The following is a 53,871-nucleotide window of genomic DNA, read 5'->3' on the forward strand; positions in this document are numbered from 1 at the left end:
CTAGCCGTATACTTGGGGCATTTTGGGACGGCGATCCGGACGCCGATTAAAACCTGCCGGTCGTCTAAATGGAATGGTTGGTCCGGGTCCTTACTGGACCCCGCCAACCCGATCGGGCCGGCGCACAGGGGCACCCAGACAATTGGACACGTCGCCTTTGCGCGGCGGCTTGCACTTTCTCGGATGGCCTTTTTTCTCCCCGGGCGAAATCGAGCGAGCGGTGAGGCGGAGCCTTCGATTTTGCCGATCATGTCGTGTCGCTTCGATCGAACTGCTCAGACGATGATAGCGGCATTGATTGCCGCGGCCGAAATGCGTTGTGTGAAGTACGATTTCTACGCCGTATACATACTGCCGTACAGTTCGCCCTGTCAGCAGCCTTGCCAGCAATCCGCCCTGTGTCCAACTGTCGTCGAATTCACCGGTGTCATTGAGGAATTCGTATGATCGCCTCGAAACCATCATTGCGACCGCGGGCGGGCGACGCAAGCTCTAGACTGCCACCGATCCGCTGGATAACCATGTTAGCGATATGTAGACCAAGGCCTGAGCCCGCAGCAGGAGTAGCACCACGACTAAATCGCTTTGTAAGCCCTTCGAGGTCGGGGAGGGGCACCACCGGTCCGGCGTTTGCAATAGCGATGGTTCCATCAGTTTGGACGGAAACTGTTGTCGGAACAGTGGGCAGTCCATGTATCAGCGCATTCTCGATCAGGTTACGAAGGAGGATCCCAAACGCATCGACATCCACTTTGCGCATCAAAGTGGTGCAGCCGTCGACGTTAAGATGCAGGCGTCCGGCATATTGCGGCTTTTTCCTCAGGTCGTCGATTTCCAGCCGAACCGATCGGACAAGATCGATCGCGTGATCCGCCATGCCAACCCCCGATTCGGCTTGAGCGAGCTGAAGCACTTTTTCGACAAGGCGGCCAAGGCTCGACAGCGCTTGCTCGATGCCGCGCGCACGCATTTTGGCCGACCCATTGGGAAGCTCGGCCACTAATCTCTGCATCTGAGCGATTGAACCTGCGATCGGCGTGCGCAGTTCATGCGCACTGTTTGCGGCGAACTCGCGTTCGGCCTCGAGAGCCGCCCGCAGACGATCGAGAAGCCGATTGACGGATGCCGCGATTGGAGCCAACTCTGCCGGGAAATCGCCCAAGTCCATTGGTGACAGATTGCCGCCGTCGCGCGATCCGATCTGCTGTCGCAGTACCTCGATTGGCCGCAGCGAGCGCCGGATCACGATCCACCAAACAGCTAAGCTAAAGGGCAGGAGCACGAGTGTCGGAAGGAAGACAAAAAGTGCGCCCTTCGCGATTGTGGTACGGCGGCCATCAAGCGGTTCGGCCAACTGATGATACACGCCGTCTTGGATCTCCTCTGTGTAGACGCGGTAATCAGCGTTTCCCCAAAAGCCGTTACTCAGGGGAGCATCAGGGAAGGGCTGCTGACCCTCTTCCGGTTCGGAAATAAGCACTACCCCGTACTTATTAATAACCTGCTCACGATAGGTCCAGTACTTTTTATAAGTTGGCAAGTGGTTATTGTATTGATCAACGTGTTTTCCATTCAAGACCTTGATCAGCTCTGGTTCTCTGTACTCTGCGCTCGCCTGGAGCAAGTCATCCGAACTTTCGTTTACATTATTGCAAAAAATGAACGCAGCAATGGTTGGGGCGGCGATCCAAACCAGGAGCGTTGCCCCGCCTAACCACGATATCAGCTTTCTCGTCATGCTGTTCGAGTTCGTCATGTGACCACGAGCCTGTATCCGGAGCCACGCACGGTTGCTATTCTATCCCCGCCGATCTTCTTGCGGAGCCGGCTGACATAAACCTCCACTGTGTTGCTCTCGAACTCCGAATTGAATGAATAAAGCGCGTGCTCGATCCTCCCCTTTGAAACGACCGAACCGGGCCGGCGTAGAAGGCAGTCGAGCACCGCCCATTCGCGTCCAGACAGGTGGACCTCCTGCCCGTCGCGGAAGAGGCGTCGCTCGGCTGCCTGTATGGAAAGCGTCCCAACCGAAAATTGCGGCTCCGGAAAATGCCCTTGGCGACGTGCCACTGCACGGATGCGTGCCGAGAGTTCCCCCAGATCGAACGGCTTGACCAAATAGTCGTCGGCGCCAGCGTTGAGCCCCTCGATGCGGTGCGAAATCCGATCGCGGGCTGTCAGAATGATGACCGGCGTTGTATCAAGCCCCTTGATCAGCTCCCGCAGATAGTCGATGCCATTGCCGTCCGGCAGGTGAACGTCGAGCAAAATAACGTCGTAGCCGGCCACAGCTGCATGACCGCGCGCTCCGGACAGGCCCTCGGCCCAGTCGACCGCGTGGCCACCAGCCACCAAATGATCGTGCACAGCACTTCTAAGGTCGTCGTCGTCTTCAATGAGCAGTATTCGCATCAGGCTGCCGAGCTCCGGTATGAGGGCAAGGCTCCTGCCTTATTGATCGAAGCTGACAGTAGGCTGAACCGGCGCCAGCGAATATCTGGGGGCTTTCAGGCTGCTGTCAGCTACAACTTGCAAGAAAGGGGTCGTTAACAAAGCCAAACGAAGAGGCCTTATGAAACCCCTCCTGATCTCGGCACTTTTGCTCAATGTGACCACCGGCGGCTGTACACTGGTTGGCGGGCAATTCGACGTGGCGGTCAACGAATGGCAGCCGCGCCACGCGTCAATGTCCAGGCTTGAAACTGACAGGTGTCTTAAATACGAGGGCACCGTAGCGGGTGCCTCCAGTTATCGAACAGTGCCTAGCAGGTCAGAAGTGCACTTTGACCATAGGGGTCGTCCGTATTTTCGGCGCTCGCGAACAGAGTCGACGGTCAATCGATGCGCCACTGCCAGAGTCTGGAACGGTCAAGTGTTTGTTATCCCCCGTCCGGGCCATATTCTCTGCCGAGGACCAAGAAGGCCCTATTTTCGGTGCCCACGAACAGAGCCAACGGTCAATCGATGCGCCACTGCCAGGGTCTGGAACGGTCAAGTGTTTGTGATCCCCTGTCCCGGCCGTGTTCTCTGCCGAACTCGCCCTTGTAGTCGGCACACCAAAGATCGTTAGGGCGACAGCCGTTTGAAAGTGGTGTCCCCGTCGCCCTGTTGCGCCTGCGCTTGCGGCGCTCGACCATGCCGGCGGTCGAGCACGGCATGCACGGTCGAGATCGCGGGCCGGTGCACATCCGGATACAGCCGGGCCAGCCGCTCGCGTATCTTCGGCGCACCCCATGTCGGCTTGTCTTGCTTGAGGCGCACAATCAGCTTCTCGATTTGAAACGGAAGCTGATTGGCGTGGCGATAGGGCCGCCGCGATCGGTCCGTCAGCCCCTCCAGGCCGCTGTCGTTGTAGCGCGTGAGGATCTTGTAGCCGGTCTTGCGCGAGATATCGAACTCCCGGCAAAGCACCGCCATCTTCTCGCCGTCCAGCAGCCGGGCGACGAACTTCAGCCGCTCTTCCATGACGTTACACTCCTTCCAAGGCACCTTGCTCTCCTTGCAAAGGGCCGAAAGTGTAACCCATCTATCCGGAATGAACTGTCACCCATCTTTCGGGAAGGGCAGTCATGGCCAAGGCAACTGGAAGCCGAATTTTCTTTTAGAGTATGAATCAGCGCCGTCTGCCGAAAAGCGCGTCCACGATCTTCCCTTTTGAAACGACCGTGCAGGGCTGGGGCAGACGGTAGTCGAGCACCGCCCATCCGCGTCAAGTCAGGTAGACCTCCTGCCCGTCGCGGAAGAGGCGTCGCTCGGCTGCCTGTATGGAAAGCGTCCCAACCGAAAATTGCGGCTCCGGAAAATGCCCATGGCGACGTGCCACTGCATGGATACGCGCTGAGAGTTCCCCCAGATCGAACGGCTTGACCAAATAGTCGTCGGCTCCAGCGTTGAAGCCCTCGATGCGATGCGAAATCCGATCGCAGGCTGTCAGAATGATGACCGGTGCCGATTCAAGTTCCTTGATCAGCTCCCGCAGATAGTCGATCCCATTGCCGTCCGGCAGGTGAACGTCGAGCAAAATAAGGTCGTAGCCGACCACAGCTGCATAATCGCGCGCTTCGGACAGGTTCTTGGCCCAGTCGACCGCGTGGCCACCAGCCACCAAATGATCGTGCATAGCACTTCCAAGGTCCTTATCGTCTTCAGTGAGCAGTATTCGCATCATGCTGCCGAGCTCCGGTATGAGGGCAAGGCTCCCATCTTATTGGTCGAAGCTGACAATAGGCTGAACCGGCGGCAGCGAATTATTTGGGGAGCTTTCAGGCTGCTGTCAGCTACAACTTGCAAGAAAGGGGTCGTTAACAAAGCCAAACGAAGAGCCCCTATGAAACCCGTCCTGACCTCGGCACTTTTGCTCAATGTGACCCCCGGCGGCTGCATCAGCAAATTGATTTGGGAAACAGGCGCGCCGGTTCTAATGACCGACGCAGGCCGAGGTCTGGAACAGCTGGACCAGCGAACGGCGTCTTCGGTTTTTCAGGCAACAGCCACATGGAAGAATATGATTGGCTCGACCATGCGCCGAGCTTTGTCGAACGGATTGGTCGCGGGCGCACTACCACAGATTATGGCAGGTTTACGCCCTGGCCTTGACACCCGGGGTGATCGTCACCGGCGGAGCCGCGGCGTACTGATCGGATATCTAACGTCGCTGAGTCTCTCGTCGGTGCAGTGGATCTCTCGGCTTAGCCATCATGCAAAAAACGACGGTTCCGCGACACCACTTTTCAGGTCCGTGACACAGGCTTTGTGAGCCGATCTGTTGTTCTTACCCCAGGCTAATGGCTGAACAGCTCTGTCGCCGGCTCGATGCGCCAGATGGCGCGATGTTTTGAACCCTTTCACGAGGCGACGGCAGCAGCCGACCGGCTCTCCTATCGCGGCTCCCGCGATCCACACACCCAGCAAGGGAATCTACCATGGTAATGAAGGCACCGGTTGCCGACGCTAGGAATGGGTCGGTAGTAGATCGGCTGGTCGGCATCGACCTCGCTCGGGGCCTGGCTGTCTTCGGGATGTATGCCGCCCATCTCGGTCCCGACCCCGGCGAAGGAGGACTAGTCGGGTTTCTGATGGAACTAACCCATGGGCGGCCGTCGGCCCTGTTTGCCGTATTGGCCGGTTTTTCAATCCTCCTGATTACAGGTCGCAAGGCGCCGAAGTCGGGGATAGCCGGTAGACAGGCCATCGCCAGAGTCGCAATTCGTGCCCTTGTTTTGCTCGCGCTTGGCTCAATCCTGGGCTGCCTCGGTACCCAGGTCGAAGTCATCCTAGAATACTACGGAATTTGCTTCTTGTTGGTATTGCCGCTCCATCGGCTCAGCGCATATCAGCTGGGCTTGATCGCTGCCGCTACGGCATTAGTTCTCCCGCAAGTCCGTTCCTCCCTTCTGTCGGTTGCCCCCAACCTCCTCGACCCGGTCTTCAACCTCATGGTCAACGGCTACTATCCCGCGGTGACCTGGGTTCCTTTCCTCATCGCTGGCATGGCCATCGCGCGCCTTAATCTTAATACGCTAGCAGCGCATTGGCGCCTTGGTCTGGCGGGGGTCGCGCTGGCCGTGTTGGGCCATGGGGGATCCTTGCTCGCGCTGAGTTCCCGCGCTTTGACTGAAACCTCCTTGTGGTGGTCTGACGTTGACGGCGCTTTTGAGCCTTCCAAGTCGTCATTTATAGTCAAGTCGTCATGGATAGCCGCACCTCATAGCGAAACGACGCTTTCGATCGTGGGCAGCACCGGTTGCGCAATGATCATCTTGGCGGCTTGCATGCTCGCTGTGGATGCGCTCCCGCGTCTGCGAAAGCTGGTCTGGCCAATAATCGCAGTCGGCTCGATGTCTTTGACGGCCTATGTGCTGCACATTGCGGGAATAGCCTATCTTATGAAGATAAACATTTTCAAAGACGAGAGCCTGTCCACGCTCTTTGGCTTCGTTGTGGTTATCAGCACTTTTGCGGTGCTTTGGCTGCGCGTCTTCCAGCGAGGACCGATGGAAGTGCTGATGGGTAGGGTCGCAGATCTCGCGCGTCACATCCGCTGAGCACCGCCGCGCCCCGGCCTCCCGATCACATTACGGACAAGGTGGGGCTTTGTCCAAAGCTTGTTCGCGGCAGGGGAGGGTACTTCCTCCCACCCTGCCGCCTTGTTGATGGAAGCTAAAACGGTCGCGCAGGCGCTAGAGTTGCATCGGCATAATCAGCTTAAACTCGCGAAGTTAAACCCGCGGTTGGTCTATCTCGGCCCGCCTCACCTGAAAGGCTAAGGTATCCGTTTCGGTCAAGGGTTTTAGGGGCCATTTTCGCTGCGCCTTGAGGAGAGCGTTTGCTAGGATGAGGAGCTTTCGCAACAAGATGATGACCTTTGCGGGTTTGCCTGCCGCCTTTAGCGCCTGGTATTTTGCCTTGAGGTCGGGGTTGAAGCGCAGGGCGAAGGGCCGGGCATGTAGAGGGCCTGGCGAACATTGGCCCGGCCGCCCAGGCGCGGCCGCTCCATTTTGCCGAGGCCGGCGAGGCTTGCGGCCTTTGGTTCCGAGTTCCGGCATGTCGATGGTGAGTGTGCAGGCGGTGGCATCCGATGCGCCATATGCTGGTCAGGATTTCGCGGCGCTGGACAGCGTCGGGATCGGCTTTCATGAGGGTAAGCATCGTCTGATCGATATCGCTGAGTTCACGTGGATCTGCTTCCAGCCACTCGTTGTTGTGGCGCCTGAGCAAGGCAAGCGGTCAAGGTCTGGCTCTGGTGCTGGCTGCGGTGCGATCCCCGCACGGGCCAGGTGCCGATCGTGTCGACGATCCACCTCGCCGCGACCAGAGAGCTGCTACTCTCTTCCGCTGTTCATTCTGGCCTCTTCGCAATGAATGTCATAAAATCACCTGTCGCAATTAATGGTTTTTGATTTGGCTCCAGCAGCTGGCAGATATCGCCGAGAGTTCCGCAGAGAGCGTCGAAAGTTTTGGCCGCCTTCTTCCGCAGCCGCGCCTTGAGTTTTGAGCAGACCTGTCTTGATCGGGTTGAGATCGGGCGAGCATGGCGGCAGGATCAGGAGCCAGTGCCCTTTGGCCAACCAGTGGGCGGCGCGTACCTTGCCGACAATCTGGGGTTCCGAACCCGACAGTTGGTTTTCAACCCGACAGTGGCCCGCCTCAGAGCAGGCTACCGCCCTTCGGAGCAGGCAGAAGCTAATCGAGGTTCGCGGGTTCCGGTTTGAATGTGCAGGTCGCTGCGCGCCTGATCTTTCGGTCTGGCGGCACATGACAAAAACCCTCATTTTGGCCGACGATACCCGGTCAGGAGCGGGTATCGCAGTCGAGAAGCGACCCGAGCACGTCCACAAGATGTGCCGAGTTTGCAAGGTGTGTCATTGTTTCTGTCAACGTTCGAGCGACAGCGCACGACGAAACGTCTGGCATACGCCTCGTCTGGCACGCGCCTCGCATATGTTGCAGTTGCTGCTGGAGATCAGGCGATCGAGTGGGCCTTGCAATTTTCCGATTTTGATGCGCCTAAAGTCTCGTGTACAAATCAGGCTGGCGTGAATGGCCTGCCTAAGTTGCGACTTATTACAAAGGAATGGATATGGCGACTGGAACGGTGAAGTGGTTCAACAGCACGAAGGGTTTTGGTTTTATTCAGCCTGACAACGGCGGTCAGGATGTCTTTGTCCACATTTCCGCTGTTGAACGAGCGGGCCTGTCGACCCTTAATGAGGGCCAGAAGATCAACTACGAGGTGGAACAGGATCGCCGCACGGGAAAGTCCTCTGCAGGCAGCCTCAGCAAGGCTGGCTAACGGTCCGGGAAAGCCTTGGCAAGGTTCGTCATCGCCGGAACGCATTGACGGCTCGAAACCCGGGCCGGAGCATGCAAGTTAATGCCGCGGCAGGGATTGCTGGAGCCATCATGAATTACTCTGGAAATGAGGCTCTTGGACGGGAAAGGCGGGGCTCATCCCCGCCCTTTGATTCCGCGCAGATTGGGCCAACGGCTGCTGCGCGTCCGAACGACTGTTGATACGGATTTAGGCTGCGACCTTCTTGCGGGTCCGTTTCGCCGGCGCCGTGGCTGGGGCTTCCGGCTCTTTCGGTTTGCGGCCGAGTCCCATGGTCTTGGCCAAGGCGGAGCGCGCAGCGGCGTAATTCGGCGCCACCATGGGATAATCCGACGGCAGACCCCATTTGGCGCGATATTCGTCTGGGGTCAGACCATAGTGCGTCGCCAGATGGCGCTTTAGCGATTTGAATTTCTTGCCGTCTTCAAGGCTAATGATGTAGTCCGGTTCGATCGACTTTTTGATCGGGACAGCAGGTTTTTTTACAGGCACAGGCTCTTCTGCCGGTATGAGTCCAGCCGTGCCGTTTAGAGCCCCGTGCACTTGGGCGATCAGGGCAGGAAGCTCCCCCGCCGGGACGGGGTTGTTGGAGACGTAGGCTGATACAACATCGGCAGTGAGCTCGATGAGGATGTCGGTCTTGTGGGGTTCTTCTGTCATAAACTTCTCCGGGCAGCTTGAAACACAGTTGGGCGAAGTGTCGCTTCATAGTGGCGGTTGCCGCTGAAAGCAAATGGATCGACGGGTGCGCTGCTCCTCCACCATTGAAGTCTCGGCGACGCATCCCGTCATCGTCCATCGCTAAAGGCAGCGTATTGAATTATGGGAGCGGTCGCGCCCGCCCCACCATAGCGATACAGCAAGACAATCAAAAAAGCCGGTCTTTGCTTGGCCCCAAATCTTTTCTCCTTTCGTGAACGCTGAGCTGCCAAGCTGCTACAGTTCACCTCGCGGGGCAACCGTGCACAACACAGGAGTCGCCCGAGCGATACATTCTTCACTTGCCGCTTATCAGCGCTGGTGATTGCACTTTGCAGCCTGCCTCCGGACCCGCAGCGCTCACTCTGTTGGTTTTGCGCCTGCAGGCGTCGGAAGTCGGATCGCCGCAGCTAATTTCCTCAGGCGGACGAATTCAACAAATCGATTGTTTGGATCGAAGGCATCCACACCATCGATGCCTCTAGAATAGGATCCAGCTACAATCACCGTGCTGTAATGGCAGGGACGGCCAGCACAAGCGCGACACGATCCGGCGGGTCCATCGCTGCGTTACGTATTCATGGCTACTGCATCGGGCGCTCGGTCGACCGCCTTAAGCCAGGTCGCCGCATTGCGAGACGGTGACCGGCGAGGGAGAGGGCGCTCTGGCAACGAAGCGAGGCGGGTGGCCTTGCGGGTGGCCGCGTGATGTCATCCGGCTCTCCTGCCGATCTCTGCCGGCCAGATCTGGAGCAACTGTTTTGCATAGATATGGCTCTCTTCAGGGGGCCATCTATGATGGGAGCCGAGCGCGTGTTCGAGCCGGGGAACAGGCTGCGCATGCACTGTGCCCACCTATTGCGATCGTGCTAACCTTGGTTGTTTGGACTTGCCGTTAAAGGCAAGCGACAGATTGAAGTTATGCTGCACCATCTGATTGCCTGGCTCGTTTTCGAGAGCTCGCCGATACAGGGCCTGTGCCGCGTCATGCCGCCCCTCAATGTCCAAAATCACGCCCTTCGCATTCAATGCACGTACGTTTCCTGGGGCTGCAACCAAGACGCTGTCGAGCACCTCAACCGCTTCGTGCGGGCGCTTCTGGCCCACCAAGGCATTTGTAAGTCGTATCGCCGCATCAACATTGTCCGGGTGCTGCTTCACCTCATCCCGCAAAGCCCGCTCTTGAACATCCTGACCAACTTCGCGCAAAATGCGTTCGCGCATAGCCGGATCGATTTGATCGGCGCTGAGCAACTCGGGGGAAGATGTCTCCTGCACGGAAAGAGCCGGCTTTTGCCAGCTGGCGCAACCGCCCAAAGGCAGAATGGCGAGTACGGCAAAAAGAAGTGAGTTCCGGCGCAGAAACATAGGCGATGGAGAAACTGTATTACTATTCATGTTATCTCTCAGTTATCGGGGAGGCGCGTGGCGTTCAGTTAGGAAAGGTGGGACTACTCTAACAATCCGCTGTTCGATCCGTGCGGGAGTGTGACGGATCCTGCGGGGCGAATTGTAAAGTCGGAGGCGAGGTCTTGATAAGACAGCACGGCGAGATCAACCCCGTTTCGCGTCAGAAAGCCGCGGACGAAACGTCGGACATCCATCGACGTCAACAGAATAGGGCGGGTTTGACCCGGTTCTGCGTTCGAAAGGACCTGACGTATCTGTGATAGCATCGCTTCGCTTTGCCGATCCTCCAGTGCGAGATAGGGGCCTGCATCCGAATCTCGAACCGCGCCACGCATCACATCCTCGCTCTCGCGCTCGACGACCAGGGCGGACACGATGCCCTCCGTGTTGGCATGGCGGTGGCAGATCTGTCGCTTCAAACCAGAACGGACATATTCCGTCAGCAGGGCAACGTTCTGCTCACGCTCGCTCCATTCGGCCAATGCCTCCAACACGAGACGGGTGTGGCGGATTGGGATACCTTCCTCCAGGAGGCGGCGCAGAACATCGGCAATCCGAGGAATCGGCGTCGTGCGTAGCACCTCTTTCACAAGCTCAGAATATTCCTGCTCCATTCGGCCCAGGAAATGTCGGGTCTCTTGGATGCCCACCAATCGCGGTGCGTAGCGGGTCAACGCTGCATGGACGCGCAAGGCGAGGAGTTCGCCGGGAGCCCTATGCTCCGTGCCGGCGCCCGTAAGGGCCTTTGCAGGGGTATGTTCAACCGGGAGTGTGTCCGTTTTCGGCTCACGTCTAAGGGGGACACCGCTCGAGTCGACGTGCGCTACATCGGCTCGGAGCGCCATCTGGTTTGGATCTAAGGCGTCCTGTTCGACTGGCACGCCCTCGACATCAATTCGGAATTGCGATTCAGGCAGCTGCTCGTCAACCAAGACAGGGATGCGAGGAACGATAATGCCCAGATCGGCTGTGACCAGGAGCGAAACGCGCCCAATATGTTTTTGCAATTCGGCTTGATCGACCGCCTGCATAAGATCTGGCGCTAGAAAAAATGCGATCGGGAATTCCTTCGCAGGCGCGGCTTGCTTAGGCTCCGCTGCAGTTCCACCTTTCGCATCGGCAGTGCCGGCGCCCAGCACATCAGCCTTGACAATGCTTACCGCAGCGAACACTGCGGCCAGCATCAGAAAGACGGGGAGGGGAAACCCAGGAACGAACCCCATTACAACCAGGACGCCGGCCGCCAGTCGCAAGGCTCGAGTGCTGGCCGTGAGCTGACTGACCATTTCTGTACCGAGGTTGATCCTCGCCGTCCCAGTCACACGGGTGACGATGGTCGCCGCAGTAATGGAGAGCAGAAGGGCCGGAATCTGCGATATCAATGCATCGCCTATCGTCAGCAGAGTGTAGTGATGCAGTACCTCGCCGAAGGACATGCCCTTGGAGAGCAGGCCGATCGAAATTCCACCCAGCATGTTGATGCAGATAACCACCAGCCCGGCGATGGAATCGCCCTTCACAAATTTCATCGCGCCGTCCATCGCGCCATAGAGTTGGCTTTCCTTCTCCAATTCGGCGCGCCGCCGGCGGGATTCGTTGGCATCGATGTGGCCGTTGCGTAGCTCTGCGTCGACCGCCATTTGCTTGCCCGGCAGAGCATCCAGCGTGAAACGCGCCGCCACTTCTGCCACCCGTTCGGCACCCTTCGCGAGGACCATGAATTGCACCATGGTGACGACCAGAAATATGACGAAACCCACCACGATATTGCCTGAAATGACGAAATCGCCAAAAGTATGAATAATGCTGCCGGCCTCCCCCTCGGCCAGGATCAGTCGCGTCGTTGCGACCGTGAGCGCGAGACGGAATACAGTGGAAATCAAAATAACGCCGGGCAAAGAGGAAAAATCAAGTGGAGTACTGACATACAGGGCAACCATCATCAGCAGTATGGCCAACCCCATATTGAATCCTATCAGGGCGTCGACCACCACGACCGGGATAGGCATGACCATCATCGCGACAGCCAGAAGCAGCATCAACGCAACCATTAAATCCGGGCTGGCCGGCGCACGCTTGATGAAGTCACGCAGGACGTTGGCCATCGAGACACCTTTGCAATCGGTTGAGACTTACTCTGCTGTTACGCCATGAAACGTGGCTTTCGAACTCCGAAGGCGCCTCAGCCTTGGCCAGCGCGTGACCCTGCATGAGAGCCACAAGCAGGCGCGAAATGGCTGGGCAGCAAATGTTTCCAACGCAGCCAGCTTGTCAGCACCGAGCGCGACAGGATGTTTGGCTGGCCATAGAGTGCTGCTTGATGGGGCCTGCGAGCTTTCAATATTGGAGAGCAGCAATGCGGCCATTCCTGCTCAGCAGCACACGGCTGTCCTCAATACGTTCGACCACCCATCCATCAGCCAAAATGGCGCCGACAAAATACTTCTCGCTGTCGATGACAATATATGGTTGGACCCCATGCCACACAGCTTCGACCGCGATTGCGGATGGCGCCTTCTCCTCTTTGATGAGCACTCCGTTCACCAGTGTTAGAGTACCCTTGGTGCGACGATCGAACGATTGCTGAAGCTTCTGCCAGCTGATGACCGATTCAGACGTGACGGTGCCTTCGGCGGTCACAACACCCTTTGCCGACCCAATCTTGACGTCGAGAAGACCCGCTCGATCGACTTCCTCCTGCAGCTCTTGGGCCGCTGCCTCCGTAAGTTCATTGTCAGCGCGGTGACTGATCGTTCTGGACGCGACTTCAGCCCGAAGTGAATTGGGGCTCGATCCACTTGCATTGCCAAGATAGGAGATCGTGCCTGAAAGCGCGCCGATCCCGAGTGAGCTGATTATGACCATGGCGAGCACACCGATCGGTAGGCGCGGTATGCCGGTCGAACCAGGCGGCTCTGCATCCTGCACGGACAAAGCAATGGACATCTCGCCTACGAGCAGGACGACAGGAAGGGGCACAACAACGGACTGGCCTGCGGCGATATTCCGGTTGCCCTCGATACTGAGTCCGGGTGCAAGCGCCTCCAGTTCGATCGACTTGCCAAGAAGAGTTACACGAAGGTGATGCGGTGCCAGTCCCTGCTCGACAAAGACCAAATCGGCATCGAAGCCGCTGCCGATTAAACACTTTTGAAGATCCGTCTTGCCGGTCAGACCGCAATAGTGCCCCGAACGCACTTCGAAACGGAGGGAAACGGCGTCATCCACAGAGCATCTCTCAAACAGGATAGAAGCCGCATGGCAATTGCCATGCGGCTCATTTCGGGACTACGTCGCGTCAATAAGGAGACGCGCTAGGGGGCAGTCTAAAACCCGCTTCCGACATTACGAAACGCGTTCGTCGGCGGCCTTCTTGATGGTCTGGAGATTGGTCGTTAGAGTGCGCAACTGGACACTCCTTTTCGTCGCCTCCAAGCTAACATTGGTTAGTTCCTGCACTTGCGCCTGAAAAGCAGTAGCATCAGCTCCGCTTGTATTGCCGGGAGTGCCACTGTTAGTTTTATCGGTATTGCCGGCGCTACTGGTATTGGTATTGCCTGATTTTTTATTATTATCAACTGCAGCCATGATCATTCCTTTTTCTGTTGGAGTTGTGCCGTCAATAACGGCCTGTATGACCTCACGCCGGATTTCCCGCGTCAGGCATCTTCTGTGTCATCCAAAGCTTCATCGGCCTCAGCCATCGCATCGTTCGCGAATTGGAACGCGAACGATCGCAGGATACTTTGGAAGGCTTCACTTTGTGCTGCAGACTGTGAGTTGTCTTGAAGTTGATCATTTGAAACGGTCCGGTTATCCGCCCGATCGTTCCCGCCAGCTGCCTTGCCATCATTCCCACCAGCTGGCTTGCCATCATTGCCATCAGCCGGCTTGCCATCACCAGAATGCTCGGATTTCGAATCCCCATGGCCCTTTCGGATCAAGGAAGTCCCGAGGTTGCCAACTCCACTCCCAATTGCTGCTATCATCAGGTACTCCGGCATTTGCCATTGGCGGCGACGTGTTAAAGGTTAGCCTCGATCAAGCTAAGGGCGGGAGCTTTCGAGAACCTGACGGCTTTTGACAAAAACCGGCCAGCGCAAAAACGTATGCTCTGCAGGATGTTGCTCTCGCATCGAACAGTCGACCACGATCTCGGCTGTTCGGCCAATCCCGCCGTCCACGCATGCCGCGACCGAATGGCAGCCGCAGCAGCTCGTTTGCATCCTCGATGCTGTGGTGTCGAACAGGAGACACGGTCCACGTGCTGCATGACCGCAATGACCGTATTCTTGCTGGCTCCACGGGCGCACGCAACGAGCAGGAACTCGGTCTTTGCATCACCATTCTCTCGCCTGCACATCACGGCCCGGCGCGGTGAGCTCATTGGCTTCGAGAAGGTCGGCGACCGTACGAACATGGGATGGTCTGCCGGCTTTGGGAGGCCGGTGCGGATCCTCTTCTCACCATATCGAAAGCTTGAAGCGGTCGGATTTTCTTGCCCTGTTCGTGAGAACTCCCATCGTCAGCTAATCGTCAGCCAAGCGGTCTATCTAGGCCGGCCGTGCCTGACCTTCGGATCCAAAGGTCCCGTCTCGACACTTTTTGTAACTATAGATCGAAATGGTCCGCGTGATACGCAACGCACACGCTTCTCTGAAGCAAATGTGTGACTTTGTCGGTGGCGAACGAGAGGAGTGACGCATCAATAAAATCGTCAGGCACGTGTCTAGGAAGGGGAGCTAGCCGAGTTGGTCTGATTTCATTCGCTGTTCCTGGAAATCGGCGGACTGAAGCGCTGATAATCTCAGGACATCGATGGCAACGTTGCGAAAGTCCTGTGAGCTCGGGCCAATCTTGGCCTGCTACTGAGAAGCACTTTGGCGGGAACATTACGCCGTCGCGGGTCTGGCTGACCGTGACGTTAACCGAAAGATGCCGCTGGTCTCGTCAGCCGCCAGCACAATAGCAGCACATTCTCGCCTACTACGGAGACGCAATATGAAGGGCATTGGCCGACCACGGAAATCGCAGGCTGAAACTGGAGCCAGCCGCGCGGGGCGGGCGAGCAGTTCCCTTTCGCAATCAAGTCTTGCTGCGGGAGAAGGTGGACAGTCATTCGATTCCGTTGTGGAGCAGATGCGCTCTGGGGACGCCGATAGGAGGCCCTCCTCCCTTCCAGTTGCGCGCGGTCCAGGCGATGCCCGCGAAAGTCTGCCAGGCGCCTCGATTGGCGAAGATCAAATCCTGAACACACCGCGACGTGGAGCCGCTGCGCCACCACGCGGAACCGTAGCGCCACGTGGCGCAGCCGCAAGGCGGCGCGGTTCTCCCTCCATGTCTGAGGGCGAAGCCATGGCGCCGGTCGGTAGCCAACTATCAACCGCGCAGGTGGAAGGCACCAGCTCATCGTCAAATGAAGATATCAGTCCGACACAGCTCAGAATGAACAGTCTTGTTCAACAACTGACTGATTGCGAGGCTGCGGCCAGGAAAACCGACGTCCCCGAGGAGGCGGTGGAGCTGATCAGTCGGGTCGTCGATGCAGCCTCAGCAATTCTGGAGTACCGCGCTAGCCTGCCTGCGGCTGAGGCGCAGACAATTATGCCAGACGACAAGGTGCGTAGATGTTGCCAGATCGTGTGCGACGCCGCGAATGAAGTAGACAAACTTGGCCTGTCGACGATCACGAAATTGGACAAAAAGACCAAGAAAGCGGCAGGTATGGTCGATAAACTCTACTCCTACTCCCAGGCGGACCGGCAGGAGCTGTTGATTTTAAATGTGGAGAACCACCATACGGCGGCAATTAAGTGGTGGGAAAAAAAGGCATGGCGCTCCGAACGGCAGCGATCCGCCTGCGCTGCCACCGCTAGCCTATCCAGTGGAACGCCCGTGATGCGGGAAGCCGAGCGGTGCGCACTGCGGCTGCGTGCCGGCTCGGTACTGAGTGTCAGGATCTGGCTGGTCCGTGAGCGGATCGGTCTTGCGCGGGCCAAGATTGAACTGCGGGCGAGCAGGTTCGAGCCAGATTTGAAGGAACTCCTCGTCGGTCGAAATGGAGTGGTGCAGCTGATGGCAAGCGCCGCTCAAGAAGCTCTTCGCGCCCTCTCTTTGGCGAAGGGCATAATGGATGATGGCAAAACACTCAACGCTCATGATTGCGCGGTTGTAGAAAAAATCATGGAGCGGCTTTCGGATTTTGGATTGGCGTTGCACGAGGTGCATACCAAGCTAAGCCATACCTACCCAGATGCCGGCCTCCCATTGAAACTGTTCGAACGGATCGTGGACGATGCATGGATCACTGCGCACGATGCCATGCACTTGTTGAACCTGCAGTCTCCGCCGTCAGCCATCATGGCGCCACAGGCCCAGGCGGGCGCTGCGATGCCGGCCAGGGCAGGCGCTGCGATACCGGCTGGCACTGCTGGTACGGCTGCAGTGTCAGAAGGCACTACAGCGCGAAGGAAAGGGAAGTCAAAGCATAAGTCGGCAGCTCGCGCCGGGACTTCTGCCGCCGGGCAGCCATCAACACCAGTCGCTGCGAACGCCGGCACAGTGCCAGCAGCCAAGGTTCTCGCGCGCTCGGATCAAGTTGCGAGTACACAGGTGAGAGCGCAAGAGGTGGCTGCGAGTTCGTCGGGGGCAGGCTCGACAATCGGGGGCGCCGCGTTGTCAATGGAGGTATTGACGGAGCGGCTCAAACGATTGGACGAACTTTTGCAGTTCGATCTGGCCGGTCAGCAAAGCGTCGTCTCCCAAGTGCGCCAGATGAAGCCTGAGGAGGCCGGTAAGGTCGTGGACGATGTGGCCCAGTACCTGCGAGCCCAGGCCATTGAGATGCAAACCTGTCTCGCCGGGTTGCAGGGGCGTAATGTACGCCTGCTACTCACCTCCACCCAGCTACCCAAAGTGCACGAACGCACAGACCAGCTCAAAGGGTTGCTGAACATGGTGCTGGGACAGGCCAACGCATTGAATGAAGGAAAAGCCGGCATTACGACTGATTGCATGAAGACCTACGCATTTCCGGCGCAAAAATACCTGGAACATTTGTGCAATGCCGACGAATTGATGCCGCCGGAGGCACCGGTCGCGCTGCGTGGCGAGCCAGGAAAGCTGTTTGAGATGAAGCTGCAGCCCAAGATGCTGGTCAATGGTGCGATGCCGAGCCCGATGTGGGTGCACATCCACACGAGTCGCCCCGTCATGGCCAGAAACTTGGAAGGGCTGGCTGATTCCGAATTCACCGCTTGCCACGTTAAATCCAACGAACAGCGCGGCTACAATCGAGAGCGAGAGGAAGCCGATGCTAGGTCCGGTCGCGAGAAGGTCATAATTCATCGCGGCAAACTCACCCCCGCTTTCTGTAAGTCCTTGTTGACCTCAGGGCTTGGCCGCCAACCACGCCATTCGCGTGCCGAGCTCCCGTCGGCGCAGGCTGCATGACAGGGCACTCAGAATGCGGCCGGCCACGCTGTGAGTCAGCGAGCATTTCTCCTGGCCAAACCGCGAATGCCGCTGCGCGAGTTGCGGTCCGGCGATTGGAGTCGATCGGCTACCGTCAGGGCCGATTTGCGATGTCGCGTTACCGGCTGTTGACGTGGCGGCGTATCTTGCCTCCCATCCAACTTATCGCCGAGATCGCGCCGCCAAGATCGAGGCGGAAGGTCTTCCTGCGAGCGCGGAGCAGGCATAGCCGATCCGATCGGGATCGGCGCATCGCAACGACCCAACGGTGTGGTGGAGAAAATTGGATTCGGGAGAGCTCGGTTCCAAGAGGCGGAGTTCCGGCCCGAATACAATCCGCTCGCAAGCACCCACGATGCGCATCCGCAGTTTATTGTCTGGGAGATGGGCTGGATTGCTCGGCGGCGCTGGCGCTAAGGCGGGGCTGTCGCCGGACAATTAGCATTCACTGCCAACAGCCTTGCAACCGTCACCAGTTGCAAGGCTCGGCGGCGGGTCGACAAATCACATGAAATCGTCGTCGGACCCGCTATCGCTGCTGTCGCTATCCTCGGTTTTGTGGAGATAGAGTGGAGGTTTGCCTGCACGCTGCCACTCACCGGCACTGTTCTTCGTCCATTTGTCGGGATGCTGCGTAGGGTCAAGCACCAGGTCGCCATGATCCACTTCAACAAACCCCATCGTCTGCGCGCGCGCTTGTGCTTCCGGATTAGCCGCACGCCAATTCAGCAACGGTCGGTCGCCGTCTATCCGAAGTTGATGCTCCAGCAGAATATCGCCCGCATTTTCGACGAGCGGATGGGCGACTTGAAGATCCACTATGGAAGTGACCTCAGTTCGACCAGGAAATTGTTCCCGCCAACTTTCCGATTCGAACTCGTTCATGCTGAATCCGCCTTCCATTCTCAGCAGTCCGGCACTCCGGTCTCCCAATTGGTAACTGAAATATCGCGCGTGCTCCGTATCTCGACGGATGCCATATTGCTGAGCAACGTCCGCGGTGCGCCTGGCTCGTGACGATACGAACTCCGAATACTCTTGAGGATTGTCGGCGATGTGCGTGATTTCATCACCATGAAATTGCCTCACCTGTCTCCTGAAGGAAGTCCTGTTGATCTCCACCACAGGAGGTCGGGAATTGAGGGAGTATGCTTGGGGAGCCGCCGATGATGAGGCGCCGCTACCTTCCGATCCGGATAAGTGCATTCGGGCAAATGTGTCCGCGAACCCTTCGCTTCCTGCATCCGATTGCTCGCCGGCATTATGCGCGCGGTAACTATCGGATGAGCCACCAATTCGACCATACATGACGATTCGTACTCCTATGTTTCGCAACCGAGCTCAAGTTAGCACGGCTGTTCAACATAGGGCGCTTAGTTGACGACTAGCTGACGAGGGCATTCCAACGGCTGCACCAATCAAATCCGCACTGCCGGCCTCAAAACCTCGGACTGCGCCACGCACCGGCCAGCAGAGGCTGCAAGGTCATGCCCGGAGGACTTGCCGTAGTTGCTGGGTGGCAGATCCGAGGGGAGTGATTGCCCCAGGCCCGCGGTTGCGCGGTTGGCCTGACAGAGACACTGGGGCACGGATGGCCAGCCGACATTTGCCACTAGCATGGAGCCAGGTCAGTTTTGAACTGGGCAGTCGTGGACTTCCAATGACTAGGCCAAGCCTGCGGCAAAGAATGCTTTCGCGACAGGCTGGAAATATTGCATAGGAACCGCGTGGCCGAGTTTTGTAGTGCCTATCAGCTGACGCGCTAAGACATGGTCATGGACGATCGTCAGGCGTAGTGCCCGCGCCTCGCTCAACACATGTGAAACGCGCTCACCTTCGGCACGGCAAACTAAGAACGGCACCCCGGTTTCACCGCGAACGTAACGCAGACCGATCAGGACCGCCCTTCCTGTTAAGACCAGCGTGGCGCGATGCACGCCAAGCGCAGGCTCGTCGGCCGCCTCCTCGCGGATGCGACGCTGTTCACCTTTCAACTCTGGCGCTCCTTGCTGATCCTTCGACTCGCGCGTCACTTCGGTATTGGTCATGCGCATTTCGCGCAGATACAACGCGCGCTGGAGCAGAAGATCGATCAGTCCGCCGACCAGCAGTGCGCCGGCGCCAATTCCCATCAGCAATTTTGTCTCCATAAAGATGAGGCCAACACAGCCCATGCCGCAGATCGGCAGAGGGACCATTGTCTTCCACATCCCGAGAAGGACAATGGAAAAGGTTGCGCTGAGAACCAATACCTTGAACATGGTCTTGCAGACTTCGACCATGGAACGAGCAGACCCCAAGCGCTTCAGCCCTTCAAAGGGGTCAATTTTCTTAAAGCTGAGCTTCATCGGCTCCAGAGAGAAGACAAATCCACCATTGGCTAGCAGGCTGGCCAAAATCACCGCGGCGACAAGGGTTCCAAGCAGCGGGCCAACAGCCGCGACTGTGAGTTGGACGAGCACAACCAATGCCTGCGGCACCGCGGTATCGAAAGGTAGGCTCTGCAACTTGGTGGCTAATAGGAGCGCTTCCCGGCATTTGTCCTCGATCACGCTGCCTCTTAGCCAAAGGTAGCCGAGCCCAGCGCAAGTCCCGACCGCGCGGACGAAATCGGAGCTACGTGGCAGCTGTCCTTTTTTGCGCGCTTCACTTAACTTCTTCGGGCTGGCGGCGTGTGTCTTCTCTTCACTTGTGTCGCTCATGGCAGCAATTTGTCGAACCACTCCAGCACGCCGTTGGCACGTGTGACCTCCAGTTTCATGCTCTCCACCAGATAGGCAGCGTAGGTGACCATGAGAACTGGAAAGACAATGTTCTTGATTGCCGGAGACAGTTGGCTCGCCTTAAATTGCGGGGCAAAGCGACGCAGCAGCATCATCGATATATCAATCAGTATCAGGAAGAACACGACAGGCCCCGATACCAATAATGCCGTGCGCATTATGCTGTCGAGAAGCCCCAACAACTCCATTGCTCCTGGCCCACTCAGTGTCGGGTGAAACTGATACACCGGCCAGATCAAGTAGCTGCGGTACAGGACACTGATCAAAGTTTCCAGGCCTCCTGATCCGACGAATATGGCAATCGCAGTGATCCCCAGAAAAACGCCCATCGCGGAAGCCTGACTGTTCGTCGCGGGATCGGCCGAAGCGGTCGGGCTGCTGATGCCGCGTTGGTTGTCGATAAGCTCCCCGGCAGCCTGAAGGCCCCAAAGCGGAATGCCAAGAAAAGTGCCAAGGAGTACACCGACAAAAACTTCCTTGAATCCGAGCAGGGTTAGCTGGATCAGGCGCGTATCAGGATCCAGCGCCGGCAATCCGCCGCTGACGTGTGCCAGGCATGGTAGTGCGAAGCCAACAGCCAAACAGCCCCGGATCAGCCCACTGATCTGCGAGCGTGTGAATACGGGAAAGATCAGCATGATGCCCATCGCGCGGGCTGCCCCAAGACCTGCCGCAACGACGAGTTCGAGAGCCGTCTGGATCAGAATTTGAATATCGGCCGATGGCGCGTCCATGGGGCGGACTAGTAGCTAAGTGTCATTGCGGGAAACTCGGTGAAGATCTGATCGGCTAGCTCTATGAGCGGGGCGCTTAGCACAGGAGCAAACAGCCCAATCACCGCGACAACGACCAGAAGCTTCACGGTGAGCGGCAAGCTTTCATCCTGGATCTGCGTCGCCGCCTGGAGGATGCCGATGACGAGGCCGACAACCACTGATGCAATGAGCGGCGGTAGAATCCAGATCATGAAAACCACCAGTGATTGGCTCATAAGAGTAATGATGCTGGATTCAGTGATGATCAGCCTCCCGGTAACGTATAACTCAGCACAAGCCCATGCATCAATTTTGACCAACCATCAATGGCAACAAACAAGAAGATCTTGAACGGGACAGATATAACAGTTGGTGAGACCATCGACATACCCATTGCCATCAAGATAGTTGTCACTATCAGATCTATAACAATAAAAGGCAGATAAAGTAGAAATCCTATCTCAAATCCGCGCTTCAATTCTGATAGCAAGAAAGATGGTACAAGTATTGCAAAGTCATCAGGCGTGGCTGCAGCGTGCATTTCCTCTGGCCAGACCTTTTCTGTCGAAGATAGGAAAAATCGCCGCTGCTCTTCATTTGTGAATTTCTTGAGATGCTCGCGCAAGGGCTCACTTCCGGCTTTAGCGGCGCTTACCCAGTCGTCGAATGTCTGATAGTGGAGCTTGGGATCCGACATGCGGTCATAGGTCTGCTCAGCAACGGGCGCACTAACGAACATAGTGAGGATCATCGCCGCGGCGTACAGCACCACATTGGGTGGTATGGTCTGGGTCCCGAGCGCATTGCGGACGAGGAAAAGAACAATTGATACCTTTACAAAGGCCGTTGTCGTGGCAACTGCTAAAACCAGCAGACCGAGTCCGGCGGTAACCGCAAGAAGCGCCAGGATTGTCGGCTGAGCTTCACTCATTGCATGCAAACCCGCCACGGAGCCTGATGCCCAGCTCTTCTCCGATGCGGACAATGTCGCCACGCCCGATACGCTGACCATTGGCCACTATGTCGACCGGGCCGTCGATCGGCCATCCAAGTTCAAAAATATGCCCTTCGCCGGCACTTCTTAATTCCCCAAGAGAAATAGGCCAGCGGCCGCATTCAAAGACAAGCACGATCTCGACATCGTCGAGATCCTTAGTAAGCTCCAGTTGCGATCCGGGTTGTGTCATATGCGCACTCTCCAAAGGACACGGTCGCGGGCGGAAAGGCCCCCGCAAGATTAATTCATCGCCGTCAAGATCCGCCTCGGCGCACAACTGGCCGACAGCTAGGGTGATCTGGCCGCGGCCGAACGGCGCAATATCGGGCAACAATGCATCACCGACACATGCGCTTCGAAGAAGCGCCGCAGGAAGGCGAAGCGTGCCGACCTCTCCTGCAACAATGAGCGGGAGCTCTGGAGGCAGCCCGCCCAGCTGCCGCGGCAACTGGGCAAGCAGTTCGCCTAGCGCGCGAAACGCAGGCGGTACTAAGCCGTCAAGTGGCGTGAACAGGAATAGACGGCCCTTGCCCTTGACCGCGCCGAAAATGATGTCGAGTTCAAGATGAGGAGCCAGCATCGTGGCTTCGCATACCCGCACGAGTTGCACGTTCAGACGCGTCGTCTCCTCCAGTCGAGTGACAAGCGGCTCCAGAGCGAGTTCGAGAATTAGCGAAGCAGTTGGCTCGGAAGGGAAGGCCAAGCCGTTCTGCACTGTCGTGATGAACTCCTCTACGAGCGGGCGCGACAGTGACAAGATGACCGTTTCGGCTCCCACTCTCCAGACGCAGTCAAGCATCGGAATGGCAGCAGGTTCCTGCTGCCAGACAAGCCCTGCCGTTCGCACCGATAGCGGCACCTCGTTGATCCGGCTTTGAAACGGCGTGCGCGGCGCTGCTGTATCATTGAGCCACGAGACAACCGTGTGGGACAGTTTCAGAACTGGTTCGAACATGGCGGGGGTGAACGCAGCGCCTATCAAAGACTGCACGGTCGTGTCATTCGGACGACCTCTTGCGACCGTCGGATCCGGTTGCGCGGCATTTAGGCAAGCGACCCCCTCGCATATTTCAGCAGTATCTCATCGTCGGCCTCGATCTCGGCTGCGGCCTCCGAATGAGTCTCGACGGCGCGCCGCACGTCGTCCTCGATTTGTTGCCATTTGTCCCTTGCCGCCGAACATATGACCCATAGCTCCCTCGTCCTGGACGCCGCCATCTCAGCCTCCTCTTGAGCGATTTGGGTATCATCAAGCATCTGCCGTCTGGAATTGATCTCAGCGGCAAGTTGTTCAGTGTGAAGGCGGTGACGGTCGAGCGCTGCGCTAGACAAGTTGTCGAGTGACATCAGATGCTGATAGAGCGCTGCTTCTTTTCTTGAACAATGTTGCTGTATCATTGCAAGCTCCCTAGAGGCATTTTGTACGGCTGAGGCGGCCACATCGCGCTGGGCTTCCTTCTTGGACAGCTCGCCAAGGGCACGACGCTCTTGCATTTCCTTCAGAAGCCGTAACCTCGAAGACTGAATCCAGTTTACGCGGTCAGACGCGACATCCATGCGACCGTCTCCTCGAAATCTGACGCGTCATCTTCGCTCTGGCGCAGAAACTCCCTCAGTTCGTCGATTGACGCGACAGCCCGGTCAGTCAGGGGATCTCCACCTGGCTTGTATTCGCCAACATTGATCAAGAACTCGGTCTCGGCATAGCGCGACAGGAGCTCGCGGAAAATGGATGCTGCCTTGCGATGTGTCCCCGAAACGACTGCATCCATGACGCGGCTGCGACTCTGCAGCACATCAATAGCGGGGAAATGCGATCGCGCCGCAATAGCGCGTGAGAGGATGACATGGCCATCGAGAATACCACGCGATTCCTCGGCGATTGGATCACCCGTGCCATCACCCTCTACAAGCACCGTATAGAAGGCCGTGATTGAGCCCCGCTCACCCATGCCGGCGCGCTCGAGCAGGCCTGGCAGCATGCCAAAAACGGAAGGAGGAAAGCCCCGTCGCGTCGGCGGCTCACCCGCAGCAAGGCCTATTTCGCGCATAGCGCGGCAGAAGCGCGTCAGCGAATCCAGCATGAGAGCAACGCGTAGGCCTTGATCGCGGAAATATTCCGCGAGCGCAGTCGCCATTGGAGCGCATTGCGCACGCTCTACCGCCGAGCGGTCGGATGTTTCAACCACGACGACCGTACGGAGAAGGCCCTCTTCACCAAGATTCCTTTCGATGAATTCACGAACTTCCCGTCCACGTTCGCCTATGAGCGCCACTATGACGACGTCAGCGGCGGCACCCTTTACGATCTGTGACAACAGCGTCGACTTGCCACCACCTGGCTCGCCATAAATCCCGATCCGCTGGCCCTCGCCGCACGTCAGCAGACCATCGAGGACACGGACCCCAAGCGGGAATGGCCGCTCAATCATGCGCCTCGTCATCGGATTGGGGGCTCTGCCATGCAGGGGCCGAGTTTCGACGGTCTTGATTTCGCCTTTGCCGTCCAATGGGCGGCAACGACTGTCGATCACGCGACCGAGCAAATCGCCGCCGACGGGCACCTCACGCATTCGGCCAGTGGCCACGACCTCTGCGCGGCTGGATAGGCCCACCAAGTCCCCGATCGGTGTCAGCAATACACCATCACCCGACAGGCCGATCACCTCGGCCTCGAGCGACAGCCCGGTTCGCGGGTCCTCTAGGAGGCAAAGTTCCCCAATACGAGTGTCTGGCAAGACGGCATGAACCAGTGTGCCGATAGCCCGCGTGATCCGACCGCGCACCGCACGCGTGTCAATTCGCTTGGCCGCAGCCCTCAAAGACGAGATTGCTGGAACGAGAGCTCGAGTGTCGGCGTCAGCGTTATGTTCTGGGACGGGCTTTCTCATAGCTCGCCTTTCTCACAGAGCGTCCCGAAACCAAGGCGCAGCGCGCGCATCTGGGCGTCAAGTCCAAGGTCAACATTGCCGTACTCGCTCCACAGCACGCAGCGTTGCGGCGACAATGTCGGGTCGGGCTCGATCCGCACCCTTGGTCGACCATCCTGGCCGTCGCATCGAGCAAACTCTCGTGCAAGCATGTCGACTTGCATGGGAGAAACATGAAGGCAAACGTCGGCGCCGCTGTATTGACACTCTATGGCGTGACGAACAGCCCTCACCAATAGCTCGCCCGGATCGAAAGCGCCGATAAGATCGCTCAATATTTCCATCACGAGCTGCGGCAATTCCTGCTCCAGAGCCGCCTTTCGTCGCGCGATTTCGGAGATTGTCTCCGCAATCAACCCTGCCATCTCCTCGGTGCCTGCATTCGAGCCCTCCATGTGGCCGCGCGCCCACGCCCGCTGGTAAACCGCGCGTGCCCAGTTTCGAACGCGCTGCCGATGCCGTTCTGCCGCGGCAAGGGCTTGCGCGGCGCTGTGCCAGGTTTCGAGCTCGCTCGCGGGTATCAGTGGTCCGACTGGACGCATCTGCGGCGCTATTGGCCCCTCGGAAAGTTCGACTGTCATTTCACCGGGGTCTCTGTCTCAAAATGAGCTACTACAAGTGAAAGCAATTGGCCGGCGGCGGTCCAATGCTCATGTGCTGGAGTCTCCGCGGCAGTCCCCTCGGGCAATCGAAGAAGCACGCGGTTACGCTCGGTCGCTGAACTGTCCTGGAGCCAAGCTCCAAGACATGCGTGTCCATCGTATTCGATTTGCTGAGCGAGTTTTTCTGGGTCCGAGATCAGTCTTTTGTCAACAGCATGCAGCAGGTGTCGGATTCCGAATGCGTGTGCATCCACGCCGATGCGTTTAACAAGGATGGCAAGCTCAGGCTGAGAGACAAACGCGACCAGCGAACGGGCATGCCAGATACTACCAGCAAGAAGGGCCGCTCGATATGGATCATGCCCGCGTAGAAGGTCCGGCCTGCAGCCGATGTGGTTCAGATCCACGTCATCGTTGCCCAGCAATTCTGCCAGCCTTGGATGCAGTCTGGAACACTTCTGCAACTTCACTAACGTTTCGGCCGATAACGCTGGATCAAGACGCGCCGCAAGACGGGTTGGATGGGCCGAAGCCGCAAGCTCGCTCGCGCCCGGAAAGTGCGGACCATCAGGTCGGGCGGTCTGTATAGGCATTGGCAATGAGATGTCACCCACGTCCAATTGCAGGCATTCTTTTGCGAATGGCCTCGACAGCAGAAGCATCCCGGCGCCCCTCGACCTTGGAAACGCCGGTTGATTGCTTGCGCCGACGCGTAACAACGCCGATCAAGAGATAACAGGCCACGGCGAATACGGCTGCGGCAAAACCTGTTACGGTCGCCAGAAGTGGCGCAGGAAGAGGTAGTGATGCTTGTGGCAAAACAGCAGTCGGATCGGGCCGTTGCTCGTGTGCGGACCGTTCTACCGGCACCAAAACCACTTCCACCTTATCGTAGGACAGGCCTTCGATGCTGTCGGCTACAAGCATCTTTATCTTTGGCAGCAGAGCCGCGACATTTGTTTTTGCGTCGTGCCTGATAAACACCGAGGCCGAGGATGGCGTGGCACCGGCTCGCACAAGGTCGTTATGCGGCAGCACGACGTGAACACGTACAGAAAAAACGCCATCGATATCGCTGATCGTCCGCGACAACTCTTCGCTCAGGGCATACACGTAACGGGCACGCTCTTCGGTCGGCGAGGCAATCAGGCCTGATCCTTGGAATATCTCACCGAGGTTCTTGAAGGATTGGCGCGGCAGCCCCTTGGCGTTCAGAAGGTTGATTGAGAAGGCGAGCAGCTTTTCGTCAACCTGGATCGTGCTGGTTCCATCCTTGGCGACCACCCGGATCGCGGCGACCCCGTTGTCTTCAAGAAGTGCGAGCATTTCATTTGCCTCACGCTCTTGCAATTGCGTGTAGAGGTCGGCTTTGCAAGCAGTGAGGGCGACGAGAACTGGCAGCATGACAAGTCTAACCGACCGCCACCCTGACAGGCCACGCATGATTTCGCCCTCGGCCAAGCCAATCATGCGCGCGGTTCAGCCTTCCTTCAAAAGTTTATTCACGGATGATGTGACGCCGCTGACGCCTTTGGAGATAAGCGCCACCTGGGTGACGCCGTTGTAAACATCCCGAAGACCAGCCATCATCGTTTCGAAGTCTTGCCCTTGTTGGGGAATGCCCGAGATTCCGGTTCCCGCCTCACCTGGAACGGGAAGCTTCTGCGCCGGTCCCGGTAGAGCGCCCTTCGAAAGGGCTATGTCATGGTCGAGCGCGGGGAAGGAAACAGTGTTGTGTGGATATAGGGAGGAAATCGTCTGCAACACGCGATCGCCCATGCCGCTCGTCGGCGCAGCCGCGCGCTGAACATCCATCGCCGCAGCAACTGGCGCCGCACTCGCTGGCCCCGCGGCGGCATCGTTTTTCAGCGAGTCGGCTGCATGCCCTAAGGCGCGCTCAAACTGGGCCTGCTCGACAATCGACGGTGATCCGACCCTGGGGAGGCCAGCCGTTAGAGTGGCAGAGATCGACGTGACAGGCATCATCATGTAAGGACTCGGTTGCTCTCTCTGACCGGGCGAGCCCCGCCCATTCATCACCCGGTGTCGGCGCAACACTCCTAGGGGGGCAAGCTGACAACAAGCTGACTAACGGCGGCGTCATTTCGACAATCTAAAATCTCTTCGGCAATTTAGTCACTTGTGATGATTTCAGCGTTTGGTTTATCAGTGCGACATGCCGAGAACGCTTATCCAACCCGTCACCCTGCATGTTTTGAGACTTCTTTGTGCCGGGTTTTTTCTGTCCACCGGGATTCACCCGGCGCATGCAGTCCCGCTGTCCCTTCCGGCGACACCCTATAGATACACGGTTCTGGATCAGGAGCTCGCTGCAGCGTTGCAGGAATTCGGCAACAACCTGAATATCAGGGTCAACATCAGTCCTGCGGTGAAGGGGCGAATTCGCGGACGTATGCCTGATTTGCCACCGCGCGCGTTCCTCGACCGCTTGACGAACCTTTACGGTCTACAATGGTACTATGACGGCCTTGTGCTCTATGTGTCTGCTGCACAAGAATCGCAAACTCGAATGCTTTTGATGACGTCGATTCGCTTCGATGCGTTCAAGGGGGCTCTCGACAAGCTTGATATCTCCGACGAGCGCTATGTGGTCAAACCCGTGCCAGGCAATGGCCTCGTCTTCGTTTCCGGTCCACCGCGCTTCGTCGCACTCGTGGAGCAGACCTTTAACGGCTTGGTGGCGCAGGCGCAGGCGCAGACTCACATAGCGGCAACGCCAAAGGAATCAGTGCTGATCTTGTTTCGCGGCTCCTCCACTACGGTCGTTCGCGACGGACGACCGGATGCTTCTTATTCTTCTGACATCCCACAACAGGATAGCGTTGGCGGGAAGCCTGAGCTGGGCAAGAAATGAACATTGAGGATTTCCCGCAGCTCTGAAGAACATGACTGCGGCTACCCCTTTGTGAACTCTTCGCAAACTCGTCAGTTTCTCGAAAGCTAATCCGCTCATGATGAGTCCCGGCAGCTCTCGCGGTGACTCCGGCCATTGTGTTGGACCGAACCTTGGAGCCGGCCCGGAACACAGCAATTGAAGGCAGGGCAGGCGCATTCGTGACCTGCCGACGCTTGGAATTGTCGAATTTTGTGAAACGCAAGGGATCTTCTGTCGGGGTCTCTTGTGGGGATTTCAACGTCACGTCTGAGGATGCATAATGTCGGCCAGTAATCTTTCAACTTTCTACCGCTCAAATTCGCTACAGTCCGCAAGGGGTTGGCCGGGCCTGAAAGTTTCCCATTTTGCGACCCAGCATCAGCAAAGTGCATCGTGCTTCGAAGCGATGCTGTCCACTTGTGTGCTGGCAGACAAGCCCGGCTCTTTCGCGCAAGGGGATCTGCCAGCGTCGAATCTTGATTCGACAATGGATAAATTGCGGCAGGACCCTTTGGGCCATCTGGCACCGGATGTCTTGACATTGAATGGCTTGGAGCAACACCCACTGGATCTGCTGCCGCCAAATATGAGGGCGGCTCTCAAGGAGGACCAATCGCAACGCTCCAAGGCGACTGAAGCCCAACATCTGCTCGGCGTCACTCCGAAGATCGAGCCGGCTCCCAGGCCGAGCCCCGGAATCACGTGGAACGGTGGGTCGCTGACCACGGCTGAGTTGCAGATTGTTGCGGTACTCAACCGTCACAAGGACCAATGCCCGCTTACTTGGAAGTCGTTGACCGACAAAGCCAATGATCCCTCTACGCCACCGGATCTGAAAGCGGCGATCCAGGGACTGCAGCAGGATTCGGGACTTTTTTATGCGATTGGCTCGCAGGGCGACGGCCGCTGTGGAGGCAAGATCAACGCCAAGGACTTGGCCGGATTTTCAAACCACCACCCACAAGTTGCTGCATTTCAGGAAGCCCAAGCGCGAAGCTACGAGCAGAACTACATACCATCCGACGGCAGCGGAGGTTTGCAGCCTTCGGTCATGACCTTGAGCGATGCCTTGCGGGAGTTTTACCGGTACTCCGAAAATCTGTCCAAGGACCTGAGTCTGGATGAGTTCAAGAAAATGGTCGGCGGCGAATCGAAAAACGGCAAATTTCCGCCCCAGGTCATTGCGGCGGCGCAATATTTCCTCGATCACCCCGATGCTTGGAACCAGTTGTGCGGTGGCTCGAAAGGGAAGATGCACAAAGAGGATTTCCTGCAAGTCGCCTCATCGTCGATGAGCCTCACGCAAACTGAGCTGAATACGGTCGAGATGATCAAGGACCATCAGGACACGTTCTTTGGAAGCGGTGTTCTGACTCGCGACAAACTGGCGAAAATGAAAGACGACAAGAGCCTTGATCCGAAAGTGCGGGAAGCAGCCTCTCAGCTCCTTTCAGATCCTCTTCTGTTTGGCCTCCTGAACAATTCGATCACGGGCTATAAGACCCATCATAAATTCTTCGACTTTGGCGGCGGGCATACGGTTGATTCCGGCAATATCAGCAAAAAAGACTTTGCCCATTTTTGCACAAACATGTCGTCTGCGAACCGCAACGTTCAGCAGCCAATCACCCACGGCGCCCAAACCGCAGAAGAGCAGAATGCCGTCGCGGACATGAAGATGGGCCTGATGGACCAGCCTGACATTAAGTCAGCCAAAAAGAACGGCGGGGCCGTCATGCACGTCGTCGACTCCGTGCTCAAAATCGAGACGAAAGTGCTCGACTTGGCGGCAACGGCGGTGGGACTGCTCAGCTTCATTCCGGGCCTCGGACAAGTAGCCGATCTTGCCTCGATGGTTCTCGAGGCTGAGTCGCAAGCAGCCAATCTCCTGCGTACGGCCATTAACGGAGGCGATATGAAGCGAGCGCTGGAGGAAGCTGGCCTCAATATGGCCGCGCAGGCGATCGGCCTTATCGCAGGCCCCGAGGTCAAGCTGGCCATTCGAAATGGGCTCGTAAAGCACCTGATGGAAGAGGCCTTGGCGGCAGGCATTGATCTTTCGGTCTCGACGGCGCAGGACTACGCAGAAGGCTATGTGAATAACCTCAAAGCGCGCCTTGCAGGCGGCCCTGAGCAAAGCCTAGGCCTTCCGAGCATGCCATCATTCCAGAGTGTGGCAAGCAATGTGCCCTTCGTCGGCATTGCCTTATCCTAGCCGTCGCCTTGCGCGGAAGCTTTGGCTCGCGCGCTGACATAAGGGTCATTGTGGCACAAGCAGGGGTTCATCCGCATCAACGCAGCGGTGTTCCTGACGCCATCTGGATCGGACTGTGAGGGGGATGTCCGAAGTCTGTGAAGGCTTCGGTATATGACGACTTCAGAGTTACGCTGAGCCCAGCCATCTCGAGCCGGTGCGCCGGGTCGAGGTTTTCACGGGCGCCGGCCGGCAGCGGGAATGGTCTCCGGAAGGCACGGCGCGGATGGTGGCGGAGCGGCGCAGCCGAAGGAACGGCTGTCGCGCGCCCAGGGCGGCCTCCCGAACAGCAGACGATGATCTCCTGCCTTGGGCCTATATCCTTGTGCCCACGCTCAAGGCAGTCGGCTGAAAACAGCGCTGATTTAAAACAGCATTATCCTGCACTGCACCCTCGATCCTTGCGCTCACCGATCGCTCGTCGACACGCACGCGGTCAAGTCGTTATCGGCGCTATGCCGATGGGCTTCGAGAGCAAGGTGGACGCTGAGCGGTGCGTCAGCCTCAGGGCGCGGCTGGCCAGCTTTGGGTCTCACGCTCTATGACGGCAACACCCGGCTGATCAACTTGGCCTGTTCGCGGGCTCCCGGCAGCGGCGCGGAAGCCACGGTCCGCCTTCCTCGGCTTCAGGCCAAAGATACCGCAGCATGCTCCAGAGCTATGTCTGCCGCCTCCGCCCCATCGTCGCTGGTCATGTGGAAAGGACAAGCAGGCTACGCACCCCATAATCCCGTCGGGCAGGATTCGACAGTCGACGGCGAGACATTCGCCAAACCTCACCCTTGATTCTCAGCAACGTTAAAAAAAATTCACATAATGTTCGTGAGTGTAGTCTCCTGTCAGGTGGTACATTAGCCCCAATATCTGGCGTCTTAGTCGTAGAAAGGACTGTGATCCATCTTCCATTAGCATCCATACCAGCGGATTTACAGCAAATGACGAGAGAGGTCTCATGCGGATTGATGGGGATAGAAGGGCTAGCGGCTTGCTGCATCCCGTCCGGGTTGATGCCAACCAATGTTGACACTGGTAAATCGCCTAAGGACGGCAGCGCATCTTGATCGCCTTCGAATCCTGGGCCTTTGCGCGCATGCGGATCTAACCGTCGGCGAGCTGGCCGATATTACCAGTCTGCCTCGCGAGCAGGTTCGACGCCACGTTCGGCGGCTGGGCAGAGCCAACTTTCTTTGCTGCAACGAACAACGTCCGCAGTCTTCGTACCATATGCAAGCAGGAGGCAAGGATGGCGGGCTGGCTCAATTGGTGGTCGATCTCCTGCCCCACGATGATGGCCATCATAAAAGAGACCTACAACGCCTGGAAGCAATACAAGACGCGCGGTTGAAGGGACCGCCTGCTTGATCGTGAAATAGATCAGTCCAAATGGAGCGCGACTACCATGGATAACTCCGCCGGCGGCGCCATCGCGCAGCCCGACACTTACGGGCGGCCTCACTTAGCCGCCGTCGACTCCCGCGTTCACGAACTGCTTCTAAGACAGGAGCGTCAGGAGCGGACAACTCTCAAACTGATCGCCTCCGAGAACTTTGCCTCCTCGGCGGTGTTGGAAGCGACCGGGTCGATTTTCACCAACAAGTATGCCGAGGGATACCCCGGTGCGCGCTACTACGCCGGAAACGAGATCGTCGATGAGCTTGAGACCCTCGCGATCGAGCGCCTGAAAGCGCTATTTGGCAGTGAACACGCCAACGTCCAGCCTTATTCAGGCTCGCCAGCCAACCAGGCTGTCTATCGCGCGCTTTTGAGCCCCCGTGACAAAGTCATGGGCTTGCCTTTACCCGAAGGCGGCCATCTGACTCACGGTTGGTCCGTCAATTTTTCCGGCAGCGATTATCAGCGCGTCCCGTACAGGCTGCACGAAAAGACACAGCAAATTGACTATGACCACTTGCGCGAGACCGCCAAGCGGGAACGCCCGAAGCTAATTTGGGTCGGCGGAACTGCTTATCCGCGTATTTTTGACTACGCGGCAATGGCCGAAATTGCTTCGGAGGTGAACTCGTATCTGGTGGCTGACATCGCCCACATCTGCGGCCTGGTTGTCGCAGGAGTGCATCCGAACCCCGTGTCCCATTGCGATGTGGTCACCAGCACCTCTCACAAGTCGATCCGCGGTCCCCGGGGTGGCTTCATTTTATCAAGGAATGAAGACCGTTATCAGCCCCTCCATCATCCGAAGAGCAAACACAATCTGCGCCGTGTTCCCTCTTCTGCAAGGCGGACCGCATATGAATACTATCGCCGCGCTTGCCGTCGCTTTGCAGGAAGCAGCGAACTCGTCCTTTCGTGTCTACGGTCAGCAGATCGTCCACAACGCCAAGGCTCTGGCCCAGGCGCTTCTGGAGCGAGGTTATGAACTCGTCACTGGGGGCACTGACAATCACATGCTGATCCTTGATCTTCGGGACCGGCCGCTGTCAGGCAAAGCCTATGCGGAGCGCTTATCGCGTGCAGGCATCATTGCGAATTTCAATATGGTCCCGGGCGACCGGCGGCATCCGGCGCTGACAAGCGGCATCCGCTTAGGGACACCAGCGGTGACGTCCATGGGCATGCGCGAAACGGAGATGGTGCAGATCGCCGCTTTCATCGACTCGGTCTGCCGCCAGCCCGATGACCAGGAAGTTCATGCGAGCGTACGAAGAGACGTTGCCGACTTCTGCACTGCGTTCGATGTTCCCGGCATCCGCGACCGATAAGCCACCCCAATCCAGAAACTCCTCACTAACTCCAGCACTTGAAGCGAGGGCATTTTTATGACCAGGCAGTTCGTGTTCTCTTCCGAATCCGTCGGCGCGGGACACCCCGACAAGATGGCAGACAACATCTCCGATGCCATTCTCGATGCGGTCCTGCGCACCGATCCGAAGGCGCGCGTCGCCTGTGAAGTGTTGGTGAAGACGGGGATGGTCGTTGTGGCTGGCGAGATCACCAGCCATGCCCACATCGATTACAGCCAAGTCGCCCGCGATACGATACTCGATATTGGCTACGACGATGATGCGATTGGCTTTGATGGTCGACGTTGCGCCGTCGTTCTGGCCCTCACCGAGCAGTCGCCCGACATAAGCCAGGGCGTTGATGAAGGACGAGGGCAGGATCTCGGGCAAGGGGCAGGGGATCAGGGCATCATGTTTGGATTCGCATGCAACGAGACGGATACATTGATGCCCCTGCCGATCCAACTCGCTCACCATTTGACGAAAAGACAGGCCGAGGTCCGGAAAGCGGGACAGCTTGGCTGGCTGCGTCCGGACGTGAAATCTCAAGTGTCGGTACGCTACGAAGGGCTCCGCCCGGTGGCGCTGGATACCATAGTCCTGTCAACGCAGCATGACGAAGCGGTCTCACAAGCCACGGTCCGCGAAGGCGTCATTGAGGAGATCATAAAACCGGTCCTGCCGGCCCACCTGGATACTTCGGGGATCAGATTTCTGGTCAACCCAACAGGGCGGTTCGTGGTCGGTGGGCCTGCCGGCGACTGCGGCCTCACAGGACGGAAGATCATCGTCGATTCCTACGGTGGGACCGGGCGTCACGGCGGCGGTGCCTTTTCGGGCAAGGACCCATCCAAGGTTGACCGCTCGGCGGCCTATGCCGCCCGGTATGTCGCGAAGAACATCGTTGCCAGCGGCCTTGCAGAGGTCTGCGAGGTTCAGCTTGCCTACGCGATCGGCGTGGCCAGTCCGGTTTCTGTCATGGTCAATACCTTCGGAACCGCAAGGATCGAGGAAAAAAGGATCGAGCGCCTTGTTCTCGAGGTTTTCAATCTCCGACCGAAAGGCATCATCAAGATGCTTGATCTCTTACGGCCGATATACCGCAAGACGGCGACATACGGACACTTCGGGCGTGAAGAGCCTGAGTTCACTTGGGAGAAGACGGACAAAGCTGACGATTTGCTGCGTGAAGCCGGACCGGCAGCTGCGTGAGGGCGGCTGGATCAAGCGCATGCGGCAACCCATTTCAACTCGCGAGACCACGCCCGGCCGGCGTGGCAAGAAGCCGGCTCGGGTTTTGGCGGAGATTTTGATGCCGGATTATGACGTGCTTTGCATCGGCAATGCCATTGTCGACATCATCGCCCAGTGCGACGAGGAATTCCTCGAGACCAACGGCATCATCAAGGGCGCGATGAACCTCATCGACACACAACGCGCCGAACTGCTCTACAGCCGCATGGGTCCGGCGATCGAAGCGTCCGGCGGCAGCGCCGGCAACACGGCGGCCGGCGTCGCCAGCTTTGGCGGCCGCGCGGCCTTCTTCGGCAAGGTCTCCAACGATGCGCTGGGCGAAATCTACGCCCACGACATCCATGCGCAGGGCGTCGCCTTCGGCACCACGCCGCTCAAGGGTGAGCCGCCGACGGCGCGCTCGATGATCTTCGTCACGCCCGACGGCGAGCGCTCGATGAACACCTATCTCGGCGCCTGCGTCGAGCTTGGCCCTGAGGATGTCGAAGCCGACAAGGCGTCCGGCGCCAAGGTCACCTATTTCGAAGGCTATCTGTGGGACCCGCCGCGCGCCAAGGAGGCAATCCGCCAGACGGCGAAGCTGGCGCACGCGGCAGGCCGAGAAGTGTCGATGACGCTATCGGATTCGTTCTGCGTCGACCGCTACCGCGACGAATTCCTCGACCTGATGCGCTCGGGCACGGTCGACATCGTCTTTGCCAACAGCCACGAGATCAAGTCGCTCTACCAGACATCGTCGTTCGACGAGGCGCTGGCCCAGATCCGCAAGGATTGCCGGATCGCCGCCGTCACCCGCTCGGAAAAAGGCTCGGTGATCGTGCGCGGCGACGAGACCGTGGTGATCAAGGCGACCGCCATCAAGGAACTGGTCGACACGACGGGCGCCGGCGATCTCTATGCCGCCGGCTTCCTGCATGGCTACACGCAAGGCCGCGACCTGCAGACTTGCGGCGACCTTGGCTCACTGGCAGCCGGATTGGTGATCCAGCAGATCGGCCCCAGGCCCCGTCAGAATTTGCGCCGCGAGGCCGAGCAGGCGGGGCTGACCATTCCGGACGTTCAAACGAGTTAGTGGCCTACCTTCCCGTTGTGCAGGCTATCTCGCCAGAAGCGCAATCACGGAATAGGGAAATCCTGATGTCGAACATGATGAAGGCGCTTGTGAAGGCCAAGGCCGAACCGGGCATCTGGATGGAAGAGGTGCCGGTGCCGGAAATCGGCCCCAACGACGTGCTGATCAAGATCAAGAAGACGGCGATCTGCGGCACCGACGTGCACATCTACAATTGGGACCAGTGGGCGCAGAAGACGGTGCCGGTGCCGATGGTGACGGGCCATGAATTCGTCGGCACCGTTGCCGATTTCGGCGCAGCGGTCACCGAATACAAGGTCGGCCAGCGTGTATTGGGCGAAGGCCACATCGTCTGCGGCCATTGCCGCAACTGTCGCGCCGGGCGAGGGCATCTGTGCCGCAACACACTCGGCGTCGGCGTCAACCGTCCAGGCGCCTTCGGCGAGTATCTGGCGATCCCGCAGCACAATGTCGTGCCGATCCCCGACGATGTGCCCGATGAGATTGCCGCGATCTTCGATCCCTTGGGCAATGCCGTCCACACCGCATTGTCCTTCGATCTGGTCGGCGAGGACGTGCTGGTGACTGGCGCCGGGCCGATCGGCATCATGGGCGCGCTCGTCGCCCAATGCGTCGGCGCGCGCAAAGTGGTCATCACTGACATCAACCCGGTGCGGCTGGCGCTAGCCAAGAAACTCGGCGTCCAGCATGTCGTCGACGCCTCGAAGGAGAAGCTGCGCGACGTCATGCCGGTGCTCGGCATGACCGAGGGGTTCGACGTCGGGCTCGAAATGTCAGGCGCCGCCCCCGCTTTCCGCGACATGATCGACACCATGAACAATGGCGGCAAGATCGCCATTCTGGGCATCGCGCCGACCGGCTTCGAGATCGACTGGAACAAGGTCATCTTCAAGATGCTGCATCTCAAAGGCATCTACGGCCGCGAGATGTTCGAAACCTGGTACAAGATGATCGCGCTTGTGCAGGGTCCGCTGGATGTCTCCGGCCTGATCACCCACCGCATCGGCATCGACGATTTTCAGATCGGTTTCGATGCGATGAAGAGCGGCAGTTCCGGCAAGGTGGTGATGGACTGGTAGGGATTGCCTTGGCCGCTATTCAGGAAAAGCTGACGACAGCACCTCTGGTCCGCCGGACATTTTCCAACTAGGGGAACATGGCTGGGTGGAGAGCTATGGCTCCGCTACGTGCGCTCGCTAATCATACACGGCGACGTATCGCGGCCCACCCGGTGACGGTCGATGGGGCAATTCGCTTCAGTCGATGACGGAAACCCGGTGAACCGATGCTGAGGCCCCGACGCGATCGTCTATTTCCTATGATCTGCGATTGAGGTCGAGGTGTTGCCGCTTTCAGCGGGTAAAATGCGATAGACGACTTCCGGTACCCTTCCGGTCAGCGAAAAGGAAGGCAACGAGCCGCATTGCCTCAAGCAAAATGTTACCAATAGTGTCCTGTTCCAAAGGGGATGGACAGGTCGTGCCATTCCGGTTCGGGGGAAGGATGGCGCGGCTCAGCATGGCGACACGGTGAAGCGGCGATCGTGGAGCTTTATTGCGGCGTTGACAAGCGGCGCATTCTGGATGAGTTCGAGGCGGTAACCGGCTATTATTCGCAAGCGCGCGATCCGTCTTATGAACCGTCGTGAGCAGAGGCCGTCTGCGGGCAAGAGCCGCAGCCGCTGTTACGGCAGCGATGTCCGCGACGCGCTCATCGTGTTGTGGGAGGATTCGGAGCGGCTGGGTCCGCATCGACGCTCGCGGCGGCCAGCGCCGCCGGGCAGGAATGAGTTCGCAGTTCGCCGCTCGGTGCCAGCCCGCACCTTCGGCGATTGGAAAGATCCGCCGCCCGGCTTTGTTGAGCGCATTCGGGCACGTCTTCGTCAGGGAGCTTCGTGCAGACGATGGTGCTGACCGGATTGCCGCCGGCTGGACCGATTGCATTCCGCTCCGCACGCGCGACAGCGGCAATGTGATCATGGCGATCAAGCAGGCCCGCTCCCGGTTTCGCTGACCCTGTGCTGCTGTTTGCCGGCATCCGCCCGCACAGGAAGAGCTTGTAAAAGCGGTCGGTGCGGAAATCGAGGAGCCGTTGGTCGTCGATCTTCAGCCTGAACGCGGTCGTTTGCTGGTGCCGCAAATCGGCTGTTGCATGTACATCCCTGTCAGACGTCAGTTTTCCTCGCCTATTTTGGTGTCGAGCGCGAAGTGCTCCAACCAGATTGCAAGGCTTTTTGGAAATGAGAGCGGCTTTGCGCAGGGCGCTCCGTTGTTGAGCATTCAAGCTACCAAGCCAATGACGCGCAGGTTCCACCAGGCTCGCCAGCCTTGAAGGACAGCGAAAAAAGCAGAGCACGACAGACACAACAGTGCATCAGGACGCCGCAGTCGTTGAAGATGGTGCGCTGCATCCATACCGTGGATGCATTCGATCCAAATAATCGATTTGTTCAATCAGTTTCTCGAAAGCTAACCCTACCCTCTGTGGGAATCGGGCTCTGAGCCGCGACGCTGCCTTGCGAGCGCAGGGGCTGCACGTAGGAGAGATGATGCAACGAGAAATCGCACGCGGGTTGCTGGCCTCGTGGGTTCGCCGACCGGCGTATTTGAGCCCGTCAGTTGGTCCTCACCCGCGCCTATTGCCACCGAGCGACTTGCATGTCCCTCCGACTCGGACCAGTTCCGAGAGCTGCGACGAGTTGCGCGCCGTGTGCTCCGATCAGATGGCCGCCGGTGACGCGTTCGATGGGCCGTCCCTCTTCGAGAGGAGATGAAATGCGAACGCTGCTCGTGGATCATCATGCGGATCTTGCGCGCGCCATGCGACTTGCGCTCGGGGATGGCGGCTTCGTCGTTGATGTCGTTGGTACTCTGGAACTGGCTTCGAGTGCATTTTCTTGCGCCAGCTATGAAATTCTCCTGCTGGAATTGGCTCTGCCAGATGGCGATGGCTTGGGTTGGCTGAGGCAGTTGAGGACCCACGGGCATTCAGTTCCTGCCGTCATTATGAGCAGCCTTAACGATCTCGATAAGCGAATTGCGATCTTCAACGGTGGTGCGGACGACTTTCTGCTCAAACCCATCTCTACCGATGAGCTTATTGCCAGAATGAGAGCCATTCTGCGCCGGGCGACACAGATGACCGACCTGAGGCTCGTATTTGGCAATCTCGACTTTGATCCGGTCGCCCGCCAGGTTTTCGTTGATGGGCACCCAATGATGATCGCACGTCGCGAACTCTGTATTCTAGAGCACCTGCTTAACCGGGCAGGCCGCATCGTGCCCCGTGCGCAATTGGAAGATCACCTCTATTCATTCAACGACGACGTGTCTGCCAACGCGCTTGAAGTCGGAATTTATCGTTTACGGGGACATCTGACCAGATCAGGTGCAACGCCACGGATCAAGACCATCCGAGGCATTGGTTACATCCTAGAATTGACTGACGCCTCGTCCGCATAGTTTGTCGAATCGAAAGAAGATCTATTTTGCTGATCCTTCAACATCCTTGCCATGCGCTCAATTGGCGGGCGATCGCCAACAAGGTTACAAGACCTGCAGTTCCCCGTTACCTGGGCCATCTCCTCTGCGCGCTTATTGTGACTTTCCCACTTGGTGTCGCGGCGCAAAACAAGCAGGACAAAGGCCCGCCGCATGCGGCTTCGAATAGCATCAACGCCACGCTGACCCTTTCCTCTTCGCTCGGGGAGACCGTTCATCTGCCCGCGCCAGCCACGACCATCTTTGTTGCTGACCCCACGATCGCGGATTTTCAGGCGCCATCGAGCAAAACAATCTTCGTCTTTGGCAAGAAATCGGGGCGGACCAGCCTATTCGCCTTGGATGGCAATGGCGAGCCTCTCGCCGAATTGCGTATCGTTGTCACGCAACCGATCGGGGATTTACGCGCCATGTTGCGGGAGCAGGTCGGCGACTATCCCATCCGCGTCAACTATACGCCGCGCGGCGCAATCCTTAGCGGGACGGCGCCCGACGCAGAGGTCGCCGACACCGCAAAAAGAGTCACTGAGCAATATCTGGGCGACGGAGCGCAAGTCGTCAACAACATCAAGGTCGCTGGATCCCTGCAAGTTAACCTCAGCGTGCGCGTAGCCGAAGTCTCACGCAGCGCCATGAAGTCACTCGGCGTCAACTTGTCCGCCTTCGGTCAAATCGGCAATTTCAAAGTGGGCGTTCTAAGCGGAAGCGCTGCAAGCGCTGGGTCTGGTTCAACCCAGGGTGGCGGTACAGCAGAAATCGGATTCGACAACGGTGCCGTCAACGTCAGCGCGGTTCTCGACGCGCTCGCCAAGGAGCATATAGCTTCCGTCCTGGCTGAGCCGAACCTCACCGCTATGTCGGGTGAAAAGGCCAGCTTTCTCGCGGGCGGCGAATTTCCCATTCCTGTCCTGCAGGAAAACAGGCAGGTATCGGTTGAATTCCGTCACTTCGGCGTCAGTCTGGAATTTGTGCCGACAGTTCTCAGCAACAATCAAATCAACATTCACGTAACGCCCGAAGTCAGTGAACTGTCGACGCAAGGTGCCGTGCAAATCAACGGAATTTCCGTGCCGGCAGTTTCCACGCGCCGAGCCGATACGGTCGTCGAACTCGCCAGCGGCCAGAGCTTCGCAATCGGCGGTCTAATCAGGCGGAACGTCAACAATGATGTCAGGGCCTTTCCCTGGCTCGGAGAACTGCCGATCCTGGGACCGCTTTTTCGCTCGACCTCGTTTCAAAAAGAGGAGTCAGAACTGGTCATTCTAGTTACGCCTTACATTGTAAGACCAGGCTCCAACCCAAACCAGATGAGCGCACCGACCGAGCGGGCGGCACCGGCTTTGAACGGAGGGGGCGCTCCGACGAATTCCGTGACAAGTCCCCCGCGAGACCGCGCTGCTATCCGTGCGGGCGCGCCAAGCGCCCAGGGCGGTCTCGGCTTCATCATCGAATAGTGTCATCCAAAGATGTTGCGTTTTATAATCCTCTTTGTCGCTCTGGCACCAAGCGTAAGTGGCTGCACAAGCACTACGCCAGTTGATGTCGAACCATCGGCACCAATGCTTGTCCGAGAGGAGACCACCGTCCTGACGTTGCAAAGCCTGCGCGCTTCCGAACGGCAGCGTTTGCGTGTTTTCCTAGACAAGGCCAGTCGCGGCCGGTTCGATGCCATCCACCTCCTCATCAGCGGTTCGCCCCAGCTCAGCGCAGGGGTAGCCCATCAGGCCAGGCAGTTGGCAATCGAAGAAGACAACATTCAATTGCGCGATCAACACGACGCCGGCTCAGTGCGAATTGAGGCGATTGTCTATCACGCCCGTCCGCCGGTCTGTCCCTCATATGGTGCCTTACCCAATGAAGAATCCTTCAAACAGCCGCTTGGTTGTTCGACAGGACATAACCTGGCCGTGATGGTCAACGATCCGCGCGATCTGCTCGACAATCAGGCCGTCAAGGCCGGCGATGGCGATCGTGCTTCTGTACCAGTTGCAACTTACAGAACATTCGGGACGGATAAAGGTGGCTGATACCGCCCTTATCTCGGCAGCACTCCTACCGGAGATTGAAAGCTTCCAATCGCGTCCTGATCTAAAATAAAAGGAACCGCTGGATGCAATATAGGCGCTATATCGAGGGCCTTAGGGCCGTTGCTGTACTTCCGGTCGTACTCTTTCATTTCGGAATTTCGGCGATCCCGGGTGGCTTTAGCGGGGTCGATATCTTCTTCGTCATCTCCGGCTACCTAACCAGCGGAAGCCTCCTGGATGACCTTGAACGCGGCCAATTTTCCATCGTCAACTTCTACTGGCGCCGTGCCCGGCGCATTCTGCCGGCGCTCGTCTTTGTGATGCTTCTCACCTGCATTGCAGCATTGTTCATTCTTCTGCCACCGGATCTGCGCGGATTCAGTCTTAGCATCATAGCTACCTCGACCTTCTGGTCGAACGTTTTCTTCTGGAAAACGTCAAGTTACTTCTCTATCGATGCCGCGCTTCTACCACTGTTGCACACTTGGCCGCTTTCCGTAGCGGAGCAGTACTACATCTTCGCACCAATCCTGATGTTCCTAATCTATCGCTACATCGGGAAGCGCTGGCTGACGACACTTCTTCCGATAATTCTCTGCAGCTTCGTAGTGGCGGTGATGGCGACATCGCTGGCACCCACCGCCGGATTCTATCTGCTGCCGACCCGAATCTGGGAACTCATGTTGGGCGCCCTGCTCATGCTCAAATGCCCCTCGCCGCTGGGCAACCGATTCCTGATGGAGTCGGTGGGGGTGGCCGGATTTGGCCTTCTCGCCATCGGGTTCTTCGCGATTTCGGCGAGTGATCCGTTCCCAGGCTACAACGCCTTGTATCCATGCATCGGAACGGCCCTTCTGATCTATGTTGGCCAAAATACCCCCTCGACGGTCGCCACCCGCATGCTCGAAGTCCGGCCGCTGGTCTGGATTGGGCTCATCTCGTATTCGTTGTATCTTGTTCACTGGCCTCTCAATGCGTTCGCGCACTATCTTTCGTTCCAAAAACTCGATCCGTTGATGACCGGTGCGATGTTGGTGGCAAGCCTCGCATTGGCTGCATTCTCCTGGAAGTTTGTAGAGCAGCCGTTTCGACAGAAGAGGGCCTTCACCTCCCCGGGGCCTATCTTCGCCTTTTCAGCGCTCGCGATCGTTGTCCTTTGTGCCGGCGGAGCGGCGGGGGCGCTCGGCAATGGCTTTCCGCAACGGTTTCCGGACTATGTCCAGCGGCGCATTTCCGTCGGGGACTGGAGGAATGGCATCTGTTTCAACGAGGGCACCAGCCGGATCGAAAGCTGGAATATGGAGGATTGCACGCGCACCAGCGGTTTTCCAACAACGGTTTTTTTGTGGGGCGACTCCTTCGCCGCGCACTATGTTTCCGGCTTGGGTGCTAACATAAATCGATTGCAGGCGAACATCGTTGAATATACGTACGCCAGCTGCGCGCCGATACTCTATTACTACCCTTACGATCGTCTTGATTGTGTCCGGTTCAATCGCAAGGCCTTGGACGTCATCTTGGAAGCGGACATCAAGACGGTTATCCTCAGCGGTAGATGGAGTGACTATGAGGTCAGAGGTTTCGACGGTCTTCAGCAAACAATCGCTACGCTTCGTGCCCTGGGCGTGCGCGTGTTTGTCATCGGCCAGTCTCCGCAGTTCCCAACTGACGTCCGGAAAATTGCGTTCTTCGCCAAGCGCCAAAATCTGGACGATACGTCCTGGCCGATCGCGATGGACCCCGACATCAACGAACGTGTGCGCTCATTTACCAAAGGCGCCACATTCATCGATCCGCTGAAATTCCTGTGCAGCGCAGGACGCTGCGCCTATTCCGATAGAGGAGAGTTTTTATATTTCGACTATGGTCATTTCTCTTCAGCCGGCGCCACACTGGCAATCTCGAAATACTGGCCGGCTTTTGGCAAGGACAATGCTCTTCCTAAGACGAAGTAGCGGCTCAGCGGCTGACAAGCACCAGTACGGGTCCCAGTGATAGCTCCTGCTTCCGCAGCAGCCGCGACGATGGAGCTGTTCAGGTTTAAGGCCCCCCGATAGTGACCTAGGATGGGTGCTGCCACGCGGCTCGGACTCAGCGTGCATTATCACGTAAATGTTGAGAGAATGAATGGCGCCGCGAAGGGCAATTCCAGCCGTCCAAAGCGACAGGCGTGTCGCGGCCTCGACATTGCAGTGGCGCTTACCTAACACGGCCTCACACTGCCCTCTAAGCGGCCCCGAATTTGAACTGACGGCCCCTGGCCGGTTCATCGGGCAGGTCAAGGGCTAGGTGTAGTACACAGGGCTCATAACTTTCAGTTTCTAGTTGGTACGATGGGCCGTGGACGGTCGATGCAGACTTCAAGATGGCGAACGAAGCTCTCCATGCGTGCGTTGTCGAGGCAAGTGCCTTTGCCATGCTCGCGACTGGAGAGATTTCAAAATGAGCCTTGTAAGCGGAGAATGCCGCCGACGCTGTTCGGCTTGCTCGTGCCCTTGACGGCGGTAGGCTCGGCAGGGCCGAGGCCAGAGTTGCCGTAGTGGTCGTAATCGACCTCGGCTGTGACCGTGAAGCCGGGAACGACCATGTAGGCGACGTTTGCAGCCACACCAGCATCCTTGAGCTGATCACCCGAGACCTGAAGGTTGAACGAAGTTTTCTCGTCAAACTCGTAGGTGGCGCCCGCCCAGAAAGCCCACTGGCCGTTCCAGATTTTGTACGAGCCGCGCCCATGATTGGCAATTGCGCCGTTTGAGTCCTCGTTGAGACTGGCATTGGAACCGTAGCCGAAGAGTCCAAACAGCGACAGCTGGTTTGTGACAGCGACGTCGACGCGGATCTTGCCGGCAAAAGCTTCGTAATTGCTGTCATAAGCCGCGACGCCGGTGATCGAGCCCCAGCCTTGCGTGTATTTCAAGCCGGCGACAACGTGCGGAATATAGCTGTCGATAGTACCGGCTGAGCCCGATCCTTGTTCGAGCGAAATCACAGTCGAAATGCCGTTGCCGGCGTCGAAGTGGTACTGAGCCACGTTGGTGTCGAAGCCGGCCGACGGAACGAGCATACTATCGAGAACGTCGCCAGCGTAGCTTACAAACGTATCGAAGGCCGACCCCTCCTTGCCAACTCGCAGGCCTCCCAGCTCGACCCAGGCAGAAGCCAGTGCGAGGCCGCTGTTGAAATCATAGTTCTGAGGACTGTCATGCGAGTTAGCGCTGTTGCCAAAATTCACGTGGGTTTCGGTATAGGTCGTCAACGCGCCGAGCTCGGTCTGCTGGCCGGTCCAAGTTTTGAACGTGAAGCGTGTGCTGTTTCGCCAAGTGCCTTGGTCCTCGCCAGTTCTCACGTCCGAGGTTCTTGCGCTGTCATACGATCGGACGTCACCCAGGCCGATATCGTAACGGACATAGCCGCCGATGCGCAGGCAGGTCTCGGTGTTGGGAATATAGGAATATCCCGAGCCGAGGACGTCGCAGATCTTGATGTACTCGGCCGGTTCCCGCTCGGCGCCAGCTGCTCGACCGACGGAAACGGTCATCAGAGCAGTTAAGCCGAGAAGAGGACTCTTGATGTACATGTCTAGATCTCCATGAAGGAATAAAAAGGATAGAGGCGAAAGAGCAAGCTTTTCCTCTAAATTTTGTGCGTGTTGTCTCCAATATGTGGACGCCAAAGCGCTTGACACGAGAGGTGAGCCAGCGTAAAAGCCACATGTACTTATAATAGTGTTTTCTGTTAGGAGATTCATTATCGTTTACATGTGAAACACTCCGGTCGGACCGCTGCAGCTCTCCGAAATAGAGCAGCAAGCGACATGCCAACCTGAAGCGTAAATGCGGCCGACACCAAAATCGGGCCGACGCGCCTTCGTCTCGCTGGAATCACTTTTTTTGAGGGTCACTGCGAAAAGCAATGTGCGACACGGTTCGCCATGTTCGATATGTGACAGTCTCGTTTAACAGCGACGGCTTCCCGTCTGACCGCAACGGAGGCCGCGCCATGCGCTACCGAGAAGGATCACTGCGCGTACGCTCCGCAAGGGCTGCGCCAGGAACAGAGGGCGTGCGCGTCCGAGGCGTCGCATGGTGGCCGCAGCACCTTTTCGCCGCTGTAAGTTCGCCGTGCAGGTACATTGCGCGGCCGGAAGCGAGAGGGAGCGCACCCTGAAACGGCTGCCTACGGCTCGCCTCGAGTAATTGGCGATGAACAGCATTCTCGAGAACTTAGTCTCGACGGAAAGAGCAACGAAAGGAAGCCGCTTGGACGAGCACGATCCGAAGGAAGAACCGATCGAGACCATTTTCCGCAACGGCACAATCACTGCCGTGGGTATCCTGCTTGCCTTTTCGCTCGGCTTCCTCACTCATTGGGCCGCGAACCCCTTGCCATGGCAACTCTACGATCTGTTCGCCGTAGTGCCGATCCTGCTCGGCATCGCACTGCAGATGAGAGCGCTGTCCATGCTGCTCGACATGAGTTCCTTGCGGCGCCCCATCTACGAACGCGCCAATCGCATTTTCATGGTCGGCCTCATCCAGACCGCGTGTGGCGTCGGCATGGCCATCTTGGTCGATCTTTTCGGGATATCGGTAGGGGGCACGCTGCCCGGCGCTTGACGACAAGCCACACCGCCGCTCTTCGCTCGAAGCGACGTCAAGCCGGGGAACCTTGTGCACCCCCTAGCGGCGTCCTCCTTTCATCAAATGAGCCGACGTCAGCTTTAGAGCGTCTCGGTGGCTAAAGCCGGTATGGTTTTTCGGCCGGCAGGGAAGGCCGCTGGCTGGACCTGGATGGCGTCTGAACGAGGCTTGACAGGTCCGTTGCGTCGGACATGAATTTCGCATTGCAAAGTTCTTCCGCAGACGCCTCAAGCACACTGCACTGGCGTCACGTACTACTCAGACGTTGAATGCGGCACCGCACCATCACCTCAGGCGCAACCATGGCACGCGCGCTCCCCGGCGTGGTTGACCCCATCCTGTCCAAACGAGACTGCGACATAAGCGGGACGCACTGACTTAGGTCAGAGACCAGGACGAGCGCGCAACGAAAGAATGATGGATCAGCGACGTGGGATGACAGCTCCTTGCACACCTCAATCCTGACAAAGTACCGGGACCCCCGGCCGCCTTGGTATACCATCTATCCGACTGTGCCAGACTTCTCTGCGGCAGTTGGTGCTGACGATTATGAGGAATGGCTGGGGGGCCTCCCGGCCGACGAATCGGTGTCGCTCTATTTCCACATTCCGTTTTGCCGATCCATGTGCTGGTATTGCGGCTTCCCTACCGCGGTCATCCGTCGCAACGGCCCGATCCTTAATTATTTAGCGGTGCTGCGTCAGGAGATCAGTTTGGTGTCGGAGCAAGTGCGGCAAGGGCTGCCGGTGAGCGATGTGCATTTCGGCGCGGAACGCCTCACCTTATCGGGCCAGCCGAGCACTTGGCGCTGATGGAATTTCTACGCCGCCACTTCGCTTTCAGCAAAACTGCTGCGATCACCGTGGAGATCGATCCCCGAACGTTCACACCGGAAATGGCCGAAGCCTTGGCAGCTAACGGTGTCAACCGCGCGAGCATCGGCGTGCAGAGCTTTGATCCCGATGTGCAAAGGCGATCAATCGGATCCAGAGTAAGGTGCAGACGGCCGCTGCAGTCCAAAATCTCCGCCGGCATGGCGTTGGCCATATCAACTTCGACCTCATCTTCGGTCTACCGAAACAGACTGTGCAGTCCTGCATCCAGACCGCGATGGCTGCGGTCGCCATGCGCCCCAACCGGCTTGCGGTGTTCGGATACGCGCATATTCCTTCCGTGATAAAGAACCAGCGCCTATCGAGCAGGCAGGTCTACCGGACGGCGATCTTCGCGCCGAACAGGCTGCAGCTGTCGCCGAGACACTGGTTGGCGCTGGCTACCGGGAGATCGGGCTCGATCATTTCGCTCCGCCGGACGACGAACTCGCGCTAGCGCAGAAGACCGGGCGCGCCTACGGCGTAATTCGCTGGGATACTCGGCCGATACTTGCAAAACGTGATCGGCTTAGGCGCGTCGGCTATTGGCCGAGTCCGCGAGGGGTATGTTCAGAACGAAGTAACACGGGATTCTTACGCCCGGCACATCGCAAGTGGACGTCTGGCGACATCAAAGGGTCACCGTCTGACCGACGATGACCGGGTGCGCGCAGCGATCATCGAGCGACTGATGTGCGATTTGGAGGCCGACGTGCCGACCATCTGTGCCGCCCACGAAATCGAACCAGCTCGTTTTCTCGATTCAGTTGAGAGTTTGGTGACGCTGGCTGAGGAGGGGATCCTGGACGTCGAAAACGGCTTCATCCGCGTGCGGCCGGAGCACCGCTTTGTTGTTCGCGCCGTTGCTGCTGCATTCGATGCTTTTCTCGCGAATCGATGAGTTGAGGCCACGACGCCGAAAGGCATCAAACCTTGTTTGGCGCTCGTCGGCATGGGCTCTCGCAGAAGACTCCGCAAGCGTATGCAGGGGACTTCCACTTGACGCCGCGTTCACCATCATCTCGCCTGGGTGCGCGCGAAAGCGCACAACCCGGAGCACGCTGCTCTCGGTGTGAGGCTGTGCTCTGCAAAGCACCGGTGATCCACCCTGTCCCTGGACAGCAGCTTGATGGCGTCATCTTGGAGGACGAGAAAAGATTGTCGAGGTACGGGTACGAATTGCCTCGGTCGTCCGTTCAATCGAAAGCACTGTCTGCGGAGGCACCTCTCCTTCATGCAGTGACAGGAGATGCTGGGCGACTTCCTTATCTGCTGCGGTGAGTCGATGATTTAGGCGGAGAAAGTCCATCCAGGTGGGGGTGCGGAATGTCTCCGTCCAAAGTGACGGTGTTTGCAGATTTCGCTGGAGCGTCCAGTTTCGTGCACCGGCACGGCTCTGGACGTGTCGCCGCGTGCGCATGGAGCCCAGAAAGGCCTCGATATTTTCCTCCGATATCAAATACTCGACCTTGGCCACGATAGGGCCACTTCTGGGTTTCAGATCGAGAGCCACGTCCGGCGGATGAAAAACTGAACTTTCTTGATCGGTTTCTTCCCAGGGACGGACCGGCAACACGATCCCCGCTGCTGCAACCAGCAACAGAGCGCCTGCGGCGCCCTCCAATGCTAAGGTCAAGGAATAGTTTTGCGCGACAGAACCCCAGATCCAGCTGCCAGCAGCCATACCGCCTGCGCTCAAGGCGTAGTAAATGGAGAGCGTGCGGCCTACAACCCACCTTGGGCTTGCCAACTGCACCGACACGTCAATGCCCGTCCAGGTGATAAGCCAACCCGCTCCGCCGAGCGCCAGCGAAATGGCCGCCACAGGAATCGACGATGTAAGGGCAAGGGAGAGGCAACAGACTGCACAAGCCACAGAGGCGAAGGCCACCAGCCTGTTTTGAGACGTGACCTTCCTCAAGAAGCCGTTGCCCATGCCCGCGATGAAAGCACCCATGCCGAAGCCGGCCAATAAGATACCGTAGACAATTGGCCCACTCTTCAACTGATCCCGGACGACGAGGGGGAGCAACGCCAGAATGGAGATGCTTGCCAATCCGAAAAGAGCGGCTCGGGCGGTCGCTGCCCTGATCTCCAAAGACATCGCAGTAAAGCGCACTCCGTCATGAATTGCCGTCGTCATTCTCTCACGAGGGAGAGGCGAAGAGCGGACCTCCCATTTGGTGCGCCATATCGCGCTTATGGGCGCCAGATCACTCACCGCAGCCAAGGCGAAAGCGGCCAGCGGCCCAAAGACGGCCAGGATCACGCCCCCCAAGGCCGGACCAACGCTGCGCACAATGTTGTATCCGACGGACATAAGCGTCACTGCGGCCGGAATGTCGCGTTTGTGAAGGATATCGCCGACCGAAGCGTGCCAAGCCGGATCATTCAAGGCAAAGCCGCAGCCGGCCAGGAAACCTAACCCGAGAATCAGCCAAGGACTGACAAATCCCAGACCCACAGAAATCATCAGCGTCGTCGACGCCGATGCTATCAGGCAGTGTCCCGCAAACATCACCCACCGGCGGCTGAAGTTGTCGGCAATGGCTCCGGCGAAAACTGAGAGGAAGAACACCGGCAATGTGGATGCGGCCTGGACGAGTGCCACCATGAGGTCGGACGCTGAAATCGTTGCCATAAGCCAACTGATGGCGACCGTTTGCACTAGCCAACCGAGGCTGGAAATCTGGGTGGCCGCCCAAATTGAGCGAAACACCTTGTTTCGAAATGGGGCGAGCGTCTTTGAAACGGGCGGTTGAGGATTTTCGCTCTGCATGAGGTATTGCTGGCCTTCGATGAGCGCTGCGATTTGAGCAAGCGGGTCGATACTTAGACATCGCGGAGCACCGCACGGAACCCAGCTCTATGGAGCTTGCCGGCGACTATTTACGTATTGAGCCATTCTCATAGTCTCATTCATGAGCAGTCCTGTGCGCAAGCATTGCTTTGCTAAATTCCCACCACAAGCGCGCCGCCGCTGAGACCCGCACCCGCTGCCGCCAAGAGGACTTTCTCGCCAGGCCGAAACGGCTGCGCCCGATGGGCCAGCGACAATGAGAGCGGGATCGTCGCGGCGGAAGAGTTGCCATATTCGGCGATCGTCTTGACGATCGAGTGATCAGCGATGCCGAGGTTCCTGCCGACCGCGTCGAAAATGCGCGCATTGGCCTGATGCGGCACGAAACGATCGAGGTCTTGCGGCCTCAGTCGGGCAGCAGTGAGCGCATCTCTCGAGCAGGCGGTCATCATCTCCACGGCCTTGCTGAATACTTCACGGCCGTCAGTGATCGTCATCCGTGTCTGCGCGAGGTCGAGGTCGGCATGGAACGGAGTGTTGCTTCCCCCGGCGGGAATCTGGATTAGCCCGTAGCGCGAGCCGTCGGAATCCACCGAAGCGCCGAGAATGCCTCGATCCGGGTCATCGCAAGGACTGATCACCATGGCGCCGGCGGCATCGGCAAACAGCACGGCGCTGGCGCGCTCGGCCAAATTGATGCGGTGGCTGAGGATGTTGGCGGCGATGACAAGGCTCGCTTTGCCGTGCAGGCGGGTGAACCCGTCGGCGAACATCAGCGCATAGATGAAGCCGGCGCAGGCGCCGGTCAGGTCGATCGCTCCGGCGCGGCCTAGCCCCAGCCGATGTGCGACCAGCGGCGCGCTTGGCGGCAGAAGGTGATCGGGCGTCGACGTGGCGAGCAAGAGTAGACCGACGTCGCCGCGGTCGATACCGGCATTGGTCAGCGCCATGTCGCCGGCAGAGGCGGCAAGGCCCGACAGCGTGTCTTCGTCTGTTGCCCAGAAGCGCGAGCGAATTCCGGTGCGCCGCTCGATCCAGCCGGGCTCAAGCCCGAGCCGGTCTTCGATTTCCGGGTTCTCGACCTTGCGCGCCGGCGCATGATGGCCGAAGCCGAGAACGCGCGACGATAGGTTCATGGCCGCGAGCCGAAGCGTTCGCCGGCCTCCTCTATCGCGTCATAGAGCCCGCCCAATTCGTCGCTGGTGATGCAATAGGGCGGTAGAAGATAGAGGACATTGCCGAGCGGGCGCACAAGTAGCCCCCGCTCAAGGAAAAAAGCGCGCAGTTTTGGCCCGATCTCGGCCAGATAACCGGCTGAGCCGGTGCGTAGGTCGAGTGCCGCGATGGTGCCGGTTGTCCGGCAGTCGGTGAAATATGGATTGACCCGGAAGCGTTGCAGCCCGGCGGCCTGCCTCGCGCTCAAGACCGCGATCCGCTCGGCCACCGGCTCGTCACGCCAGATCTCGACATTGGCAAGTGCTGCCGCGCAGGCGATCGGATTGGCGGTGTAGGAGCTCGAATGGAAAAACGTCTTCTTGCGATCCTCCGAAAAGTGAGCGTGGAAGATGGCATCGGTGGCGATCGTGGCGGCCAGCGGGATGGTACCACCGGTCAGACCTTTCGAGGTGCACAAGATGTCGGGCGAGACGGACGCCTGTTCGCAGGCAAACATGGTTCCGGTGCGCCCCCAGCCGGTCATCACTTCATCGGCGATCAGCAGCGTGCCGGAGGCTTCGGCGATCCTCTTCAATTCGGCAAGAACCCAGGCCGGATACATCAGCATGCCGCCGGCGCCAAGCACCAGCGGCTCGACGATCAGCGCGGCTGCGCGCCGGTCGCGGCTAACGGCCTCGAACCGATCCAGCGTTTCCTGCTCGCGCCCGGCGGCCGGGAAGGGGATGGCGTCGACCTCGAACAGCAAAGGATCATAGGCGGCGTTGAAGACGCCGCGGGCGCCGACGCTCATCGCCCCGATCGTGTCGCCATGATAGCTGTGCTCCATGACGGCGATGCGCGAACGCGGCGCGCCGATGTTGCGGAAATAGCCGAGCGCCATCTTCAGCGCGACTTCGACTGAGGTGGAGCCACTGTCGGAATAGAACACCCGGTCGAGGCCGGCGGGTGCGATGCCGATAAGCGCCTCGGCCAGCCGTTCGGCCGGCTCGTGGGTGAAGCCCGCGAAGATGATCTGGTCGAGGCTCGACGCGGTCGTCTCGATGGCCTTCATGATGCGGGGGTGGCGATGGCCATGGGTGACGACCCACCAGGAAGAAATCGCATCGAGGATGCGGAAGCCGTCGGCCTTGTGGAGATAGGCGCCTTCAGTCAGCACGATTTCAGGGACCGAGGGCTCTAGCGCGTGCTGCGTGAACGGATGCCAGACTCGAGACTCCGCCATCAGTCGCCTCCGGCAATCATGGCCAGGTCGAAGCCGGAAATCATTGCATCTCTCAACGTTTCACCCGTCAGCGGACCGAGGTGCGGCAGCCTGCCCAGCTGCGGCACGCCGCCGAATTCCACGATTGTCCTTTGTGTATCGGCCACCTCTTCGCCAATGAAGGCAATGCCGATGAGCGGGATGGAGCGGGCTCTCAGGGCCTCGATCGACAACAGCGTATGATTGATGGTGCCAAGCGCGGTGCGGGCGCACAGTATGACCGGCAGCCGCCATTGTTCGAATATGTCAATGAACCTTGTCTGTCGATTGAGCGGCACCATCAGCCCGCCGGCGCCTTCGATGACGAGCGGTGTCGGCAGGACCGGAAATGAAAGATCGTCGGCCTCGATCGCGACGCCGTCGATTTCGGCTGATCGATGCGGCGACAGCGGCATCGTCAGTCGATAGACTTCGGGCAGCACGCGTCCGTCGGGCAAGCCGGAAAGCCGGGCGACGACCTCGCTGTCGGTCTCCTCGTTGAGGCCCGATTGCACCGGCTTCCAGTAGAAGCCGTCGAGCAGCCCGGCAAGTCCGGCCGAAAACACTGTCTTGCCAATTCCAGTGTCTGTTCCGGTGACGACGATGCGTTTGGTCATGCTGTGGCCAACACTCCGACGAGAGCCTCGACCATGGCGGAAATGTCGGCTTCGTCGACGTTGAGAGTCAGCGAAATGCGCAGGCGCGACGTACCCTCAGGCACTGTCGGCGGGCGAATGCCGCGTATGTCGAAGCCGCGTGCCTGCAGTCCTGCCGCCACCGCCATGGTGCGGCTGTTATCGCCGATCACAAGCGGCTGGATCTGCGAACCGCTGGGCATCACGCCGCAGCGTTCGGCCAATTGCCGGCTCGCGAAAGCGACACGCTCGTGCAACTGAGCACGACGCATAGGCTCGTCAGACAGAATAGTCAGCGCCTCACGTGCCGCGACTGCCATCAGCGGCGATGGTGCGGTCGCATAGATGAATGGCCGGCACCGGTTGATAAGATAGTCGCACAGTGTTCGCGGTCCGGTAACGAGCGCGCCGGATGCGCCAAGCGCCTTGCCGCATGTGTGGAGCGTGACGATGTTGTCGCGGCCTTCATACGCGGCGGCCAGTCCCCGGCCGTCCGGTCCCCAGACGCCGGTGGCATGCGCTTCATCGACGACGATGAATGCCTGGTACCGATCAGCCAGCGCGACCAGGCTCTCCATCGGCGCACGGTCGCCATCCATGCTGTAAAGGCTTTCGAAGGCGATCCACACCCGCCCCATGCCGCCTTCGGCGCGCCAGCGGGTGATTGCGTCCTCGACAGCGTCGACGTCGTTGTGCGCGGCCAGCTTGAACTCAGCGCGCCCGGCCTGGGCACCCTCATGCATGCTGGCATGAGCGAGCTCGTCGAGGACCAGCAGGTCGCCTTTCTGCGGCAGGGCCGTCAGCAGAGCGAAGTTGGCGATATAGCCGCTGCCGAAGAACAGTGCACGCTCGGCTCCGAAAAATGCCGCTGCGTCCGCCTCCAGTTGCTCATGTTCCGGTGCATTGCCGCGCAACAGCCGCGATCCGGTGGCGCCCACTGGCGTGCCCCGCGCAATCGCCGTCGAAACCGCATCGCCCAGTCTTTTGGAGGCGGCAAGTCCGATATAGTCGTTCGACGAGAAGTCGAGCCCGGCGCGCGGTGCGAGCGTCCGCAACCGGTCCTTGCGCCCCAGTCCCCGCAAGGTTGCGTCATAGCGGGCAAGAATTGCCTCCTTCATTGCGTGGCGAGTTCCATAGGCTCAATGCCGAGGCGCCGGAACAGAAGGGTATCCTTGTCCTCGCCGGGATTTCCCGCCGTCAGCAGCGTGTCGCCGACAAAGATCGAATTGGCCCCGGCAAAGAAGCACAGCGCCTGCGTTTCGT

Annotated in this window: 41 protein-coding genes and 6 pseudogenes; 16 read left to right on the forward strand and 31 right to left on the reverse strand. The window is 58.4% G+C overall.

All coding sequences use genetic code 11. The annotated features are described in order from the left end of the window. Positions 1 to 427: 427 nt before the first annotated feature. From EOA23_RS03230 to EOA23_RS03245, 4 genes and pseudogenes are all read right to left on the reverse strand, one after another. Complete coding sequence (locus EOA23_RS03230; RefSeq protein ID WP_126063917.1) at positions 428 to 1,756, reverse strand: HAMP domain-containing sensor histidine kinase; 1,329 nt, start codon at positions 1,754 to 1,756, stop codon at positions 428 to 430. Beyond that, positions 1,753 to 2,412: a response regulator transcription factor gene (locus EOA23_RS03235; protein WP_024505389.1), complete on the reverse strand. Its 660-nt coding sequence runs from the start codon at positions 2,410 to 2,412 to the stop codon at positions 1,753 to 1,755. Before EOA23_RS03235 ends, EOA23_RS03230 begins: the two co-directional genes overlap by 4 nt. 620 nt (positions 2,413 to 3,032) lie before the next feature. Beyond that, a pseudogene (locus tag EOA23_RS03240) lies at positions 3,033 to 3,465 on the reverse strand (helix-turn-helix domain-containing protein); the annotation flags it as partial. A gap of 244 nt (positions 3,466 to 3,709) precedes the next feature. Further along, on the reverse strand, positions 3,710 to 4,168 hold the full coding sequence (locus EOA23_RS03245) for a response regulator transcription factor (RefSeq protein WP_224570033.1): 459 nt from the start codon (positions 4,166 to 4,168) through the stop codon (positions 3,710 to 3,712). 754 nt (positions 4,169 to 4,922) lie between these two features. Here EOA23_RS03245 and EOA23_RS03250 point away from each other — a divergent pair. Further along, positions 4,923 to 6,044 carry a DUF418 domain-containing protein gene (locus EOA23_RS03250; protein WP_024505387.1) on the forward strand — a complete coding sequence of 374 codons (1,122 nt, stop codon included), beginning with the start codon at positions 4,923 to 4,925 and terminating at the stop codon, positions 6,042 to 6,044. Positions 6,045 to 6,838: 794 nt separating this feature from the next. Here the strand turns inward: EOA23_RS03250 and EOA23_RS36285 are convergent. Then, a pseudogene (locus tag EOA23_RS36285) lies at positions 6,839 to 7,055 on the reverse strand (transposase); the annotation flags it as partial. Positions 7,056 to 7,579: 524 nt separating this feature from the next. Here EOA23_RS36285 and EOA23_RS03255 point away from each other — a divergent pair. After that, a complete protein-coding gene (locus EOA23_RS03255; protein WP_008874821.1) occupies positions 7,580 to 7,792 on the forward strand; it encodes a cold-shock protein in 213 nt (70 codons plus the stop codon). Between the two features lie 228 nt (positions 7,793 to 8,020). On the opposite strand, the gene EOA23_RS03260 is transcribed toward EOA23_RS03255, so the two are convergent. From EOA23_RS03260 to EOA23_RS03285, 6 genes are all read right to left on the reverse strand, one after another. Then, the gene (locus tag EOA23_RS03260; RefSeq protein ID WP_024505385.1) at positions 8,021 to 8,491 is read right to left on the reverse strand and encodes a MucR family transcriptional regulator; all 471 of its coding nucleotides are present in this window, start codon (positions 8,489 to 8,491) and stop codon (positions 8,021 to 8,023) included. 894 nt (positions 8,492 to 9,385) lie between these two features. Further along, complete coding sequence (locus EOA23_RS03265) at positions 9,386 to 9,928, reverse strand: tetratricopeptide repeat protein (protein WP_081714429.1); 543 nt, start codon at positions 9,926 to 9,928, stop codon at positions 9,386 to 9,388. Between the two features lie 53 nt (positions 9,929 to 9,981). Then, a complete protein-coding gene (gene sctV, locus EOA23_RS03270) occupies positions 9,982 to 12,045 on the reverse strand; it encodes a type III secretion system export apparatus subunit SctV (protein WP_024505383.1) in 2,064 nt (687 codons plus the stop codon). Between the two features lie 232 nt (positions 12,046 to 12,277). After that, positions 12,278 to 13,168 carry a hypothetical protein gene (locus EOA23_RS03275; protein WP_024505382.1) on the reverse strand — a complete coding sequence of 297 codons (891 nt, stop codon included), beginning with the start codon at positions 13,166 to 13,168 and terminating at the stop codon, positions 12,278 to 12,280. A 117-nt stretch (positions 13,169 to 13,285) separates the two neighbouring features. Then, on the reverse strand, positions 13,286 to 13,528 hold the full coding sequence (locus tag EOA23_RS36290; protein ID WP_224570034.1) for a nodulation protein NopA: 243 nt from the start codon (positions 13,526 to 13,528) through the stop codon (positions 13,286 to 13,288). 71 nt (positions 13,529 to 13,599) lie between these two features. Further along, entirely contained in the window at positions 13,600 to 13,929 is a 330-nt protein-coding gene (locus tag EOA23_RS03285) for a hypothetical protein (protein WP_081714433.1), read from the reverse strand. Between the two features lie 1,366 nt (positions 13,930 to 15,295). Between EOA23_RS03285 and EOA23_RS03290 the strand changes: the two genes are divergently transcribed. Further along, a complete protein-coding gene (locus EOA23_RS03290) occupies positions 15,296 to 17,392 on the forward strand; it encodes a hypothetical protein (RefSeq protein WP_245473975.1) in 2,097 nt (698 codons plus the stop codon). Between the two features lie 525 nt (positions 17,393 to 17,917). Here the strand turns inward: EOA23_RS03290 and EOA23_RS03295 are convergent. The 12 genes from EOA23_RS03295 to EOA23_RS03350 form a co-directional block, all read right to left on the reverse strand. Beyond that, complete coding sequence (locus EOA23_RS03295; RefSeq protein ID WP_024505378.1) at positions 17,918 to 18,721, reverse strand: hypothetical protein; 804 nt, start codon at positions 18,719 to 18,721, stop codon at positions 17,918 to 17,920. Between the two features lie 356 nt (positions 18,722 to 19,077). Next, the gene (locus tag EOA23_RS03300) at positions 19,078 to 20,115 is read right to left on the reverse strand and encodes an EscU/YscU/HrcU family type III secretion system export apparatus switch protein (protein WP_024505377.1); all 1,038 of its coding nucleotides are present in this window, start codon (positions 20,113 to 20,115) and stop codon (positions 19,078 to 19,080) included. Next, a complete protein-coding gene (sctT, locus tag EOA23_RS03305) occupies positions 20,112 to 20,930 on the reverse strand; it encodes a type III secretion system export apparatus subunit SctT (RefSeq protein ID WP_024505376.1) in 819 nt (272 codons plus the stop codon). Before sctT ends, EOA23_RS03300 begins: the two co-directional genes overlap by 4 nt. A gap of 8 nt (positions 20,931 to 20,938) precedes the next feature. After that, a complete protein-coding gene (locus EOA23_RS03310; RefSeq protein WP_024505375.1) occupies positions 20,939 to 21,214 on the reverse strand; it encodes an EscS/YscS/HrcS family type III secretion system export apparatus protein in 276 nt (91 codons plus the stop codon). A gap of 2 nt (positions 21,215 to 21,216) precedes the next feature. Next, a complete protein-coding gene (gene sctR / locus EOA23_RS03315; protein WP_029354851.1) occupies positions 21,217 to 21,882 on the reverse strand; it encodes a type III secretion system export apparatus subunit SctR in 666 nt (221 codons plus the stop codon). Continuing rightward, the gene (gene sctQ, locus EOA23_RS03320) at positions 21,875 to 22,903 is read right to left on the reverse strand and encodes a type III secretion system cytoplasmic ring protein SctQ (RefSeq protein WP_095769044.1); all 1,029 of its coding nucleotides are present in this window, start codon (positions 22,901 to 22,903) and stop codon (positions 21,875 to 21,877) included. The genes sctR and sctQ overlap by 8 nt, the downstream gene beginning before the upstream one ends. A gap of 89 nt (positions 22,904 to 22,992) precedes the next feature. After that, positions 22,993 to 23,505: a hypothetical protein gene (locus EOA23_RS03325; protein ID WP_032899688.1), complete on the reverse strand. Its 513-nt coding sequence runs from the start codon at positions 23,503 to 23,505 to the stop codon at positions 22,993 to 22,995. After that, entirely contained in the window at positions 23,481 to 24,839 is a 1,359-nt protein-coding gene (gene sctN / locus EOA23_RS03330) for a type III secretion system ATPase SctN (protein WP_024505372.1), read from the reverse strand. The genes EOA23_RS03325 and sctN overlap by 25 nt, the downstream gene beginning before the upstream one ends. Then, entirely contained in the window at positions 24,836 to 25,459 is a 624-nt protein-coding gene (gene sctL / locus EOA23_RS03335) for a type III secretion system stator protein SctL (RefSeq protein WP_024505371.1), read from the reverse strand. Before sctL ends, sctN begins: the two co-directional genes overlap by 4 nt. Then, positions 25,456 to 26,142: a nodulation protein NolU gene (locus tag EOA23_RS03340; protein ID WP_269470858.1), complete on the reverse strand. Its 687-nt coding sequence runs from the start codon at positions 26,140 to 26,142 to the stop codon at positions 25,456 to 25,458. The genes sctL and EOA23_RS03340 overlap by 4 nt, the downstream gene beginning before the upstream one ends. Then, positions 26,087 to 26,950: a type III secretion inner membrane ring lipoprotein SctJ gene (sctJ, locus tag EOA23_RS03345; protein WP_024505369.1), complete on the reverse strand. Its 864-nt coding sequence runs from the start codon at positions 26,948 to 26,950 to the stop codon at positions 26,087 to 26,089. Before sctJ ends, EOA23_RS03340 begins: the two co-directional genes overlap by 56 nt. A gap of 9 nt (positions 26,951 to 26,959) precedes the next feature. Further along, complete coding sequence (locus EOA23_RS03350; RefSeq protein WP_024505368.1) at positions 26,960 to 27,469, reverse strand: nodulation protein NolB; 510 nt, start codon at positions 27,467 to 27,469, stop codon at positions 26,960 to 26,962. Positions 27,470 to 27,656: 187 nt separating this feature from the next. Here EOA23_RS03350 and EOA23_RS03355 point away from each other — a divergent pair, with 187 nt between their 5' ends. Continuing rightward, on the forward strand, positions 27,657 to 28,355 hold the full coding sequence (locus tag EOA23_RS03355; RefSeq protein ID WP_024505367.1) for a secretin N-terminal domain-containing protein: 699 nt from the start codon (positions 27,657 to 27,659) through the stop codon (positions 28,353 to 28,355). Between the two features lie 301 nt (positions 28,356 to 28,656). After that, positions 28,657 to 30,591: an HrpF/NolX family T3SS translocon protein gene (locus EOA23_RS03360; RefSeq protein ID WP_024505366.1), complete on the forward strand. Its 1,935-nt coding sequence runs from the start codon at positions 28,657 to 28,659 to the stop codon at positions 30,589 to 30,591. A 1,137-nt stretch (positions 30,592 to 31,728) separates the two neighbouring features. Here EOA23_RS03360 and EOA23_RS35545 read toward each other — a convergent pair. After that, positions 31,729 to 31,929, reverse strand: a complete 201-nt coding sequence (locus tag EOA23_RS35545) for a hypothetical protein (protein ID WP_024505365.1) — start codon at positions 31,927 to 31,929, stop codon at positions 31,729 to 31,731. Positions 31,930 to 32,029: 100 nt separating this feature from the next. On the opposite strand from EOA23_RS35545, the pseudogene glyA reads away from it, so the two are divergent. The 9 genes and pseudogenes from glyA (at position 32,030) to EOA23_RS03415 (ending at position 43,200) form a co-directional block, all read left to right on the forward strand. Beyond that, positions 32,030 to 33,350 (forward strand): annotated as a pseudogene (gene glyA, locus EOA23_RS03375) (serine hydroxymethyltransferase). Between the two features lie 57 nt (positions 33,351 to 33,407). After that, positions 33,408 to 34,583 (forward strand): methionine adenosyltransferase, encoded by a 1,176-nt coding sequence (gene metK / locus EOA23_RS03380; protein ID WP_063169265.1) that lies wholly within the window; start codon positions 33,408 to 33,410, stop codon positions 34,581 to 34,583. Between the two features lie 100 nt (positions 34,584 to 34,683). Continuing rightward, the gene (locus EOA23_RS03385; RefSeq protein ID WP_126063919.1) at positions 34,684 to 35,697 is read left to right on the forward strand and encodes an adenosine kinase; all 1,014 of its coding nucleotides are present in this window, start codon (positions 34,684 to 34,686) and stop codon (positions 35,695 to 35,697) included. 65 nt (positions 35,698 to 35,762) lie between these two features. After that, positions 35,763 to 36,797: an L-threonine 3-dehydrogenase gene (tdh, locus tag EOA23_RS03390; RefSeq protein WP_126063920.1), complete on the forward strand. Its 1,035-nt coding sequence runs from the start codon at positions 35,763 to 35,765 to the stop codon at positions 36,795 to 36,797. 714 nt (positions 36,798 to 37,511) lie between these two features. After that, positions 37,512 to 37,680 (forward strand): annotated as a pseudogene (locus tag EOA23_RS36295) (transposase); the annotation flags it as partial. An 812-nt stretch (positions 37,681 to 38,492) separates the two neighbouring features. Continuing rightward, positions 38,493 to 39,179, forward strand: coding sequence for a response regulator transcription factor (locus EOA23_RS03400; protein ID WP_024505585.1), 687 nt, complete (start codon positions 38,493 to 38,495; stop codon positions 39,177 to 39,179). A gap of 71 nt (positions 39,180 to 39,250) precedes the next feature. Next, a complete protein-coding gene (locus EOA23_RS03405) occupies positions 39,251 to 40,672 on the forward strand; it encodes a type II and III secretion system protein family protein (RefSeq protein WP_050580548.1) in 1,422 nt (473 codons plus the stop codon). A 12-nt stretch (positions 40,673 to 40,684) separates the two neighbouring features. After that, complete coding sequence (locus tag EOA23_RS03410) at positions 40,685 to 41,245, forward strand: CpaD family pilus assembly lipoprotein (RefSeq protein WP_063169261.1); 561 nt, start codon at positions 40,685 to 40,687, stop codon at positions 41,243 to 41,245. Positions 41,246 to 41,328: 83 nt separating this feature from the next. Continuing rightward, the gene (locus tag EOA23_RS03415; protein WP_126080682.1) at positions 41,329 to 43,200 is read left to right on the forward strand and encodes an acyltransferase family protein; all 1,872 of its coding nucleotides are present in this window, start codon (positions 41,329 to 41,331) and stop codon (positions 43,198 to 43,200) included. A 482-nt stretch (positions 43,201 to 43,682) separates the two neighbouring features. Here the strand turns inward: EOA23_RS03415 and EOA23_RS03420 are convergent, their stop codons facing one another. Then, positions 43,683 to 44,822: a porin gene (locus EOA23_RS03420; protein WP_126063922.1), complete on the reverse strand. Its 1,140-nt coding sequence runs from the start codon at positions 44,820 to 44,822 to the stop codon at positions 43,683 to 43,685. A gap of 682 nt (positions 44,823 to 45,504) precedes the next feature. Here EOA23_RS03420 and EOA23_RS03425 point away from each other — a divergent pair. Both EOA23_RS03425 and hemN read left to right on the forward strand, forming a co-directional pair. Next, positions 45,505 to 45,861 carry a hypothetical protein gene (locus EOA23_RS03425; RefSeq protein ID WP_024505577.1) on the forward strand — a complete coding sequence of 119 codons (357 nt, stop codon included), beginning with the start codon at positions 45,505 to 45,507 and terminating at the stop codon, positions 45,859 to 45,861. 470 nt (positions 45,862 to 46,331) lie between these two features. Further along, positions 46,332 to 47,658, forward strand: a pseudogene (gene hemN / locus EOA23_RS03430) (oxygen-independent coproporphyrinogen III oxidase). Positions 47,659 to 47,892: 234 nt separating this feature from the next. Here the strand turns inward: hemN and EOA23_RS03435 are convergent. The 6 genes and pseudogenes from EOA23_RS03435 to EOA23_RS36300 all read right to left on the reverse strand — a co-directional run. Further along, positions 47,893 to 49,536 carry an MFS transporter gene (locus tag EOA23_RS03435; RefSeq protein ID WP_126063923.1) on the reverse strand — a complete coding sequence of 548 codons (1,644 nt, stop codon included), beginning with the start codon at positions 49,534 to 49,536 and terminating at the stop codon, positions 47,893 to 47,895. 173 nt (positions 49,537 to 49,709) lie between these two features. Then, positions 49,710 to 50,693 carry a beta-ketoacyl-ACP synthase III gene (locus tag EOA23_RS03440; RefSeq protein ID WP_126063924.1) on the reverse strand — a complete coding sequence of 328 codons (984 nt, stop codon included), beginning with the start codon at positions 50,691 to 50,693 and terminating at the stop codon, positions 49,710 to 49,712. Further along, positions 50,690 to 51,955, reverse strand: a complete 1,266-nt coding sequence (locus EOA23_RS03445) for an adenosylmethionine--8-amino-7-oxononanoate transaminase (protein ID WP_126080683.1) — start codon at positions 51,953 to 51,955, stop codon at positions 50,690 to 50,692. The genes EOA23_RS03440 and EOA23_RS03445 overlap by 4 nt, the downstream gene beginning before the upstream one ends. Further along, positions 51,955 to 52,590 (reverse strand): dethiobiotin synthase, encoded by a 636-nt coding sequence (gene bioD, locus EOA23_RS03450; protein ID WP_063169254.1) that lies wholly within the window; start codon positions 52,588 to 52,590, stop codon positions 51,955 to 51,957. Before bioD ends, EOA23_RS03445 begins: the two co-directional genes overlap by 1 nt. After that, a complete protein-coding gene (locus EOA23_RS03455; RefSeq protein ID WP_024505572.1) occupies positions 52,587 to 53,726 on the reverse strand; it encodes an 8-amino-7-oxononanoate synthase in 1,140 nt (379 codons plus the stop codon). Before EOA23_RS03455 ends, bioD begins: the two co-directional genes overlap by 4 nt. Then, positions 53,723 to 53,871, reverse strand: a pseudogene (locus tag EOA23_RS36300) (biotin synthase); the annotation flags it as partial. The pseudogene EOA23_RS36300 and the gene EOA23_RS03455, both read right to left, overlap by 4 nt.

The sequence above is a fragment of the Mesorhizobium sp. M2A.F.Ca.ET.042.01.1.1 genome (assembly GCF_003997405.1).
Classification (GTDB): domain Bacteria; phylum Pseudomonadota; class Alphaproteobacteria; order Rhizobiales; family Rhizobiaceae; genus Mesorhizobium.

Excerpts from the sequence above, each read along its gene's own strand:
- EOA23_RS03230 (WP_126063917.1), bottom strand. The coding sequence starts at position 1,756 with ATGACGAACTCGAACAGCATGACGAGAAAGCTGATATCGTGGTTAGGC.
- EOA23_RS03235 (WP_024505389.1), bottom strand. The coding sequence starts at position 2,412 with ATGCGAATACTGCTCATTGAAGACGACGACGACCTTAGAAGTGCTGTG.
- EOA23_RS03245 (WP_224570033.1), bottom strand. The coding sequence starts at position 4,168 with ATGATGCGAATACTGCTCACTGAAGACGATAAGGACCTTGGAAGTGCT.
- EOA23_RS03250 (WP_024505387.1), top strand. The coding sequence starts at position 4,923 with ATGGTAATGAAGGCACCGGTTGCCGACGCTAGGAATGGGTCGGTAGTA.
- EOA23_RS03255 (WP_008874821.1), top strand. The coding sequence starts at position 7,580 with ATGGCGACTGGAACGGTGAAGTGGTTCAACAGCACGAAGGGTTTTGGT.
- EOA23_RS03260 (WP_024505385.1), bottom strand. The coding sequence starts at position 8,491 with ATGACAGAAGAACCCCACAAGACCGACATCCTCATCGAGCTCACTGCC.
- EOA23_RS03265 (WP_081714429.1), bottom strand. The coding sequence starts at position 9,928 with ATGAATAGTAATACAGTTTCTCCATCGCCTATGTTTCTGCGCCGGAAC.
- sctV (WP_024505383.1), bottom strand. The coding sequence starts at position 12,045 with ATGGCCAACGTCCTGCGTGACTTCATCAAGCGTGCGCCGGCCAGCCCG.
- EOA23_RS36290 (WP_224570034.1), bottom strand. The coding sequence starts at position 13,528 with ATGGCTGCAGTTGATAATAATAAAAAATCAGGCAATACCAATACCAGT.
- EOA23_RS03285 (WP_081714433.1), bottom strand. The coding sequence starts at position 13,929 with ATGATAGCAGCAATTGGGAGTGGAGTTGGCAACCTCGGGACTTCCTTG.
- EOA23_RS03290 (WP_245473975.1), top strand. The coding sequence starts at position 15,296 with ATGGCGCCGGTCGGTAGCCAACTATCAACCGCGCAGGTGGAAGGCACC.
- EOA23_RS03295 (WP_024505378.1), bottom strand. The coding sequence starts at position 18,721 with ATGTATGGTCGAATTGGTGGCTCATCCGATAGTTACCGCGCGCATAAT.
- EOA23_RS03300 (WP_024505377.1), bottom strand. The coding sequence starts at position 20,115 with ATGAGCGACACAAGTGAAGAGAAGACACACGCCGCCAGCCCGAAGAAG.
- sctT (WP_024505376.1), bottom strand. The coding sequence starts at position 20,930 with ATGGACGCGCCATCGGCCGATATTCAAATTCTGATCCAGACGGCTCTC.
- sctR (WP_029354851.1), bottom strand. The coding sequence starts at position 21,882 with ATGAGTGAAGCTCAGCCGACAATCCTGGCGCTTCTTGCGGTTACCGCC.
- sctQ (WP_095769044.1), bottom strand. The coding sequence starts at position 22,903 with ATGTTCGAACCAGTTCTGAAACTGTCCCACACGGTTGTCTCGTGGCTC.
- EOA23_RS03325 (WP_032899688.1), bottom strand. The coding sequence starts at position 23,505 with ATGGATGTCGCGTCTGACCGCGTAAACTGGATTCAGTCTTCGAGGTTA.
- sctN (WP_024505372.1), bottom strand. The coding sequence starts at position 24,839 with ATGAGAAAGCCCGTCCCAGAACATAACGCTGACGCCGACACTCGAGCT.
- sctL (WP_024505371.1), bottom strand. The coding sequence starts at position 25,459 with ATGACAGTCGAACTTTCCGAGGGGCCAATAGCGCCGCAGATGCGTCCA.
- EOA23_RS03340 (WP_269470858.1), bottom strand. The coding sequence starts at position 26,142 with ATGCTTCTGCTGTCGAGGCCATTCGCAAAAGAATGCCTGCAATTGGAC.
- sctJ (WP_024505369.1), bottom strand. The coding sequence starts at position 26,950 with ATGATTGGCTTGGCCGAGGGCGAAATCATGCGTGGCCTGTCAGGGTGG.
- EOA23_RS03350 (WP_024505368.1), bottom strand. The coding sequence starts at position 27,469 with ATGATGATGCCTGTCACGTCGATCTCTGCCACTCTAACGGCTGGCCTC.
- EOA23_RS03355 (WP_024505367.1), top strand. The coding sequence starts at position 27,657 with ATGCCGAGAACGCTTATCCAACCCGTCACCCTGCATGTTTTGAGACTT.
- EOA23_RS03360 (WP_024505366.1), top strand. The coding sequence starts at position 28,657 with ATGTCGGCCAGTAATCTTTCAACTTTCTACCGCTCAAATTCGCTACAG.
- EOA23_RS35545 (WP_024505365.1), bottom strand. The coding sequence starts at position 31,929 with ATGATGGCCATCATCGTGGGGCAGGAGATCGACCACCAATTGAGCCAG.
- metK (WP_063169265.1), top strand. The coding sequence starts at position 33,408 with ATGACCAGGCAGTTCGTGTTCTCTTCCGAATCCGTCGGCGCGGGACAC.
- EOA23_RS03385 (WP_126063919.1), top strand. The coding sequence starts at position 34,684 with ATGCCGGATTATGACGTGCTTTGCATCGGCAATGCCATTGTCGACATC.
- tdh (WP_126063920.1), top strand. The coding sequence starts at position 35,763 with ATGTCGAACATGATGAAGGCGCTTGTGAAGGCCAAGGCCGAACCGGGC.
- EOA23_RS03400 (WP_024505585.1), top strand. The coding sequence starts at position 38,493 with ATGCGAACGCTGCTCGTGGATCATCATGCGGATCTTGCGCGCGCCATG.
- EOA23_RS03410 (WP_063169261.1), top strand. The coding sequence starts at position 40,685 with ATGTTGCGTTTTATAATCCTCTTTGTCGCTCTGGCACCAAGCGTAAGT.
- EOA23_RS03415 (WP_126080682.1), top strand. The coding sequence starts at position 41,329 with ATGCAATATAGGCGCTATATCGAGGGCCTTAGGGCCGTTGCTGTACTT.
- EOA23_RS03420 (WP_126063922.1), bottom strand. The coding sequence starts at position 44,822 with ATGTACATCAAGAGTCCTCTTCTCGGCTTAACTGCTCTGATGACCGTT.
- EOA23_RS03435 (WP_126063923.1), bottom strand. The coding sequence starts at position 49,536 with ATGCAGAGCGAAAATCCTCAACCGCCCGTTTCAAAGACGCTCGCCCCA.
- EOA23_RS03440 (WP_126063924.1), bottom strand. The coding sequence starts at position 50,693 with ATGAACCTATCGTCGCGCGTTCTCGGCTTCGGCCATCATGCGCCGGCG.
- EOA23_RS03445 (WP_126080683.1), bottom strand. The coding sequence starts at position 51,955 with ATGGCGGAGTCTCGAGTCTGGCATCCGTTCACGCAGCACGCGCTAGAG.
- bioD (WP_063169254.1), bottom strand. The coding sequence starts at position 52,590 with ATGACCAAACGCATCGTCGTCACCGGAACAGACACTGGAATTGGCAAG.
- EOA23_RS03455 (WP_024505572.1), bottom strand. The coding sequence starts at position 53,726 with ATGAAGGAGGCAATTCTTGCCCGCTATGACGCAACCTTGCGGGGACTG.